This window comes from Cupriavidus sp. D384 (genome assembly GCF_001652915.1).
GTDB lineage: Bacteria > Pseudomonadota > Gammaproteobacteria > Burkholderiales > Burkholderiaceae > Cupriavidus.
In genome coordinates this window covers 1-56229 of record NZ_BBQI01000088.1, presented here as the reverse complement: position 1 = coordinate 56229, position 56229 = coordinate 1, and the positions used below count along the sequence as shown (strand labels likewise).

General features: G+C 65.4%; 54 protein-coding genes (1 of these 54 only partly in view). 25 read left to right on the top strand and 29 right to left on the bottom strand.

Annotation, left to right across the window (positions count from 1 at the left end):
• The 7 genes from aepX to A9J21_RS17530 form a co-directional block, all read right to left on the bottom strand.
• Positions 1–1183: the 5' portion of a phosphoenolpyruvate mutase gene (gene aepX / locus A9J21_RS17560; RefSeq protein ID WP_066737898.1), read on the bottom strand. It extends 530 nt beyond the left edge of the window; only the first 1183 of its 1713 coding nucleotides appear in the window; it begins with the start codon at positions 1181–1183; the stop codon falls past the left edge of the window.
• The gene (locus A9J21_RS17555) at positions 1180–1935 is read right to left on the bottom strand and encodes an NTP transferase domain-containing protein (RefSeq protein WP_066737896.1); all 756 of its coding nucleotides are present in this window, start codon (positions 1933–1935) and stop codon (positions 1180–1182) included. Before A9J21_RS17555 ends, aepX begins: the two co-directional genes overlap by 4 nt.
• 33 nt (positions 1936–1968) lie before the next feature.
• The gene (locus A9J21_RS17550; RefSeq protein WP_066737894.1) at positions 1969–3021 is read right to left on the bottom strand and encodes a lysylphosphatidylglycerol synthase domain-containing protein; all 1053 of its coding nucleotides are present in this window, start codon (positions 3019–3021) and stop codon (positions 1969–1971) included.
• Positions 3022–3038: 17 nt separating this feature from the next.
• Positions 3039–3809: a 2OG-Fe(II) oxygenase gene (locus A9J21_RS17545; RefSeq protein WP_066737969.1), complete on the bottom strand. Its 771-nt coding sequence runs from the start codon at positions 3807–3809 to the stop codon at positions 3039–3041.
• A gap of 50 nt (positions 3810–3859) precedes the next feature.
• Positions 3860–4540: a CDP-alcohol phosphatidyltransferase family protein gene (locus A9J21_RS17540; RefSeq protein ID WP_066737892.1), complete on the bottom strand. Its 681-nt coding sequence runs from the start codon at positions 4538–4540 to the stop codon at positions 3860–3862.
• Between the two features lie 230 nt (positions 4541–4770).
• Positions 4771–6336, bottom strand: coding sequence for a sulfatase-like hydrolase/transferase (locus A9J21_RS17535; RefSeq protein ID WP_066737887.1), 1566 nt, complete (start codon positions 6334–6336; stop codon positions 4771–4773).
• A 10-nt stretch (positions 6337–6346) separates the two neighbouring features.
• Positions 6347–7288 (bottom strand): Bug family tripartite tricarboxylate transporter substrate binding protein, encoded by a 942-nt coding sequence (locus A9J21_RS17530; protein ID WP_066737967.1) that lies wholly within the window; start codon positions 7286–7288, stop codon positions 6347–6349.
• A 178-nt stretch (positions 7289–7466) separates the two neighbouring features.
• Here A9J21_RS17530 and A9J21_RS17525 point away from each other — a divergent pair, with 178 nt between their 5' ends.
• From A9J21_RS17525 to A9J21_RS17510, 4 genes are all read left to right on the top strand, one after another.
• A complete protein-coding gene (locus A9J21_RS17525) occupies positions 7467–8030 on the top strand; it encodes a MarR family winged helix-turn-helix transcriptional regulator (RefSeq protein ID WP_066737885.1) in 564 nt (187 codons plus the stop codon).
• A 128-nt stretch (positions 8031–8158) separates the two neighbouring features.
• Complete coding sequence (locus A9J21_RS17520) at positions 8159–8527, top strand: helix-turn-helix transcriptional regulator (protein WP_066737883.1); 369 nt, start codon at positions 8159–8161, stop codon at positions 8525–8527.
• Entirely contained in the window at positions 8499–9488 is a 990-nt protein-coding gene (locus A9J21_RS17515) for an SRPBCC family protein (protein ID WP_082926485.1), read from the top strand. The genes A9J21_RS17520 and A9J21_RS17515 overlap by 29 nt, the downstream gene beginning before the upstream one ends.
• A 311-nt stretch (positions 9489–9799) precedes the next feature.
• Positions 9800–11815, top strand: coding sequence for an alkaline phosphatase (locus A9J21_RS17510; RefSeq protein WP_066737881.1), 2016 nt, complete (start codon positions 9800–9802; stop codon positions 11813–11815).
• 151 nt (positions 11816–11966) lie between these two features.
• Here the strand turns inward: A9J21_RS17510 and A9J21_RS17505 are convergent, their stop codons facing one another.
• A complete protein-coding gene (locus A9J21_RS17505) occupies positions 11967–12647 on the bottom strand; it encodes a hypothetical protein (RefSeq protein WP_066737880.1) in 681 nt (226 codons plus the stop codon).
• 251 nt (positions 12648–12898) lie between these two features.
• On the opposite strand from A9J21_RS17505, the gene A9J21_RS17500 reads away from it, so the two are divergent.
• On the top strand, positions 12899–13489 hold the full coding sequence (locus tag A9J21_RS17500; RefSeq protein WP_156545984.1) for a hypothetical protein: 591 nt from the start codon (positions 12899–12901) through the stop codon (positions 13487–13489).
• Between the two features lie 109 nt (positions 13490–13598).
• On the opposite strand, the gene gdhA is transcribed toward A9J21_RS17500, so the two are convergent.
• Positions 13599–14942, bottom strand: a complete 1344-nt coding sequence (gene gdhA, locus A9J21_RS17495; RefSeq protein WP_066737878.1) for an NADP-specific glutamate dehydrogenase — start codon at positions 14940–14942, stop codon at positions 13599–13601.
• 395 nt (positions 14943–15337) lie between these two features.
• Between gdhA and A9J21_RS17490 the strand changes: the two genes are divergently transcribed.
• Complete coding sequence (locus A9J21_RS17490; protein WP_066737876.1) at positions 15338–15916, top strand: J domain-containing protein; 579 nt, start codon at positions 15338–15340, stop codon at positions 15914–15916.
• 84 nt (positions 15917–16000) lie between these two features.
• On the opposite strand, the gene A9J21_RS17485 is transcribed toward A9J21_RS17490, so the two are convergent.
• Both A9J21_RS17485 and A9J21_RS17480 read right to left on the bottom strand, forming a co-directional pair.
• Positions 16001–16303, bottom strand: a complete 303-nt coding sequence (locus tag A9J21_RS17485; RefSeq protein WP_066737873.1) for a hypothetical protein — start codon at positions 16301–16303, stop codon at positions 16001–16003.
• A gap of 162 nt (positions 16304–16465) precedes the next feature.
• Complete coding sequence (locus tag A9J21_RS17480; RefSeq protein WP_066737871.1) at positions 16466–18367, bottom strand: FUSC family protein; 1902 nt, start codon at positions 18365–18367, stop codon at positions 16466–16468.
• A 125-nt stretch (positions 18368–18492) separates the two neighbouring features.
• On the opposite strand from A9J21_RS17480, the gene A9J21_RS17475 reads away from it, so the two are divergent.
• Both A9J21_RS17475 and A9J21_RS17470 read left to right on the top strand, forming a co-directional pair.
• Positions 18493–19383, top strand: a complete 891-nt coding sequence (locus tag A9J21_RS17475) for a LysR family transcriptional regulator (protein WP_066737870.1) — start codon at positions 18493–18495, stop codon at positions 19381–19383.
• Between the two features lie 111 nt (positions 19384–19494).
• Positions 19495–20439 (top strand): YihY/virulence factor BrkB family protein, encoded by a 945-nt coding sequence (locus tag A9J21_RS17470; protein WP_404851390.1) that lies wholly within the window; start codon positions 19495–19497, stop codon positions 20437–20439.
• A 33-nt stretch (positions 20440–20472) separates the two neighbouring features.
• On the opposite strand, the gene A9J21_RS17465 is transcribed toward A9J21_RS17470, so the two are convergent.
• The 7 genes from A9J21_RS17465 to A9J21_RS17435 all read right to left on the bottom strand — a co-directional run bounded on the left by A9J21_RS17465 (position 20473) and on the right by A9J21_RS17435 (position 28768).
• On the bottom strand, positions 20473–21639 hold the full coding sequence (locus tag A9J21_RS17465; RefSeq protein ID WP_066737868.1) for an ABC transporter permease: 1167 nt from the start codon (positions 21637–21639) through the stop codon (positions 20473–20475).
• A gap of 15 nt (positions 21640–21654) precedes the next feature.
• The gene (locus A9J21_RS17460; protein WP_066737867.1) at positions 21655–22809 is read right to left on the bottom strand and encodes an ABC transporter permease; all 1155 of its coding nucleotides are present in this window, start codon (positions 22807–22809) and stop codon (positions 21655–21657) included.
• Between the two features lie 3 nt (positions 22810–22812).
• Positions 22813–23559 carry an ABC transporter ATP-binding protein gene (locus A9J21_RS17455; protein ID WP_066737866.1) on the bottom strand — a complete coding sequence of 249 codons (747 nt, stop codon included), beginning with the start codon at positions 23557–23559 and terminating at the stop codon, positions 22813–22815.
• 3 nt (positions 23560–23562) lie between these two features.
• Positions 23563–24771 carry an efflux RND transporter periplasmic adaptor subunit gene (locus tag A9J21_RS17450; protein WP_066737865.1) on the bottom strand — a complete coding sequence of 403 codons (1209 nt, stop codon included), beginning with the start codon at positions 24769–24771 and terminating at the stop codon, positions 23563–23565.
• A 97-nt stretch (positions 24772–24868) separates the two neighbouring features.
• Complete coding sequence (locus A9J21_RS17445; RefSeq protein ID WP_066737863.1) at positions 24869–26281, bottom strand: FAD-binding oxidoreductase; 1413 nt, start codon at positions 26279–26281, stop codon at positions 24869–24871.
• A gap of 42 nt (positions 26282–26323) precedes the next feature.
• Positions 26324–27019 (bottom strand): FadR/GntR family transcriptional regulator, encoded by a 696-nt coding sequence (locus A9J21_RS17440; RefSeq protein WP_066737862.1) that lies wholly within the window; start codon positions 27017–27019, stop codon positions 26324–26326.
• Positions 27020–27085: 66 nt separating this feature from the next.
• The gene (locus A9J21_RS17435; protein WP_066737860.1) at positions 27086–28768 is read right to left on the bottom strand and encodes a sigma-54-dependent Fis family transcriptional regulator; all 1683 of its coding nucleotides are present in this window, start codon (positions 28766–28768) and stop codon (positions 27086–27088) included.
• A gap of 339 nt (positions 28769–29107) precedes the next feature.
• Here A9J21_RS17435 and A9J21_RS31060 point away from each other — a divergent pair, with 339 nt between their 5' ends.
• The 7 genes from A9J21_RS31060 to catA are packed head-to-tail and all read left to right on the top strand — an operon-like array spanning position 29108 to position 34590.
• The gene (locus A9J21_RS31060) at positions 29108–29278 is read left to right on the top strand and encodes a phenol hydroxylase subunit (protein WP_082926484.1); all 171 of its coding nucleotides are present in this window, start codon (positions 29108–29110) and stop codon (positions 29276–29278) included.
• Positions 29279–29305: 27 nt separating this feature from the next.
• Positions 29306–30316 carry an aromatic/alkene monooxygenase hydroxylase subunit beta gene (locus A9J21_RS17430; protein WP_066737858.1) on the top strand — a complete coding sequence of 337 codons (1011 nt, stop codon included), beginning with the start codon at positions 29306–29308 and terminating at the stop codon, positions 30314–30316.
• Positions 30313–30585 carry an MmoB/DmpM family protein gene (locus A9J21_RS17425; RefSeq protein ID WP_066737856.1) on the top strand — a complete coding sequence of 91 codons (273 nt, stop codon included), beginning with the start codon at positions 30313–30315 and terminating at the stop codon, positions 30583–30585. Before A9J21_RS17430 ends, A9J21_RS17425 begins: the two co-directional genes overlap by 4 nt.
• Positions 30586–30622: 37 nt before the next feature.
• Complete coding sequence (locus tag A9J21_RS17420) at positions 30623–32158, top strand: aromatic/alkene/methane monooxygenase hydroxylase/oxygenase subunit alpha (protein ID WP_066737854.1); 1536 nt, start codon at positions 30623–30625, stop codon at positions 32156–32158.
• 38 nt (positions 32159–32196) lie between these two features.
• A complete protein-coding gene (locus A9J21_RS17415; protein WP_066737852.1) occupies positions 32197–32559 on the top strand; it encodes a phenol hydroxylase subunit P4 in 363 nt (120 codons plus the stop codon).
• A 12-nt stretch (positions 32560–32571) separates the two neighbouring features.
• Entirely contained in the window at positions 32572–33633 is a 1062-nt protein-coding gene (locus A9J21_RS17410; protein ID WP_066737850.1) for an NADH:ubiquinone reductase (Na(+)-transporting) subunit F, read from the top strand.
• Between the two features lie 39 nt (positions 33634–33672).
• Positions 33673–34590, top strand: a complete 918-nt coding sequence (catA, locus tag A9J21_RS17405; protein ID WP_066737848.1) for a catechol 1,2-dioxygenase — start codon at positions 33673–33675, stop codon at positions 34588–34590.
• 83 nt (positions 34591–34673) lie between these two features.
• Here the strand turns inward: catA and A9J21_RS17400 are convergent, their stop codons facing one another.
• Together A9J21_RS17400 and A9J21_RS17395 are read right to left on the bottom strand one after the other, a co-directional pair.
• A complete protein-coding gene (locus tag A9J21_RS17400; RefSeq protein ID WP_066737846.1) occupies positions 34674–35132 on the bottom strand; it encodes a carboxymuconolactone decarboxylase family protein in 459 nt (152 codons plus the stop codon).
• 129 nt (positions 35133–35261) lie between these two features.
• Positions 35262–36425, bottom strand: coding sequence for an AAA family ATPase (locus A9J21_RS17395; RefSeq protein ID WP_066737844.1), 1164 nt, complete (start codon positions 36423–36425; stop codon positions 35262–35264).
• A gap of 168 nt (positions 36426–36593) precedes the next feature.
• Here A9J21_RS17395 and A9J21_RS17390 point away from each other — a divergent pair, with 168 nt between their 5' ends.
• Positions 36594–36956, top strand: coding sequence for a glyoxalase superfamily protein (locus tag A9J21_RS17390; RefSeq protein WP_066737842.1), 363 nt, complete (start codon positions 36594–36596; stop codon positions 36954–36956).
• Between the two features lie 6 nt (positions 36957–36962).
• Here A9J21_RS17390 and A9J21_RS17385 read toward each other — a convergent pair whose 3' ends face one another.
• Together A9J21_RS17385 and A9J21_RS17380 are read right to left on the bottom strand one after the other, a co-directional pair.
• On the bottom strand, positions 36963–37385 hold the full coding sequence (locus A9J21_RS17385; RefSeq protein WP_066737840.1) for a VOC family protein: 423 nt from the start codon (positions 37383–37385) through the stop codon (positions 36963–36965).
• Complete coding sequence (locus tag A9J21_RS17380) at positions 37382–39118, bottom strand: Na/Pi cotransporter family protein (protein ID WP_066737838.1); 1737 nt, start codon at positions 39116–39118, stop codon at positions 37382–37384. The genes A9J21_RS17385 and A9J21_RS17380 overlap by 4 nt, the downstream gene beginning before the upstream one ends.
• 151 nt (positions 39119–39269) lie before the next feature.
• Between A9J21_RS17380 and ampC the strand changes: the two genes are divergently transcribed.
• On the top strand, positions 39270–40487 hold the full coding sequence (ampC, locus tag A9J21_RS17375; RefSeq protein WP_066737831.1) for a class C beta-lactamase: 1218 nt from the start codon (positions 39270–39272) through the stop codon (positions 40485–40487).
• A gap of 15 nt (positions 40488–40502) precedes the next feature.
• Here ampC and A9J21_RS17370 read toward each other — a convergent pair whose 3' ends face one another.
• Positions 40503–41048, bottom strand: coding sequence for a cupin domain-containing protein (locus A9J21_RS17370; protein WP_066737830.1), 546 nt, complete (start codon positions 41046–41048; stop codon positions 40503–40505).
• A gap of 417 nt (positions 41049–41465) precedes the next feature.
• On the opposite strand from A9J21_RS17370, the gene A9J21_RS17365 reads away from it, so the two are divergent.
• Positions 41466–41900, top strand: a complete 435-nt coding sequence (locus A9J21_RS17365) for a nuclear transport factor 2 family protein (RefSeq protein ID WP_066737828.1) — start codon at positions 41466–41468, stop codon at positions 41898–41900.
• Positions 41901–42019: 119 nt separating this feature from the next.
• Here A9J21_RS17365 and A9J21_RS17360 read toward each other — a convergent pair whose 3' ends face one another.
• Together A9J21_RS17360 and A9J21_RS17355 are read right to left on the bottom strand one after the other, a co-directional pair.
• Positions 42020–43810 carry an FAD-dependent oxidoreductase gene (locus A9J21_RS17360; RefSeq protein ID WP_066737826.1) on the bottom strand — a complete coding sequence of 597 codons (1791 nt, stop codon included), beginning with the start codon at positions 43808–43810 and terminating at the stop codon, positions 42020–42022.
• A gap of 152 nt (positions 43811–43962) precedes the next feature.
• Entirely contained in the window at positions 43963–44538 is a 576-nt protein-coding gene (locus tag A9J21_RS17355; protein WP_066737822.1) for a GNAT family N-acetyltransferase, read from the bottom strand.
• A gap of 162 nt (positions 44539–44700) precedes the next feature.
• On the opposite strand from A9J21_RS17355, the gene A9J21_RS17350 reads away from it, so the two are divergent.
• Positions 44701–45135 carry a universal stress protein gene (locus A9J21_RS17350; RefSeq protein WP_066737820.1) on the top strand — a complete coding sequence of 145 codons (435 nt, stop codon included), beginning with the start codon at positions 44701–44703 and terminating at the stop codon, positions 45133–45135.
• Between the two features lie 28 nt (positions 45136–45163).
• Here the strand turns inward: A9J21_RS17350 and A9J21_RS17345 are convergent, their stop codons facing one another.
• On the bottom strand, positions 45164–45625 hold the full coding sequence (locus tag A9J21_RS17345) for a DUF2501 domain-containing protein (RefSeq protein WP_066737961.1): 462 nt from the start codon (positions 45623–45625) through the stop codon (positions 45164–45166).
• 300 nt (positions 45626–45925) lie between these two features.
• Between A9J21_RS17345 and A9J21_RS17340 the strand changes: the two genes are divergently transcribed.
• From A9J21_RS17340 to A9J21_RS17325, 4 genes are all read left to right on the top strand, one after another.
• The gene (locus tag A9J21_RS17340; protein ID WP_231906959.1) at positions 45926–47395 is read left to right on the top strand and encodes a carotenoid oxygenase family protein; all 1470 of its coding nucleotides are present in this window, start codon (positions 45926–45928) and stop codon (positions 47393–47395) included.
• Entirely contained in the window at positions 47392–47982 is a 591-nt protein-coding gene (locus A9J21_RS17335) for a septation protein IspZ (RefSeq protein WP_066737818.1), read from the top strand. Before A9J21_RS17340 ends, A9J21_RS17335 begins: the two co-directional genes overlap by 4 nt.
• A gap of 75 nt (positions 47983–48057) precedes the next feature.
• Positions 48058–48750, top strand: coding sequence for a TetR/AcrR family transcriptional regulator (locus A9J21_RS17330; protein WP_066737817.1), 693 nt, complete (start codon positions 48058–48060; stop codon positions 48748–48750).
• Between the two features lie 154 nt (positions 48751–48904).
• On the top strand, positions 48905–49678 hold the full coding sequence (locus A9J21_RS17325) for a hypothetical protein (RefSeq protein WP_156545982.1): 774 nt from the start codon (positions 48905–48907) through the stop codon (positions 49676–49678).
• 122 nt (positions 49679–49800) lie between these two features.
• On the opposite strand, the gene katG is transcribed toward A9J21_RS17325, so the two are convergent.
• Positions 49801–52056: a catalase/peroxidase HPI gene (gene katG, locus A9J21_RS17320; protein ID WP_066737814.1), complete on the bottom strand. Its 2256-nt coding sequence runs from the start codon at positions 52054–52056 to the stop codon at positions 49801–49803.
• Positions 52057–52332: 276 nt separating this feature from the next.
• Here katG and A9J21_RS17315 point away from each other — a divergent pair, with 276 nt between their 5' ends.
• Positions 52333–52815: an aminoacyl-tRNA deacylase gene (locus A9J21_RS17315; protein WP_066737811.1), complete on the top strand. Its 483-nt coding sequence runs from the start codon at positions 52333–52335 to the stop codon at positions 52813–52815.
• Between the two features lie 85 nt (positions 52816–52900).
• Here the strand turns inward: A9J21_RS17315 and A9J21_RS17310 are convergent, their stop codons facing one another.
• Both A9J21_RS17310 and A9J21_RS17305 read right to left on the bottom strand, forming a co-directional pair.
• Positions 52901–53548: a hypothetical protein gene (locus A9J21_RS17310; RefSeq protein WP_066737809.1), complete on the bottom strand. Its 648-nt coding sequence runs from the start codon at positions 53546–53548 to the stop codon at positions 52901–52903.
• Position 53549: 1 nt separating this feature from the next.
• The gene (locus A9J21_RS17305) at positions 53550–54227 is read right to left on the bottom strand and encodes a VIT1/CCC1 transporter family protein (protein WP_066737807.1); all 678 of its coding nucleotides are present in this window, start codon (positions 54225–54227) and stop codon (positions 53550–53552) included.
• Between the two features lie 282 nt (positions 54228–54509).
• On the opposite strand from A9J21_RS17305, the gene A9J21_RS17300 reads away from it, so the two are divergent.
• Positions 54510–56012 carry a DUF1254 domain-containing protein gene (locus A9J21_RS17300; protein ID WP_066737805.1) on the top strand — a complete coding sequence of 501 codons (1503 nt, stop codon included), beginning with the start codon at positions 54510–54512 and terminating at the stop codon, positions 56010–56012.
• Positions 56013–56229: the final 217 nt, after the last annotated feature.

Here is a 56229-nt window from a genome sequence, read left to right as displayed (position 1 = left end):
CCGCCAGCGACGCCAGTTCGCCGGTTTCGGCATAGCGGTCGTTGCGCACCAGGTTGATGCCGGCGGCATCGATGGCCTCGGCCTTGTAGCCGCCAACCACCGTGATGTCGTTGATGCCCTGGTTCTTGAAGCCGTCCACCAGCCAGCGCAGCAGCGGCTTGCCGGCCACCGGCAGCATGACCTTGGGCTTGTCCTCGGTCAGGGCTTCCAGGCCCTTGCCACGGCCCGCGGCCAGCACCACGGCCGAACCCGGGGCCTGGCCGCCGGTCAGGTAGATCTTCTCGGCGGCCGAGTATTCGTCGGCATCCTGCAGGCGGAAGATCTCGTTGACGGTGGCGATGCGGTCTTCCACGTTCACCAGCGTCTGGTTCTCGTAGATGTCCTTTGCCACGGCCTGCATGCCGGAAGCGGCCACGCGGATCAGGTGGTTGGCCCAGATGATCAGGCTGATGCCGGCCTTGCGGAACACGTCGGTCGGCGTGCTGTAGTACTTGGTCGGCACGATCACCAGCGGGGCGCGGTTGCCCCATTCGCGCGCGAACGTCACGATCTCGTCGGCCTTCGACAGCTTGCTGTGGATCAGGATGGCGTCGGCGCCGGCCTGACGGTAGGCTTCGGCGCGGCGCAGCGCCTCTTCCATGCCCCATCCCGCGATCAGGGCTTCCACGCGGGCCACGATCGAGAAGTTGTCATCGGCCTGCGAATCCTTGCCGGCCTTGATCTTGCCGCAGAACTCGTCGATGTCGGCCAGCGGCTGCTGTTCGCCGCCGATGAAGCTGTTGGTCTTCGGGAAGATCTTGTCTTCGATGCACACGCCGGCAATGCCGCGCTGCTCGAGCTTGCGCACCAGACGGCGCACGTTGTTGAAGTTGCCGTAGCCGGTGTCGCCGTCCAGCAGGATCGGCAGGTCACTGGCGTCGGCCATGAACTCCAGGTTGTCCACGACCTGGGTCCAGCTGGCCTCGTTGTTGTCGCGCACGCCGAACTGGGCCGAAATGGCCAGGCCCGACGCCCAGATGCCCTTGAAGCCGGCCTCGCGCACGATGCGCGCGGACAGGCCGTTGTGGGCTTCCATGATGAATTCGAGCTCGTTGGAGAGCAGCATCTGGCGCAGCCGCGCGGCGCGCGACAGGGGCACAGCAGTACCGGAGGTGGCGAGCAGGTTCGGGTCGATGGCGTTCATTGGGCGATTCCTACGGGCAGAAGTTGGGGCAGGACTTCAACGGCTGCGCGCGAGACGTCGCCGGGGAAATCGATTTCGATCCAGGGGGCGCCGGTCACGTCGGCGGTGTCGAATACGTGGGACTGTTCCAGCAGCAGGTCGCGCACGGCTTCTTCGTGCGGCATGTTGGCGCGGCCCGAGTCGACGTATCCCTTGACGATTTCGGCCAGGCGGCGGGCGCAGTCTTCCTTGAAGCGGAAGAAGCCCACCGATTCGCCGATGGTGTCGTACTGCAGGTCGGCCATCAGCTGCTTGCGCAGTTCCACGGGCACGCCGTCCTTCAGGCACAGCTTCACGGGCTCGTCGCCGGCTTCGAAGTCGCGGTCGATCAGCAGGCGGTTGACGGTGTCGCCGGCCACCAGCTTGGTCATGATGCGCTCGTCGTAGAGGACGTCGGCGTCCATCAGCAGCACGTCGCCGCCGCGCGTCATGGCGTCGGCCACCGTATGCACGGTCAGCACGCTGCCCAGGTCGTAGCGCGGGTTGATGACGATTTCCAGGTCGCGGCCGAGGCGGGCCAGTTCTTCCTTGACATGGTCCGGTTCGAAGCCGAGCGCCAGCACCACTTCGGTCACGCCGGCGGCATCGAGCAGGCGCAGGTGACGTTCGAGCAGCGTGAGCCCGTCAAAGCGCAGCAGGCATTTCGGGAACTGCTTTCCCGGCTGTTGCTGAAGTCGCAGGCCAAGGCCCGCGGCAAGAATGATTGCTCGCATCACGTTGTTCTCATGAAAAATGAAAGGGCCGCGCTAGCCCCGGTCGGCCGACAGGGCATGCGCGGCGCGACGGCGCTGGAACTTCCGTTCGCTGAAATGCAGATACACCAGTCCGGGGATGCCAAGCACCAGCTCGCGCACGCGCTTGGCCAGCGACAGCGCCAGCGCGGCATCCGGCGGCAGGCCCACCAGCGGCGCCAGCAGCAGGTAACCGCCTTCCTGCGCACCGAGCGACCCCGGAATGGCAAATGCGGCCCCGCGGATCGCCTGGCCCACGCTTTCGAGCAGCAGTGCCTCGTGCCAGTTCACCGGATGCCCCAGAAAATACAGGATCAGCCAGACCTCGCCAGTGCCGGCGATCCATCCAAGCAGGTTAAGGCAAAAGCTGGCCGCGACCTTTTTGCGGTCGCGATAGAGTTCCCGGATCGCACTGTCCACGGCGTCGGCACGCAGTGCCAGCCCGGCCCATCGGCCCGGCTTTTCGGCTCCGGGTTCGGTGGCATCCGTGTCATCGGTGGCATCGCGCTTGCCGAACAGCTTCTGGCCGATGCGCATCATGCGGCCGAACATGCCGCGCCGCTGCAGCACGCAGAACGCCAGCACGCAGGCACCCAGCACCCCGGTCACGGCGATGATCGGGGTGCGGTACTCGGACATGTCGCCGTTGGCGCCGAACACGGCAATGCCCAGCAATGCGAACAGCATCTGCGACAGCGCCTGGGTGGTGGTGCTGACCGTGATGGCGGCAGCCGCGTCACGCATGCGCGCGCCGCGATGCGACAGGTAGCGCACCATCAGCACCGGGCCGCCGATCTGGCCCGCCGGCAGCAGGCTGTTGACCGATTCGCCGGTCCAGCGTGCCTTGAGCGCGCTGCAGAACGATCCGTGGCGGGTCTTGCGGTCCAGCAACACGGCGATGGCGCCGGCATCGAGCGCCAGCGGTACCAGATGGAACGCGGCCACCACGGCCAGACCCCAGCCGGCCGACATCAGCGTGGTGGTCACCGCGCCAAAGCCCTGCCAGGCCAGCAGCCCGACAAACAGTGCCGCGCCTACCGACAGAAGAATGAAAGCTGCACGATTCACGCCGCTGACTACCCCGGTTATTTCCCGCCCAGCAGGCGCCGGAACACCTGGCGGAACCCGAAGTACGCCACGGCATCCTTCATGTTCGAAATGAAGCGCAGCCACGGGCGCATGCCCGGATCGGTCACATATTCAAAGGTCAGCGACACGCGGATCTCGTTCGGGCCAGCCGGCGTGATGCGGTGGCGCAGCTTGTCGCCGTCGAACAGCACGATGCCGCCCGGCGGAATCTGCACCGAGCCCGGTTCGTCCGCAATGTCGGGGTTGCGCGTATGCAGTTCGTAGTCGAGCCGGCACGTCGATTCGTCCAGCACGCCGATTAGCAGCGTGTAGCGGCGGCCATCGTAATAGGACGTGTCGTAGTGCCAGCCGATATGGTCGCCCTGGCGCGTGTAGTAATAGAGCGCGTAGGCGTGGGGGTCGGTTTCCGGGCAGACCTGGAGCTTGTCGCCCGTCACGTCTTCGAGCCAGCCAATCAGCGCCTTCGAACGGTACAGCTCGGCAATGAACGGCGCCTTTTCGTCGATCGTATGGCGGCTGACGCTGCCGCCCTGCTTGTGGCCGGGCAGGTAGTTGCGGTTCAGGCCGCCTTGCAGCGAGCGCGCCAGCGCCACCAGCTGGGCGGTTTCGTCCGGGCCCAGGAACTTGTCCAGGTACAGGAACGCGCCATCGCGGTCGAAATCCTGGCGCAGGGCGGGGGTGTCCAGCTGCGACACCACGCCGGCCACGGCGGCGTCCGGACGGCGGGCCGCCGGACGCGCGGCCACGGGTTCGGCTTCGCGCGCCATCTGCGGCGTGATGGCGATGTCGCCGGTAACTTGCTCTGGCATGGGCTGCCTCAGTGATCGGTGGAAGTTGCGACTGGCTGGGGGCGCCGCATGACTCGCCAGTAATCGATGATGACCAGCACGGCAAACAGCGGGGCGCCGATCGAGGCCGCGGTCAGGAAGGGACCGATGCCGTCAGTCAGCGTCACCAGCGGCAGCAGGTACAGCACGTCTTCGGTCTCGAATCCGCCAGCCGACGCCTGCTTGGTGCCACTTTTGCCAACCCGCGATTCTATACGCATGCGCAGGAAGAAGATCAGCGCCACGGCAAGTCCGGCAATCGTGCCGCGCAGCACCGGACCGAACGTCTCGGGCACGCCGCCGGGGGCCGCGCTGTTTGCCACGGCCATGCCAAAGCTGACGAACAGCAGCACGGTAATCAGCGCGTCGCTTGCCAGGTCGTAAAAATGGCCGATCTTGCTCGATTTGCCGCTAATTCGCGCCAACTCGCCGTCGGTATGGTCGACAAAATTCGACACCACAACCAGCAGCGCGCCCCAGTTGCTCCACGTGTAGCCGCCTTGCGCAATGCAGGCGACGCCGGCGATGCCAATCAGCAGCCGCAGCGTGGTCAGGTGGTTCGGGGTGACACGGGTGTTCTTGAGGGGCCGCACCAAATGGCGGGCAAGGCGGGCATCCCAGGTGGACGGCAAGGGCGGTTCATCCGGGTATTTAGGGGATTTCTGGTTCATCCGTCAAAACTATCTGGAGGGGCGGCTCCGGCACTTCGGCGCGCCAGGCGATGCGGAACACTACGCCTACGACGCCCGAATGACAAGTTCACCAGAATACGCCCTTTCCCGCACCCGTGCAGCAAAGGCGCGTGGAGGTGTCCTGCGGACGGCCGCGGAGCGCCCGGAAAGCGCGCTGCCGGACCATCCAGTCCGCCGCCAAAGCACCACCGGGCCCGCCTGCAGTCCTGTCACCAGACCCCGAAGAACACCCCGGCCTGCTTGTAGACGTTGGTTTTGGCCGCCACTTCGGCATGGCTGACGGTGACGCGCGGCTTGAGCGTGCAGAACCAGTCCAGCAACTGGCCGCGCATATGGCTGCGCACGGCCTCGTGGCCCGGATCGGCGCCAAGATCGACAAATTCGGACGGATCGTTCGCCAGATCGAACAATTGCGGCCGGAATCCCTGCCAATGCACGTACTTCCAGCGCGCATCGCGCACCATCCAGGCGCGGCATTCGCCCGGCTGCCGGCCCAGGGCCACGCGGGCGCCGCGATAGCCATAGTCGAGTTCCGACACCACGAAGTCCCGCCACGCTGCCGAATCGCCGCCGCGACCCCGGGTCAGGTCCAGCAGCGACCGGCCTTCCACGCGATGGTCGAACGCTGGCAGGCCCAAACCGTCGAGTACGGTCGGCACCACATCGACGGCGGAAACCATGCGGGCGTCGGCCACGCCGCGCGTGGCGTCGGCCTCGGCGGACGGGTCATAGACGATCAGCGGAATGTTCTGCACGGTGTCATAGAACTGCTCCTTCTCGCCCAGCCAGTGGTCGCCCAGGAAGTCGCCATGGTCGGCCGTGAAGACCACCAGGGTGTCGTGCCAGCGCCCGGTGCGCTCCAGCAGTTCCCAGAGCTGGCCGAGCCGGTCGTCGATCTGCTGGATCAGGCCCTGGTAGGCAGGACGCACGGTGTCGGATACCTCCTTGCGCATGAAATTGGCGCATTCCTCCTGCGTACGGTACGCGTCGACCACCGGATGGGGATCGTCGAGTTCGGCGTCGTTGCGCTGCAGCGGCAGACAGTCGTCGAGCGAATAGGCGTTGTGGTACGGCGCCGGCGCCAGATAGGGCCAGTGCGGCTTGACCAGCGACAGATGCAGCACCCACGGATCGTCGCCCCGGGCGGCGATGTAGTCCATCGCGCGGTCCACGGTATAGGCCGTTTCCGAATGCGGCTCGGCCACGCGTGCTGGCAGGCCCGCATTGCGCATCTGCCAGCCCGAGACGATCTCGCCATCGGGCGCCTGGGCGCTGATCACATAGTCGGTCCACGGGTCACGGCTGTCATAGCCCTGGGCGCGCAGCCAGTCGGCATAGGCGCTGTGCGGCTCTGCGTGGTGGCCGTCGTGGCGGTCCACCTCGATAAAGTGGCCGCTGCGCAACAGCGTTTCCAGTTCCGTACCGCCGTCCAGATGCAGCCGCTTCAGGTTGGCGTTGTCGGGCATCACGTGGGTCTTGCCGGCCAGGGCCAGCGCACGGCCGCTGTCCTTCAGGTATTCGCCCAGCGTGATTTCGCCGACGGACAGCGGCACGCGGTTCCAGGTGGCGCCGTGGCTGCTGACGTAGCGGCCCGTGTAGAAGCTCATGCGGCTGGGGCCGCAGACGCCTGACGTCACAAACGCGTTGTCGAAACGCACGCCGCGAGCCGCCAGCGCGTCGATATTGCGCGTGCGCAACGTGGGATGGCCGTAGCAGCCCAGGTGGTCGCGACGCAACTGGTCGCACATGATGAACAGCACATTGCGGATGGACATCGTTGATTCCTTAATCGCCGACAAAGCCGGAGGCCTTGACCACGGGGCTCCAGCGGTTTGCATCGCTGGTCAGCGTCTTGCCAAACGCATCGGCACTGCCACTTTGCGGCTCCAGCCCGAGCTTGAGAAATTTCTCCTGCAGATCCGGCGATGCCAGGGCGCGGGTGATGGCGGCATTCAGGCGGTCGATCGCGGCGCGCGGCGTGCCGGCCGGCGCAACCACGCCGTAGCGGCCCACGCCTTCGATGTCCTTGTAACCAAGCTCGGTGAAGGTGGGCACATCCGGCAGCGCGGCGGATCGGCGGGTGCCGGAGGTTGCCAGCACATGGATCTTGCCGGCGCGATGCATTTCCGTCAGGTCGGCCAGGGTATCGACCGAAGCCGGCACCTGGCCGCCCACCAGTGCGGTCATCAGCGGCGCCGATCCATTGAACGGCACATGCAGCATCGACACGCCGACCTGCTTGCCGATCATCAGCCCGAAGAAATGCGGAATGCTGCCAAGCGCGGGCGATGCATAGGCGGCGTGCGTCGGGTCGGCCTTGAGCCAGGCGATGTAGTCCTTCAGGTTGCGGGCCGGCGTGGCGCCGCCGGTGGCAAGCGCCAGCTGGAAGTTGGCGATCGGCGCCACGGGAACGAAATCGCGCGCGATGTCGTAGTTGAGCTTGCGATAGACCAACGGAGCGATGGTCATCACGGCGGAATTCGCCAGCACGACGGTATTGCCGTCCGCCGGTTGCGCCCGCGCGTAGTCCATCACCAGCCGGCCGCCGGCGCCGGGCTTGTTTTCGACGATCACCGTCTGCTTGAGGTCTTCCCGGATCTTGTCGCCCACCAGCCGGGCTGCCAGGTCGGCGGTACCGCCCGCCGGATAGCCCACCAGAATGCGCAGCGGCTTGTCGCTCTGGGCCAGGGCGGGCCCGCAGACGATGGCGGCGGCCAGCCAGGCCAGGGTGCCGAGCGTCGCGCGGCGCGTAAAACGGCTGGGGCGGGCCGGGCCGATGGGGTGGACAGGACGGGTGGAGCGGATGGGGCGGATCACGCGATGTCTCCTCGAACCAGGTTTCGATTGTTATCAGTGTGTCCGGCACGCTAGCATCCGACCCATTAGTTAACAAAATCAACTATTCATGCCGCAAGCCAATCCGGAGCATGGTTCGGGGACACTGCAGGCGCCCGCGCGCCTGGTCGATTTCATCAACTACCGGCTCTATCACCTGAGCCGCGTGGCGATGTCTGCCAGCGGGCTCCACCTGCGCGCGGCGGCCGGGGTCAGCCGGCGCGAATGGCGCATGCTGGCGTTCCTGGGCGAGCAGCCCGGCACCCGGCTGACCGAACTGGCCGCCAGCGCCGGGCTGGACAAGGTGCTGGCAAGCCGCGCCGTCCATGCGTTGATGGAAAAGGGCCTGGTGTGCAAGACCGCGCAGGCGGCAGACCGGCGCGCCGCGGCCTTCACGCTGACGCAGGCGGGCGAGGGCGTCTATGCCGCCGCGTTTGCCCGGGCACGCGATTTCAACCGCGAATTGGCCGCTTGCCTGGACCCGGCCGAGGCCGAGGTGTTTTCGCGCTGCCTCGACAAGCTCCATACCCAGGCCGTGGCGATGCGGATGGCGGCAGAGCCACTATCCGGCCAGGGCGATGATGCCGAACCGCCAGCGTTCGACGACCCGTTGAGCGTCTGGCATCGCCGGTGATTTTTGAGATCGATCGCCAAGAAGATTGAATATCCGGCCCGGCGAGGGGCGGGCGGGCATAGGGCTTTCCATCCCGGAAAATCACTAAAGTCCTTGCTTAACTTTCGTGCGTCCCTATACTAAAGGACATGCTTAACTATTCCGATCCTCTCGACGCCACGTTCCAGGCGCTGGCCGACACCACCCGGCGCACGATGCTTGTGCAACTGGCCCGTGGACCGCTGTCGGTCTCTGATCTGGCGAGGCCGCTGGCGATGTCGTTGCCGGCGGTCATGCAGCACCTGTCGGTACTGGAACAGGCGGGGCTGGTCAGCACCGCAAAGGTCGGACGGGTACGCACCTGCCGCATGGCGCCCAATGCGCTGGGCGAGGCGGAGCAGTGGATCAGCGCCCGCCGGGCCGAATGGGAAGGCCATTTCGACCGCCTGGGCGAATACCTGGAAACCATGAAAAAGGAGGCAGCATCCGATGGCACCCGCGACCGCAACGAAGACTGAGACGTCGTCGTCCACCCAGTCGTCAGCCCAGCAGCACGCCCAGCACCGCCTGACCACATCGCGTGCATTCAATGCCCCGCGCGATCTGGTTTTCAAGGCATGGAGCACGGCCGATCACCTGAAACACTGGTTCTGCCCGCAGGGCTTTACCGTGCCGGCGTGCGAGGTGGAATTCCGTCCGGGCGGCAAGTTCGACCTGTGCATGCGCTCGCAGGACGGCACGTTCGAGCACTGGATCCGTGGTCACTTTGTGGAGGTCATGCCGCACTCGCGGCTGGTGATCGACATGACGGTGGTCACCGTCGACGGCAAACCGCTGTTCAACGCGCTGACAACGGTCGGTTTCGAAACCGTCTGCGGCGGCACCGAGATGCGTGTGACCCAGGCATACACCATGCTCGATCCGTCGGCTGGCGACTTCATCCGGGGCGCCGAGGAGGGCTGGAAGCAGACGCTGGACCGGCTGGAACGGGAAGTGGCCCGTATCGTCGCCGCAACGCCGCCGCGCTCGGTGGCGCATGGCACGTTCTCGATTTCGCGGACTTACGATGCCCCGCCGGCCCTCGTGTTCCGTGCGCTGAGCGACCCTGCGGCCAAGGCCGAATGGTTCCACGGCGGCCAGGGCTACCAGACCGTGTCGCGCGCCATGGACGTGCGCCCAGGCGGCCGCGAGCATCTGCAGGGCAAATGGGATAACGGCCTGGTGTCGACGTTCGACGCTGTGTATTTCGACGTGATTCCGAACGAGCGCCTGGTCTACAGCTACGAGATGCATATGGGCGAACGCAAGATTTCGGTGTCGCTGGCCGTCTTCGAGCTGAAGGCCGTGGGGCAGGGCACGCAACTGACGCTGACCGAGCATGGCGCCTTCCTGGATGGCTATGACGATGCGGGGTCGCGCGAGCATGGCTCGGGGCTGCTGCTCGACGCCATTGGGGAGTGGGTGCGGCGGGCACGCTGAAGCGCTTGACGTTCTCGAAGTGGCGCCGGCGCCCGCCGGACTTGCCGGCGCGGCGGGCAGGGCGCGCGAGAGTAATCGCGTGTCATTCAGCATTCAAGAATCGGCAACATGAAGGCATCCACCTGGTTGAGATGGTTTGCCCGACCCGACGTCATCCTTTTACCGATACCGTTGTCCGCGATTTGCCGACGGCGCGTCCCACGCGCCGACACTAGTATCCAGATGCGACCTGCCACGCAAGACAGCCTGATGCGACTTGCGTGGCATCCCGTCCCTGGCTGTCCATGTCCCCACATACAGGAAAAACAGCCATGGACCGTCGTCACTTTCTCAAGCTGGGAGGTTTTCTTACCGTTTCCGTTGCCGCTGGCGGGCTTGCCGCCTGCGGGGGCGGCGGAGGCGGGGACGATCAGCCGCCCGATACCGGTAATCCCGAAAATTTCAATTTCGTCCATGGCGTAGCCTCGGGCGATCCTCGCCCCGACAGCGTGATCGTGTGGACACGCGTCGAGGGCAACAATGGCAAGCGGCCCGTCGTGGTGCGCCTGCAGGTGTCCACGCAGGCGGATTTCCCACCGCAAAGCCTGCTCGTCAACCAGCCCCTGATGGCGCGCCCGGAATGGGACTATACGATCCGCAACAAGGTGACGGGCCTGACGGCCGGCGCGCGGTATTACTACCGCTTCCTGCTCGGCAACCGGGCCAGCACCGTTGGCCGCACCCGCACGACGGTGCCGGCCGGCACTGCGCTGGCGCAGTTGCGCTTCGCCTTCGTAAGCTGCCAGGACTGGAACGCCAACCATTGGGCCGGCATGGAGGAGCTGGCCCAGCAGGATCTGGACTTTATCGTCCACGTGGGCGACTACATCTACGAAGCGGTGCCGGGCGGCTCGCGCACCGGCAATGTCGAGGATCGGCATACCGTACTGACCTTGCCCAACGGCACGGTATTGCCCGATGGCAGTGTCTACGCCACCACGCTCGACGATTATCGCTACCTGTACCGCAGCTATCGCAACGATTCGCGGCTGCAGGCCCTGCACGCGGCGGCACCGATGATCGCGATCTGGGATGACCACGAATTTTCCGACAACTGCTGGCAGGACCGGCAGACCTACGACGCCGATGACGACCTCACGCCACGTACCGCGCGCCGGCGTGCCGCCAACCAGGCCTGGTTCGAGTACATGCCGGCCGATGTCAGCTTCGATGCGGACAATCCGTCGTTCCAGAACATCCAGATCTACCGCTCGTTCACCTTTGGCAATCTGGCCACGCTCATGATGACGGACGAACGGCTGTACCGCGCCGATCATGTCATTACCGAGGAATCCGTGGGCGGCTCGGTCGGAAGCCTTTACCTGGTGGCGGCCGACAAGCTGGCCTCGGCCGAAGCGGCCAGGATATCGGCTGCCGGCGGGGCCCTGACGCCGGTGTCGATGCTGGGCGACACGCAGCGAGGGTGGTGGCAAGACCGCGTCGGTGGCGCCAATACCACGTGGAAGCTCTGGGGCAACCAGCTCGCGATGCTGCGGATGCAAGTGGATATCACGCAAGCGGTGTCGACCCTGATCGCACACGCGCTGGTACTGTCCAACGGCGCGCTGGCGTCGGTCGAAAGCGCGATAGCCACGGCGCTGGCCAGCGATCTCGCGGCGGCGCGGACGGCTGGCACCTATGCCGGGCTGGCCTATACGGCTTTGCGCAACGTGCTGTCGCAGGCCGGCATTGACGGGCCGGCCTTCGATGCCAACGTCAAGCCATTCATCGCGTCGCGTCTGCCGCCCGTTTCGTTGCTGGGCAAGTTCATTCTCAATGCCGACCAGTGGGATGGCTTCAATGCCGAGCGCAAGAACCTGATGGCGTTCCTGAAGACCCATGACGTGCGCAATGTCGTGGCGCTGAGCGGCGACATCCACGCGTTCTTTGGCGGCCAGGTGATGGACGACTACGATGCCGCCAGCCCCGCGCCGGTGATGGTGGATCTGGTCACTGCGGGCTTGTCGAGCAACACGCTGCTCAGCTCGTTCCGCGCGGTCGTGGATAACGACCAGACGTTCGCCGCCCTGCGAGACCTGATCTACAGCAACGTCGGCGGCACGCTGACCAACACCTTCGACAGCACGCTGCGCACGTTCAATCCGTGGCTGCGGCACGTGAATACCAACGCCGAAGGCTACGCGGTGGTGACTCTGACGCCCGACAAGCTCAGTTGCGCATTCCACGTGATGCAGCGGCTTTCGGGAGGCACGGCACCGGCGCCAGCGACGGCGAGCACGAAGGTGCTGGAAGTGGCGGCGAATACGGCCGACGTGAACGTGGTCTAGCGTGTCGCCTGGCGCGCGGTCCAGGCAAGCGCCAGGACTCGCACAGATCGGCGGTTGGCCAAAAAAATGCGACGAGGGTGGCCTCGTCGCATTTTCTTCAATTCTTGCGCCAGGACTCGGGATACCCCGATACCGTGGCGCGGCGCGCCAATCAGAACAGTGCTTCGGTGATATCGACGCTCTCGTTCGGGAAGATGTTCTGCCACACGACTGGCTTCTTGTCAGAAATCAGCGGCAGGGCACCGCGCCAGTCCTGGGTCAGCGGGGCGGTTTCATAGCCCACGCGAAGCTTGTCGATCGCTTCGCGATACTGCGCCACGGTCTTCCAGTTGCTACCCGCTGCGCGCTGCAGGAAGGCCTTCAGCTTCTCGGGGGGATTCACCACCTTGCACTCGAACGGCACGTTGACCGCCACCGACTTCTTCGGCACGCCTTCGGTGACTGTCTCGGCCTTGCCCGTCGTGCAGACCGTGCGTTTCTGGGCATCGTGCAGGCTCTGCATGAACATGACGACGGTAGGCTCCAGCGCGGCCTTGTCCGCGTCGGACATCTTCAGTTGCTGCAGGAAGACAGGCGCCAGATCCTTGGCGTAATCCTTGTCTGCCTCGAGCTTCTCCGGAATGTTGATGAAGTCGCCTGGGGCCTTGTTGGCGACGCGCACCGGGCGCGTGTAGTCGTTGAGCGACTTCATGGCTGCCGGATCGGCCTGAATCAGCGTACGCAGGAACAGGTCCGTGACGGCTTCCGGCGATTGCGCCGGGGCTGCCGCGTGGGCGGTACCTGCTGCGGCCAATGCGGCAGCCGTCAGGACGCGGAGGGTAATCGCTTTCATTTGCTGCTTTCCTTCGGTGTTTTGTCACCCCATGGGGGGTGTAGCTACGGATTCGGCCACCGGTACGACCTGGCTCCCGGGCACGCCCGGATCGGGTTTGCCAACGGCCGAATATGTATTTTAAGGCGCTTTATATGTGATGTATATGCCTTAAAATGCCTAATATGCTACATTTATCGCGCCTATTCCGGCCTTCGATCGATGCCATGGCTGCTAGGCTGTTCCCGCTTTCACTCAGGATGTTTTTGCCGATGTTCCGTTTCAAGGCGATCCACTTCGCCAAATCCGCCACGACCCTCCCGACTTTCACTGCCTTCAGGACCGTTACCACGGTCGCCACGGTTGCCGCGCTGCTGGCGCTTGCCGCCACGGCCGCTGCCCACGCAGCCGGCCCGGCTGCTTCCGTAAAGCAGTCCGCGCCGGCCGCAAGCACCGCTGCCGAGTATTTGCCCGCTGCCGCGGACTTCGTCGGCAAGTGGACGCTCTATGGCGCAGCCGTTCGCGCGCCGTCAGACCTGCCGGCGCCGGCCACCCCCGCCCAGACCGCCGAGGCAACCGCCAGGCAGCGGACCCTGCTGACCTTCTACCGCGCGTTCGACTACCTGGAAATCAGCGCCGATGGCCGCTTCAACTTCCATCAGCCAGGCGAGAAGCCGGGCGATGCCTGCGCCTGGTGTGGCAACTGGTCATTCCACGACGATTCGTTGTGGCTCGACCTGCCAACCATGCCCCGGCTCGATATCTACGCGCCGGGCGGCAAGATGCAGATGACGTATGGCGCAGAAGTTGGCGAATCGGCGATGTTCCGTTGGCAGGTGGTCGGCTGGGCCAAGGTTCAGTAGGGAAATCGGCAGAACCGGGCGCCAAAACCAGGCGCCAAGAAAAAAGCGACGGGGTTTCCCTCGTCGCTTTTTCTTTGGAACCGGCTCCGGCGCTTATCGCCAGCGCCGGTCAGATCACGCCTTGCGCCAGCATGGCGTCGGCCACCTTGACGAAGCCCGCGATATTGGCGCCTTCCACATAGTTGATATAGCCGTCATCCTTCTGGCCGTAGTGGATGCAGTTGCCATGGATGTCTTTCATGATGGCGTGCAGCTTCTCGTCGATCTCGGCGTGGTGCCAGGCCAGGCGCATCGCGTTCTGCGACATCTCCAGGCCCGAAGTGGCCACGCCGCCGGCATTGCTGGCCTTGCCGGGCGCGTACAGGATGCGCGCGGCCACGAAGCGATCCACGGCATCGAGCGTCGACGGCATGTTGGCACCCTCGGCCACGCAGAACACACCATTCGACAGCAGGCGCTCGGCGTCGTGGCCGTCCAGTTCGTTCTGGGTGGCGCACGGCAGCGCCACGTCGGCAGGTACGTGCCAGGGGGTCTTGCCGGCCTCGAAACGCAGGTCGTGCTGCGCGGCAAAGTCGGCCAGGCGGCCGCGGGTCTCGTTCTTGAACGTCATCAGCGCGGCCAGCTGCTCGCTGTCCATGCCCTGCGGGAAGTGCAGCACGCCGCCGGAGTCCGACACGGTCAGCACCTTGGCGCCCAGTTCGATGGCCTTTTCGGCCGCGTACTGCGCCACATTGCCCGAGCCCGACAGCAGCACGCGCAGGCCATTGAATTCGCGGCCGCGTCGGTGCAGCATTTCCTGCGCGAAGTACACCGTGCCGTAGCCGGTGGCCTCGGGGCGCATCAGGCTGCCGCCAAACGCCAGCCCCTTGCCCGTAAACACGCAGGCCGACTGGTTCGTCAGCTTCTTCATCATGCCGGCCATGAAGCCCACCTCGCGTGCGCCCACGCCGATGTCACCGGCCGGCACGTCGGTATCGGGCCCCAGGTGACGATGCAGTTCGGCGATCAGCGCCTGGCAGAAGCGCATCACCTCGGCGTCCGACTTGCCCTTGGGATCGAAGTCCGATCCGCCCTTGCCGCCGCCCATCGGCAGCGTGGTCAGCGCGTTCTTGAAGGTCTGCTCGAAGCCCAGGAATTTCAGCACCGACAGGTTCACGGTCGGGTGAAAGCGCATGCCGCCCTTGTACGGGCCGATGGCCGAGCTGTGCTGCACGCGAAAGGCGCGATTGACCTGCACCTGGCCACGGTCGTCGGTCCAGGCCACACGGAACTGGATCACGCGCTCGGGTTCCACCAGCCGTTCCAGCAGCGCCTGTTCGCGGTAGCGCGTGTTGCGCTCGACGAACGGCCACAAGGTCATCATGACCTCCTTCACGGCCTGGAAGAATTCGGGCTGGTCGGGGTCACGCCGGGCAACGCCGGCCAGGAAGGAATCGAGGGAGTGGAAAGTCACGATGTCTCGGTATTGTCTTGGGTACTGTATGTGGCGCCTGCGCCTGCCGCAGAGGCTGGCGGCCGGGCCGTCCTGGATTGGCGCGTCGGATGCGCGCCGTGGCATGCAATGCGGGTAGGCAACCCGGGCGGAAGGGCACGGGCGCAATAAGATGCCGTCAATGTCCGGACATTGATGCTTGTGGCTGGATGTCCAAACAGGCACGAAGCTTAGCACCAGAATGGGGCAATCCCTATCGAAAACATGATGCTGCCGCCATGCGGATGGGCGTCCACGGGCTTCGGGGCGGGGCCGAAAGTGGACGAGCCGTGGCAACGGAAATCGGGCCGGAAATCGCGCCGGGACGCCGTGCTAGCATGAGCGCGTTCTCCGCCGCACCCTTACGCAACCATCCCATGACTACGCTCTACGCGACGCTTGGCGTCCAGTCCGATGCCACCCTGGACGAGATCAAGCTCGCCTACCGCCGCGCCGCCATGAAGTGGCATCCGGATCGCAATCCGGGGCGTGAAGCCGACGCCCACGCGGCTTTCCAGCAGATTCGGGACGCTTATTCGATCCTGTCCGACGCCGAGCAGCGTCAGGTGTACGACGACGTTTTCGAGCGGGAAATGCGCCGCTGGGAATCCGAGCATGCCGCCGAGATGGAGGCCGAAGAAGCGCAGGAGCGCGAGGCCCAGGAAGCGGCCCGGCGAGCCGCGCAGGAGCACTACGAGAAGATGGTTGCCATCGCCATGCGCTTTGCCGACGACGGGCACGGCCGCGACGTGCTGTTTGGCGTGCTGATGGGCCGGGACTGCGAGCCGGAGCTTGCCGGCCGCATCGCCAACAGCGTCTGGGCCCTGCATGAGTCGCGCAAGATGGCCGACATACCCAAGACCCCGGAGAACGCCGCCCAGTCGGATGCCGGCACCGCCCGCGCGGAAAAACCGGCCTTCGAATCGTTCTGGGAAGGCCTGTTCAGGTTCCGCTGAGCATAAAAAAACCGCGTCCCGAGGGACGCGGTACAAGTCTCATCTCACTGAGAACAAAGCAGAAAAGAAGCAGGAGCAGGCAGATCAGGCGCTGTGGGCCGGCGGTGCCGAGACACCGGTGCGGTCAAGGCCGGCGATGGTACGGGCCCCGTCGGTGTATGGATCGGGCTTGCGCGTGCCATAGGCACCCTGGCTGTAGACATCGCGCTTTTCCAGCACGTTGGCGCCTTCGGTAAAGACGTCGCGGGGGCCGTTGTGCATGGCGTAGCCGTAGCGGTCGGCATCGACGCCGCGGTCTTGCATGCCGTGGCCGGATTGCGCGGCGGCCAGCGTGCAGGCGCAGAGCATCGTGGTGGCAAGCAGGGACTTGATCGTGTAGTTGTGCATTTCTGGTCTTCAACAGATTGGGTGGACGGCGCGTCTGGCGGGGGTGGGGGGAGGACGCGCCGTCCGGGACGCCTTGTGGGCGATGTCGCATCGGAGTGGTGCGGCACGAGACAAAGTGTAGGCCGCCCCATGCATTCCTGTGATGATTTAAAAAATCATTTGTCAGTCGGTTTTTTCATGTGTCTGCAACGTGACGCCAAGCACCACGAGCGCGCATTGAACGTCGGCCGCCAGGGCCCGATCCTGCAGTGCGGAAAGTTGCACGAGCGATGTCTCGATCCACGCATGCAAGGCATCCGGCGCCTCGACGGTGTGTCCCGCCTTGATGCGCGCACGGAAATGGCGGGCCACGATACCCAGCACCCGGCGCACTGGCTTGCGGGCCGACACGGGCAGCGATGGCAGCGCGCGTTGCAGGGTCAGCGTGCAATACCCAATCTGCAGCTCGGTGAATCCGTCCGACGCCAGGCGGCCACCGCCGGCACCCAGCCGCGGCATCAGTTGCCCCAGCCGGTCCAGCATGCCAGCGCCGACACGGGTATGGGCATCGGCGGCACGCCAGGTGGCGGCCCGCGCCAGATCCTGCCAGCTGGCGCGGATCAGCCGCTGCGCGGCCACGTGTGCGCCAAAGGGTCGCGCGAGCATGGCCCAGAGCGGCGCGAACAACATCGCGGCGGCATTTGCCAGGTTCGTGTTGAACAGGCCGACGAAATTGGCGTCGTAGACCGTCTGCACATTGGCAAATGACGCGGTATTCACTGACAGCAACATGGCGATCAGGTTGAAGCCGGGCCGCTGGATCAGCAGCCCGATGCCCAGATAGGGCACCGACAACATCCCGGCCAGTGTTTCGAACGTCTGCGCGTGCGGCACCACCATGAACAGGTAGAACGACGAGATCAGCAGGCAGATCGCGGCCCAGCGGACGAATGATCGCGCCACGGGGCGCGGCTCGTCGATGGTGGCGAAGAAGCAGCAGGCGATGGCCGACACGGCCACCGGGCCGCCACCGTCCTCCCAGCCCGAGAAGATCCACAACAGGCCTGCGCAGAACACGGCCAGGCCAGCCGATACCGCGCCAAACACCAGCATGGCGTGGTCGTGATGCAGGGTGTCTCCTTCGGGTTCGGGCTCGTGCCCGGTTGCGCTGCCGGGGGGCTCGCTCATCGACGGCTTGCCCTGTGGCGCGTCCGGGCGGTCGACAATGCGCTGCCGCAAATCGGCGCAGGCGCGCATCAGGATGGCGTGCCGGGTGGTCAGCAAGGCGGCCGCCTGCTCCAGCGCCAGACGCGGCAGTCGGGGCGCCCGGGTGTCACGCAGCGCCTGCAGCACGCTTTCCAGGCCGGACAGTACCGGCATCAGCCGCGACATGCGGCCACGCAGAGCGCGTGCGTGGTCCACGGCCTGCTGGCTCTCGATATCGAAGGACAGGTGCACGATCAGCTGGTCCAGGGCCAGCATGTCGGCCGCCAGGCGATGCCGGCTGACGGCCGCGCGGGGGTTGGCGGCGACGATATCGCTGGCCCAGGCTGCCGCATCGTCCAGCCAGATGCGCGCCCGTTCGCGCAGCGCTGGCGCCACCTTGGCCGGAAACACGATGGCACCGACCAGGCTCGCGCAGACAATGCCGATCACGATTTCCTCGATGCGGGCCACGGCGATATCGAAGATGTCGGCCGGCTGCATGACGGCCGGCAGCGCGACGATCGGCAAGGTATAGGCCGCCAGCAGGAACACATAGCTGCGCGGCGTACGCTGCAGCAGGGACAGGTAGACCAGCGCCATGATCCACAGCGCGATGGCGCCCATCAGCACGATCGGCATGTTCACCAGTTGCGGCACGGTAATCACGGCGGCCATCGCGCCAAGCATGGTGCCGGCCACGCGATAGGCGGCCTTCGAGCGCGTGGCGCCCGTGAGCGGGTTCGAGACGAAATAGACCGTGGCCATGGCCCAGTACGGGCGCGGCAGGCCGAACGACAGGGCGATATAGAGCGCCAGCATCGCGGCAGCGAATGCCTTCAGCGAAAACAGCCACTGTCGGGCATGCGGCCAGCTAGCCATGATTGTGATGCGCCGGGGGGGCCGGCAATTGGGGGCGTAGGACGGGCAGTGTAGTCGCCCGGCAAAGATTCCATACATGATTTAAAATTCGCGTCTTCAGTCGGAATATTCATGAAAGGCCAGTCATGCCGATCGACATCCGGGCGTTGCGCTACTTCGTCGAGACCGCGCGCCTGAAAAGCTTTACGCAGGCGGCATCGTCGCTCTACGTCACGCAATCGACCATCAGCAAGATGGTCAGGCAGCTGGAAGACGAGATCGGCCAGCCGCTGCTGATCCGCGAAGGCAAGTCGGTGCGGCTGACCGACGTGGGCCGGGTGGTGTACGACCGGGGCCAGGAGGCGCTGGGCGTGGTACACCGGCTGACACTGGAAGTGGCGGATCTGTCATCGCTGGGGCGCGGCCAGCTGACGGTGGGCATCCCGCCCATGGTCAACCTGTTCTTCTCGCCTGCCGTCAGCGCCTTTCGCAAGCGATATCCCAACCTGCAGCTGACGCTGTCCGAGCACGGCGGGCAGGTGGTGGAGCAACAAGTGGCGAATGGCGAACTTGAAGTGGGCGCCACGGTGCTGCCCGGCGATACGGGCCTGGCGCTGGAAACGCGGCAGTTCGCAAAATATCCAATCTGGGCGGTCGGGCCGCATCGTGCCGCGTGGGCCAGCGGCCGCACGGTGACGCTGGAGGCGCTGCGCGAAGAACCGCTGGTCATGCTGACCGACGAATTCTCGCTGACGCGCAAGCTGCGGCAGGCCTTTCTGGAAGCGCGCATCGAACCGCATGTCGTGGCGCAAAGCGGCCACTGGGATTTTTTGGCGTCGATGGCCGCCGCAGGACTGGGCACCACCTTCCTGCCCGAACCGCTGCTCAAGCGCCTGGAAACGCGCGACAAGCTCGCCGTGGCCCGTCTGACCGAACCGACCATGGACTGGGCCCTGGCCCACATCTGGTCGCCGGGACGCTACCTGTCACACGCGGCCCGGGCGTGGCTGGAGGTTTGCGAGGAGGTAATGGGGTAGGGGCGGAGGGTAGGCGTGGGGGTAGGCGTGGGAGTAAGGGCGGGCCGGCCTGTCAGACCCCGACCGATAGCTGCCGAGGCTACCAGCCACTAGGCTTCAGTCAGATGCCGCATGGGAGTCCTGACGATGCAGCCAGTGGTGGCGGAAAAACGATCGGTTCGGAGTTTTGCGCGATTGCTGCGCGATACGGTGTCAGCCTGGCTGGACGACTATGCGCCCAGCATGGGCGCCGCGCTCGCGTACTACACGGTGTTTTCTGTGGCGCCGCTGCTGCTGATCGTGATCGCCATTGCAGGGCTGGTGTATGGCGACGAAGCAGCGCGCGGCGCGGTGGTCGAGCAGATCGGCGGCCTGGTGGGCGTGGAGGGCGCCAAGGCCATCGAAAGCATGCTGATCTCGCTCAGTTCGCCTGCCAAGGGGTCGCTCACGGCGGTGCTCAGTACCGTCACCCTGTTCGTGGGCGCCACCACGGTCTTTGCCGAGTTGCAGGACGCGCTGGACCGCATCTGGCGCGTGCCTGAGCGCAAGAAGCCGTCGGGCGTCTGGGAACTGCTGCGCGCGCGCGTGCTGTCGTTCGGCATGATCCTGGGCATCGGCTTTCTGCTGATCGTCTCGCTTGTCGCCAGCGCCGCGCTGGCCGCCATTGGGCGGTACTGGTCGCCCATGCTGGGCGAGGGCGAGGTGCTGGGCCACCTGCTCGACATGGGCCTGAGCTTTGTGCTGGTCACGGTGGTCTTCGCGATGATCTACAAGATCATGCCGCACGCCGCTGTACGGTGGCCGGACGTATGGCTGGGCGCCGTGGTCACGTCGGTGCTGTTCACGGTGGGCAAGCTGCTGATCGGGCTGTATATCGGGAAGACGGGCATCGCCACCGGCTACGGTGCGGCCGGATCGCTGGTGGTGGTGCTGGTCTGGGTGTACTACTCGGCGCAGATCTTTCTGCTGGGGGCGGAATTCACGTGGCTCTATGCCAACCGCTTCGGGTCGCTGCGCAGGCAGCCGGCCGTGCACGAAGGGCAGGCGCCCACGCGGCGGGACCAGGCACCGCCCTGATGGTCATCGGCTCCGATGCCGTTTCCCGCGTCTTTACCGTGCCCGCAGCGCATCCACGATATTGAGCCGTGACGCGCGCAGCGCCGGCAGGAACCCGCCGATCAGGCCCATCGCCATCGAGAACAGCAGCGTCTTGACGATGATGGCCGGTGTCAGCAAAAAGCGGAACGACAGGTCGGCAAAGGTCTGGAAGTTCGTGGTGGAGAACGATGCGAACTGCATCAGCGACGCGCAGAGCAGGCCGGCAATGCCGCCCACCAGCCCCAGCAGCACGGCTTCGATCAGAAACGCCATCAGCACGTTGGTGCGCTGGAAGCCCAGCGCGCGCAGCGTGCCGATCTCGCCCACGCGGTTGGCCACCGACGCGTACATCGTGATCATGGCGCCAATCATGGCCGCCACCGAGAAGATGGTCGTCAGCGTCAGGCCCAGGATATTGATAAAGGCCGACAGCGCCTTGGACTGGTCGCTGTAGAACTGCTGTTCGCGCTTGGCTTCGTTCGCCAGGCGCGGGTCGACGTCGATATCGGTGCGGAATTTGTCGAAGGCGTCGGTATTCGCCAGCCGCAGCACCATCGACGAATAGCTGGTGCGCCGGAACGACTGCATGAGCTGGTCCACGTCGCCCCAGATCTCGGAATCGAAACCGCTGCCGCCGGCATCGAAATGACCCACCACGGTCCAGTCGCGCTGCGCAAAGCGCAGGTGATCGCCAATGCGCACGTTGCCGTACCCCTTGGCAAGGCTGCTGCCGACGATGATTTCCGATGATCCCGGCTTGAACACGCGCCCCTCGGTCAGCCGCACCTGCGGCCGCAGCGACACGCCCAGCGGCGATACGCCCCGGATCACCACGTTCGACGGCGTGGTGTAGCCGGTCTTGGTCAGCGAGATCAGCACCACCGCTTCGCGCGAGGCCATCGGGCGGCCCTCTGGCGTCATGGCGATGGACGGATACATCTCCAGCGCGGCCGCCTGGTCGCGCGAGATGGCGCTCTGGATCTCGGTCTCGGCACCTTTGCGGATCACCACCACGTTGTCGCGCTCGCCCGTGGTCACCAGCGTCTGCTTCAGGCCCGCATCGAGCATCAGCATCGTCGCGAACACGAAGACCACCAGCGCCAGGCCGCCGGCCGTCAGCGCCGTGGTCAGGCGCCGGGCCCAGACGTTGCGGGCGATGTAGTGGAGCGGAATGACCATCTGCGCGCGTTCCCGTCAGCCAATGGCCCGCAGGCCTTCGACGATCCGCACCCGGGCGGCCTGCACCGCCGGCACGATGGCGGCGGCCACGCCAACCACCAGCGCACAGCCAGCCTGCATCGCCATGGTCTCGTGCGACACGGTGAATACCGGAAACACCCCGCCCACGGCCTGCTTGAAGAAGCGGGCCGCCGGTGGTGTCAGTAACATGCCCAGCGCGCCGCCAAACGCGCTGATGATCATCGATTCGCCAAAAACGAGCAATGACAGGAAGCCAGGGCCGAAGCCCAGCGCCTTCAGCGTGGCGTATTCGGTGATGCGCTCGCGCGCGCTCATCGCCATGGCGTTGGCCATCACGGCCATCACGATGACGATCACCACATACGACACCACGCGAATGGCCGCGATGATCTGGTTGGACATCGCCACAAAGCCAAGCTGGAAAGCCTGTTCGGTCTCGGTCAGGGTCTCGGCCAGGGAATTCTTGAACACGTTGTCCACCGCGCGCGAGATCGCGGCGGCATTGTCCGGGTTATCGACGCCCAGAATAAACACGCCCACCTGGTCGGCCTGCCTGGGATTCTTCTTGCGCACCGTTTCGTTCAGGTAATCCCAGTGGAACACCATCTGGCGCGTGATCGTGCTTTCGTCGCGGCCGTCCATGATGCCGCGTACCACGAAATCCCAGGTGCCGGCGTAGATCGTGCCCTTGATCGGGATGACGTCGCCAATCTTGAATCCGTACAGGTCGGCCAGTTGCCGGCCCACCAGCGCACCGCGGCGGTCGCGCTGGTAGTCGGCCCGCTGCTCGGGCGGGACGATGAACTCGGGATACAGGTCGAGGTAATTGTCCGAGACGGCAAACTGGGCGAAGAAGTTCTTGGGGTCGCGGTAGACGCCGCCGAACCAGTTCGAGCGTGCCACCTGCGTCACCCCATCGACGCCCTTGATCCGGTATTCGTAGTTCAGCGGCAGCGCAAAGGTCAGCGAGATGGCGTTGCGGGTGACCAGCCGCGCGTTGGACGCCGCCGACGCGCCCGCGTACCAGGCATCGACCACGGTCTGCAGCAGCCCGTAGGCCAGCACCGCGATCACCAGGCCGAGCACCGTCAGCGCGGTGCGCAGCTTGTGGCGCATGGCGTTGCGGGCGATCAGCTTGGGCAGGAACATGGGCTACGCTTCCCGGCCGCGCTGCTCGCCCTGGAGCAGTTCGCCTTTTTCCAGATGAACCAGAGACTTGGCGGCTTCGGCGGCATGGGCGTCGTGCGTGACCATGATGATGGTCTTGCCCAGGTCGGTATTGAGCCGTTGCAGCATCGCCAGGATGTCTGTGGCCGAATTACGATCCAGGTCGCCAGTCGGTTCGTCGGCCACGATCAGCGTCGGATCGGTAATCAGCGCGCGGGCAATCGCCACGCGCTGCTGCTGGCCGCCGGACAGCTCGGTGGGATAGTGGTCCATGCGATCGGACAGGCCCACCATGCCCAGCACCATCTCCACGCGCTCGCGCCGCTCGGCGCGGCTCAGCCGCGTCAGCATCAATGGCAGTTCCACGTTCTCGTAGGCGGTCAGCACCGGCATGAGGTTGTAGAACTGGAAGATAAAGCCAACGTGCGCGGCGCGCCAGTCAGCCAGCGAGGCCTCGGGCAGTTCCGAGATATCGACGCCGCCCACCAGCAGTTCGCCGCTATCGGGGCGGTCGATACCGGCAATCAGGTTCAGCAGCGTGCTCTTGCCGGAGCCGGACGGCCCCATCAGCGCGATAAAGTCGCCCGCCGCGATGTCGAGCGAGATATCGGACAGCACCGGCACGATCTGCGCGCCGCGCTGGTACGACTTGGCCAGGTGGCGGATCGAGACCAGCGGGGCCGGCGGCGTGACCGGGGCGGAGGGCGTGGAAGGGTCGAGCGGGGCGGACATGTCTTACTTCTTGGTGACCGTGACGCGAGCGCCGTCCGACAGCTTGTCGGCCGGGGCCAGCACCACGGTCTCGCCCGGCTTTACGCCCTGCACGGCCAGCAGTTCGCCAACTTTCGCGCCCCGGGTGACAGGTATCTGCCTGACCTTGCCATCGGCCACCACGAACACCACGGGCTTGCCGTCGCGGTCCACCACCGCCGACGGCTGCACGGCCGTCAGCGGCTTGTTGTCTTCGGGCGGCACCGGCTTGGACAGGAAGGCGATCTTGGCGCTCATGTCGGGCAGCACGCGCTGGTCGCGGTCGACAAAGCGGATCTTGACCAGCACCGTGGCCTTGGACCGGTCCACGGTCGGCACGATGCGCGACACGCGCCCGGCCATGCGCAGGTTGGGCAGCGCATCGAGCAGGATCTCGCACGGTTGTTCCACCGTGATCCTGGCGATATTCGATTCGGCGACGTCCGCTTCCACTTCGAGCGTATCCATGTCGGCAATCGTCACGATGGCGCCCTTGGTGTCGGCGGCGGCCGAAAACGGCGTGATGTTGTCACCAACGTTGGCGTGCTTGATCAGCACCACGCCGTCGAACGGAGCGCGGATCACGGTCTGCTCGACCGCCACCTCGGCTGCCCGGGCGTTGGCCTTGGCCGACGTGATCGACGCCTGCGAATTGTTGATGGAGGCACGCGCCTTGTTGTAGCGCGCCAGGTCGGCGTCGTACTGCTGCCTGGAGATGGCCTTCGGTTCCAGCAGCATCTCAGATCGCTTCAGGTTGACCTCGGCATCGCGCAGTTCGGCCTGCTGCAACTGCAGGTTGGCCTCTGCCACCTGCACCTGCGCGCGGGCCTGGGCGGCCGAAGCTTCCACGTCGCGGCTTTCCACGCGGGCGATGATCTCGTCTTTCTTCACGCGCGAGCCTTCCAGCACGCCCAGCCATTCCAGCCGGCCCTGGGCCTTCGAGGCCACGGCGGCCTTGCGCTGCGGCACCACGTAGCCGGTGGCGTTCAGCAGCGTGTAGTTCTGGGACGGGTAGGCCGCCGTGATCGTGGTGGTTTCCACGGGCTGCGGGCCTGCCAGCCGCGCCCCAACGCCGATAACCACCAGCAGGATCGCCGCGATGATCGCGTAACGCACCCAGCGGCGGCGCCGGCGCGGCGCGGGTGCCATGGCACTGCGGTCGATTTTCAGCTTGCTCAGGTCTTGATCAGCCAATTTGGGAACCGTTTCGTTGCGGTATGCAGAAAAAGGCTCCCAGTATAGCGACTGTGCAAGGCCGGAAAGCGCCTGAAAGCACGTCCACCGGAAGCCGTTACAGCAGCTTGCCCGGGTTCATGATGCCGCTGGGGTCGAACACCTGCTTGATGGCGCGCATCAGCCGCAGTTCCAGCGGATCTTTCAGGGCCAGGAACGCGTCGCGCTTGAGCTGGCCGATACCGTGTTCGGCGCTGATGCTGCCGTTGTAGCGCGCGACTTCCTCCATCACCTCGTCGCTGACGGCCTTGCCGTCGCCGAGCGCCCATTTCGGGTCGGCGCCCAGCGGGCGCGACAGGTTGTAATGCAGGTTGCCGTCACCGAAATGGCCGAAGATGAACGGCCGGATGCCCGGGTGGCGGGCGACCAGGCGGGCCTCCATCGACGCCATGAACGCCGGGATGCTCTCGATCGGCAGCGACACGTCGTGCTTCAGGTGCAGGCCGTCGGCGCGCTGCGCCTCGGAGATTTCTTCGCGCAGGCGCCACAGGCCCTGCAGTTGCGCCAGCGATGCCGATACGGCGGCGTCAAGACACAGGCCCCGTTCCAGCGCTTCGCCGATGACCGATTCCAGCAATGCGTTCAGCACATCCTCGGACGCCGTATCGGCAATTTCCAGCAGGACATAGGCTGGATGGCGCTCGGCAAACGGTGCCTGCACGTTTTCGGCATGGGTCAGCACCAGGTCCAGGCAGGCACCGGTAAAGAACTCGTAGGCCTGCAGCCGGGCGCCGCAACGGGCGAACAGCAGCGAATACAGCTCCAGCGCCTGCGCGGACGATTCCACGGCGGCCAGCACCACCGCGCGCGAGTCGGCGCGCGGCGACAGGCGCAGCGCGGCGGCCGTGATGATGCCAAGCGTGCCTTCCGATCCGATCAGCAGTTGCTTGAGGTCGTAGCCGGTGTTGTCCTTGCGCAGCGTGCGCAGGCCATGAAAGATCTCGCCGTTGGGCAGCACCGCTTCCACGCCCAGCACCAGTTCGCGCGTCATGCCGTAGCGCACCACGTTCACGCCGCCGGCGTTGGTGGCCAGGTTGCCGCCAATCTGGCACGAATCCTCGGCCGCCAGCGATAGCGGGAACAGGCGGTCGTTTTCCTCGGCGGCGCGGCGCAGGTTGCCCAGGATGCAGCCCGCCTCGGCCACCATCGTGTTGGCGATGGTGTCGATCGAGCGGATCTTGTCCATGCGGTCGAGGCTGATCACCACGTTGGCCGGACTGTTGCCTGGCGCAGCGCCGCCGCACAGCCCGGTATTGCCGCCGCGCGGCACCACGGGCACGCCTGACTGCTGGCACAGCGCCAGCGCCTGCGCCACCTGGGCGGTGGTACGCGGCCGCACTACGGCCTGCGCGTGGCCCTTGTAGAGCCCGCGCCAGTCGGACAGCCAGGGCGCCACGTCATCGGGCGCGGTGGCAACCACCTCTGGGCCAAGGGCTTCGGTCAGGCGTTGGGCGAATGCAATATCGGACATGATCGGCTTCGGAAATCGAGGAATTCAGTGGATTTGGCGGATTTACGACTGGCGCAGCGGCAGGCCCAGGCGGCCAGCGGCGTTGCGCAGGTGTTCGGTGGCACGCAGGCGGGCCAGTTCGGCGTCGCGCGCACGGATGGCATCGAAGATCGCCACGTGTTCGGCATGCACACGCGCGGGCAGCCCAGGCTGGCGGCTGGAATTGACGCGTGCAGTGCGCACGGCCTGGTGCAATTGCAGGTTCATGTACTGCAGCAACTGCAGGTAATACGGGTTGTGCGTGGCCGTGGCAATGGCGATGTGGAACTGGATGTCGGGCTCCACGCCGTGGTCGGGATCGTCGATCCGGGCGGCTATGGCATCGAGCAGGGCGGACATGCGTGTCACGTCGGCTTCGGTGCGATGCCGGGCCGCCATGGCGGCCGCCGCGCTTTCCAGGTCGATCCGCAGTTCGAAAATCGCGGCCAGGTCGGTGGCATCGGCACTGCCGGCCAGCCGGAATCCACTGTCGCTGACACGGGACCGCACGGTGCTGCCCAGGCCCTGGCGGCTTTCGATCATTCCTTGCGACCGCAGGTGCTCGGTCACCTCGCGGATCACGGCCGCGCTGACGCCGTAGCGTTCGGCCAGCTGCTTGCCGGTAGGCAGCCGCGCACCGACGGGAAACGTCCCGTCGGCAATTTCGCCGCGCAGTTGCTGGATAACGCGCTCGGTCAGGGTGATGGGCCTTGTCTGCATAGGCCAGCACCTTACGCTTTTCTGGTTATATGAAAACTAGGTGATAACCCTTAATAAGCCCAGCACCTATCCGTCCTTCTTGAGCCGGTACGCCAGTTGCGGCCGCGTAATACCGAGCATCCGCGCCGCCGACGACAGGTTGCCGCGCGTGGTGGTGATCGCCAGCTGCATCAGCCGGGCCTCGATCTGGGGCAGCGACACCTGCTGGTTCAGCAGCTTTTCGATCAGCGCATCGGCGTCCTCGCTGGTTTCCGGGCATCCGGCGCCCATCTGCTGGCTGGCGAACAGGTGGGGCACGTCGATCATGCCGGTGGCCGGCGCCAGCAGCACGCCGCGTTCGATCATGTTTTCCAGCTCACGGATATTACCGGGCCACGGGTATTGCACCAGCGCGTCGCGCGCCCGGCCGGTCAGGCCGCGCACCTGCTTTTGGTAGCGTGCGTTGCAGCGGGTGATGAAAGCCTGGGCCAGCTCGGGAATGTCTTCCTTGCGTTCGCGCAGCGCCGGGATGGCAACCGGGTAGGTGCTGATCCGGTAGAACAGGTCGGCGCGGAACTGGCCCAGCTTGATGGCCTGCGCCAGGTTCACGTTGGTGGCGGCAATCAGCCGCACGTTGACCTTGCGCGCTTCCACGCTGCCCAGCCGTTCCACCTCGTTGTTCTGCAGCACCCGCAGCAGCTTGACCTGGGCTGCCGGGGGCAGGTCCCCGATCTCGTCCAGGAACAGCGTGCCGCCGTGAGCCCGTTCGAAGCGGCCCGGCCGCGATTGCTGGGCGCCGGTATAGGCGCCTTTCTCGACGCCAAACAGCTCGGATTCCACCAGTTCATGCGGAATCGCCGCGCAATTGACGGCTACGAACGGCTGCTCGGCGCGCGGCCCATTGTCATGCAGCCAGCGCGCGAACATCTCCTTGCCGGCGCCGGTTTCGCCGGTCAGCAGCACCGTGATATGGCTGTCCGCGGCGGCCGAAAGCAGGGTGAAGGCTTCACGGAACGCCGGCGACTGCCCGATCAGGTTGCCCTGGTTGGCGCCGCACAGCGTTTCGCGCAGCGTGCTGACTTCCTGCTGCAGCGAGAGCAGGTCGCTGATCACCGAGTCTGGCTCGAAGTACTTCAGGTATTCGGCGTCGTCCCATTCCTCGGCAGGCTTGCCGACGATGCGGCACTGGTCGTCGCCGCGCCGCGCGCATTCGGTCTCCTTGTAGATGACCAGGCGGTCCATGAAGGTGCTGGAATAGCCCGACGCATAGCCCAGCTGCACCCAGCAGCCGGCTTCCTCGCGGCTTAGCGCCTCGTTGAACGGCGCCTCGCCTTCCCACGAATCCTTCCAGAGAAATTCGCCGTAGAAGTGGCCGGTGTCGCGGTCTACCTCCAGCCGCACCGGCTCGACGCGCGTCACGCCTTCGAGCATATGCAGTTGCGGGCCCCACAGGAACGCCTCGTGCGGCGAACTGGCCAGTTCTTCCTTGCGCTCGCGCTTGACCATCTCGGCATCGCGCATGCCTTGCGCGTAGCCCATGCGGATCAGCAGGCCCTTGCCGCGCTCGATGCCCAGCGTGTCGAGAATCTCCCGGCGCAGGTAGCTCAACGCTTCGGTATGCATCAGCACCATGCGCGATTCGCCAAGGCGGATCTGCGCCGCACGGGCGTCGATGGTCAGCAGCGATGCCAGGTCGAAGGGCGGGGCGCCAGGCGGTGGGTCTTGCGATTGCGGGGGCAGCTTGGGCGGTGTTTTGGGGGGCGTTGTCATCCTCGTCACTCCAGATTCCTGCGGGCGCTTTCTGGCGAAGCGCCTCGTCTTTCCGCGAAGCCTAGCACGGCCTCTGGCGATCCCCGATAGGGGCTGACGCGCCCCTTTGCGCCGATGCTGCGGCGCAGCGCCCGGCGATTTGATCATTTGATGAAAACGGCCTTGATCCCCTCATCAAATGATCAAGCAGCCTGACGCATGGCAGAACCGCCAATTTCCCGCAATCGCTTGTGCCACAACGATTTTCGCGGCCTGGCACGCGGCTCGCTATATGCCTTGCACCCGATTCCACAAAAACGCGCGCACCGCCCGGTGTGTGCAAGGCAACAGGAGCGAGACATGCCACTTCCCACCCCGGACCAGCGCTACGTGCGCGTGGTGGAGCGCGACGAGCGCTGGGTCGAATTCGAGTTCTCGATTGGCGATCCGGCGATCTTCGTGGAACTGGTGATGCCGCCGGAGCAGTTCCAGTCGTTCTGCCGCGACCAGCACGCCCAGTTGCTGAACTGAACAGATAACACCCATAAGGAGACAGCCATGCAAATCGATATCCGGACCGACGCCAGCGTCAGTCCGATCCGGCAGACCTTTGCCAATATCGCCCGGCGGCTGGGCGCGGACAAGCCCGCCACGCGCTACCAGGAGGCCATGTACGACCTGCAGCCGGTGACCAGCTTCCACTATCGCCCGCTGTGGCAGCCGCAGTACGAGCTTTACGACGCGCGCCGCACCCGCGTGGTGATGCAGGACTGGTACGCGCTCAAGGACCCGCGCCAATATTTCTACGGCGCCTACGTCAACGCCCGCGCCCGCCAGCAGGACGCGATGGAGAAGAACCTGGAGTTCGTTGACAAGCGCGGCCTGCTGTCCACGCTGCCGGCCGACCTGCGCGAACTGCTGATCGCAGGCGTGGTGCCGCTGCGCCATCTGGAGTGGGCCGCCAACATGAACAACGCGGCCATCACCGCCTACGGATTTGGCTCCGCGATCACCCAGGCGGCCATGTTCCACACGATGGACCGCCTGGGCATCGCCCAGTACCTGACGCGCATCGGGCTGCTGATCGGCGACAAGGACGCCGTGGACCAGGCCAAGACGGCCTGGATGGAAGACATGGCCTGGCAGCCGCTGCGCCATGCGACCGAAGACCTGCTGGTGCGCGACGACTGGTTCGAACTGCATGTGGCGCAGAACCTGGTGCTGGACGGACTGGTGTATCCGCTGGTCTACCAGCAGTTCGAGCGACATCGTCTTTCGTCCAATCCGGCGTTCTCGCTGGTGACCGATTTCATGACCGCCTGGTATGGCGAATCGGCGCGCTGGGTCGATGCCACGGTCAGGACGGCCGTGCAGGAAAGCCCCGACAACGCCGCCGTCATCGGCGAATTCGCCAGCGGCTGGCTGGAGCGCTTCACGCATGCGCTGCGCCCGCTGGCTATGCGGCTGTTCGGCGCCGATGCCGATGCCGAACTGACCCAGGCCGTGGATGGGCTGCGCAAGCGCCTGGCCGGGCTGGGTTTGACTCAACCCCAGGGAGATCAGCCATGAGCGACGCACCGGTATTCATCGCGCTGCAGGCCACCGACGACATGCGCCCGGTGATCGAAGCCATCGAGGCCGACAACCCGCACGCCACCGTCAACCACTACCCGGCGATGGTCAAGATCGACGCGCCGGGGCGGCTGTCGATCCTGCGTGCCAGCGTGGAAGAACGCATCGGCCGCACCTGGGACGTGCAGGAACTGCAGCTCGGCCTGATCTCGCTGGCCGGCCATATCGACGAGACCGAAGACGCATTCGTGCTGGCGTGGCAGTAAAGCCCGCGCCGGCCCCACAGAACACAGGAGACAGGCAATGACCACCGCAACCGCCACCGCCATGGCCGCCCGGGAAGCCGCCCGGCCCAAGCTGTCGCTCAAGGACAAGTACGCCGTGCTGACCCGCGACCTGGGCTGGGACACCACCTACCAGCCCATGGACAAGGTCTTTCCGCACGACAAGTTCGAGGGCATCGTGATCCACGACTGGAACGGCTGGGAAGACCCGTTCCGCCTGACGATGGACGCCTACTGGAAGTTCCAGTCGGAAAAGGAGCGCAAGCTCTACGCGATCATCGACGCCTTTCAGCAGAACAACGGCCAGCTCAACGTCAGCGACGCCCGCTACGTCAACGCGCTGAAGCTGTTCCTGACCGGCGTGTCGCCGTTGGAATATGCGGCGCATCGCGGTTTCGCCATGGCCGGGCGCAGCCTGCGCGGCGTGGGCGCCCGCGTGGCCTGCCAGATGCAGTCGATCGACGAACTGCGCCATTGCCAGACGCAGATCCACACGATCAGCCACTACAACAAGTTCTTCAACGGCTTTTCCGACTGGCGCCACCTGCATGACCGGCTCTGGTATCTGTCGGTGCCCAAGTCGTATTTCGAAGACGCGATGACGGCGGGGCCGTTCGAGTTCATCACCGCCATTTCGTTCTCGTTCGAATACGTGCTGACCAACCTGCTGTTCATGCCGTTCATGTCGGGCGCGGCGTACAACGGCGACATGGCGACGGTGACGTTCGGGTTCTCGGCCCAGTCCGACGAGTCGCGCCATATGACGCTGGGTCTGGAAGTGGTCAAGTTCATGCTCGAACAGGACCCGGCCAACCTGCCCATCATCCAGAAGTGGATCGACAAGTGGTTCTGGCGCGGCTACCGGCTGCTGACGCTGGTGGCGATGATGATGGACTACATGTGTCCCAAGCGCGTGATGAGCTGGAAGGAGGCCTGGGAGATCTACTTCGAGCAAAACGGCGGCGCGCTGTTCAAGGACCTGGCGCGCTACGGCATCCGCATGCCCAAGTACCACGAGCAGGCCGCGAAGGAGAAAGACCACCTGTCGCATATCGCGTGGGGCATCTTCTACAACTTCAACCACGCGGCGGCCATCCACACCTGGGTGCCCGAGCCCAACGAACTGGACTGGCTGGCGCAGAAGTACCCCGACAGCTTCGACCAGCACTACCGGCCGCGCTTCGACTACTGGAAGCAGCAGCACGACGCCGGCCAGCGCTGGACCAACCCCGGCCTGCCGATGCTGTGCCAGATCTGCCAGATTCCGATGGCGTTCACCGAGCCCGACGACCCCACCCAGGTCTGCTATCGCCACGCCGAACACGACGGCGAGCACTACCACTTCTGCTCGGACGGCTGCCGCGACGTGTTCCTGGGCGAGCCCGAGAAATACGTGCAGTCATGGCTGCCGGTGCACCAGATCTTCCAGGGCAACTGCGGCGGCCCCACGCTGCCCGAGGTGCTGGACTGGTACCACCTGAAGCCCGAAGACCGTGGCGACTATGCCGATTCGCAGGACCGGGCGAACTGGCAGCGCTGGACCGGCCACGAGTAAGCAACGTCAGCACTGACAGAAGCAGAAGGAGACAGATCATGCCAGTCATCGCCTTGGCGCCCGGCTATACGGGCGAGGTTCGCGACCGCGTGGAGAACTTTCACGGCAACCAGCTGGTGTATTTCGGGTGGGACCAGCACCGGCTGTTCTGCAGCCCGTTCACGCTGCCGCTGCCACCCGACATGCCATTCGGCGCGCTGGTCGACAACGTGCTGGTGCCGTTGCTGGGGGCCCACCCCGAAGGCGCGGCCATCGACTGGGCGCGCGTGGAATGGCTGCGCGGCGACGCGCCGTTCACGCCGGACGCGCAGGCCAGCCTGACCGACAACGGCCTGGGCCACAAGTCGCTGCTGCGGCTGCGCACGCCGGGGCTTGCCGGTATCGGCGGGTCATTCAACTAAGCGGAGGTTGCCATGCGCTACCAACTGACCATCGAGCCGCTGGGCCAGACCATCGACGTAGATGAAGGCCAGACCCTGCTGGACGCCTGCCTGCGCGCCGGCGTATGGCTGCCGCACGCGTGCGGGCACGGCCTGTGCGGTACCTGCAAGGTGCAGACCCTGGACGGCGAGATCGACCACGGCGAGGCGTCGCCCTTCGCGCTGATGGATTTCGAGCGCGAGGAAGCCAAATGCCTGGCCTGCTGCGCCACGCCGCTGTCCGACATGACCATCGAGGCCGATATCGAGCCCGATCCCGACCATCAGTGCCTGCCGCTGATGGACTTTACGGCCGAAGTCACGCGCATCGAGGCGCTGACGCCGACCATCAAGGGGGTGTTCCTGCGGGTGGAGGGCGCCGAGGCGCTGCGCTTCCAGCCGGGCCAGTACGTGAACCTGTGGGTCGGCAACGAGGCCGCGCCACGCGCCTTTTCGATTGCGTCGGCGCCGTCGTCGGACGAGATCGAACTGAATGTCAGGCTGGTGCCGGGCGGTAGCGCGACATCGTATATCCACGAAAAACTGGCGGTAGGCGAGCGATTGCAGCTGTCGGGGCCGCTGGGGCGCTTCTTCGTGCGCAAGAGCGATCCGCGACCGCTGGTGTTCATGGCCGGTGGCTCGGGCTTGTCGAGCCCGCGCTCGATGGTGCTGGACCTGCTGGCGTCGGGCGATACCCGCCAGATCGTGCTGGTACACGGCGCCCGTACCGCCGACGAACTGTATTACCGCGAGGCCTTCGAGGCGCTGGCGGCGCAGTACGAACACTTCACCTATGTGCCGGTGCTGTCGGCCGAACCGCAGGGCAGCGCATGGGATGGCGAGCGCGGCTATGTGCATGACGTGGCGTCAAGCCACTTCGGGCACGACTTCCGAGGCTGGCGCGCCTACCTGTGCGGGCCGCCGCCGATGATCGAATCCTGCATCGCCACGCTGATGCAGGGCCGGCTGTTCGAGAAGGACATCTTTACCGAGAAGTTCCTGTCGGCGGCCGATGCCAGCCAGGCCACCCGCAGTCCGCTGTTCCGTTCGCTGTAACGAGCAAACCCCGAGAAAAGACCCACCAAGGAGACCACCATGGACAAGATCCAGATCGACGCCGTGCTCAACCGTATCGAGGAAACCACGGGCCAGCACGCCAACCCGCGCATCGCCGCCATCGTTCACCGCATGGTGCGCGACCTGTTCTACATGATCGAAGACCTGGACGTGCAGCCCGAGGAATTCTGGTCCGGGCTGAACTTCCTGGCCGAAGCCGGCCGCGCCGGCGAGCTTGGACTGATCGCGCCGGGGCTGGGCTTCGACCACTTCCTGGACCTGCGCATGGACGAGGCAGAGGCGCGCGCCGGCATCAACGGCGGCACGCCGCGGACCATCGAGGGGCCGCTCTACGTGGCCGGCGCACCGGTGGCGCGGGGCGAGGCGCGCCTGGACGACGGCACCGACGAAGGCGAGGTGCTGGTGATGGCAGGACAGGTCCGGGACGCGGGCGGCCAGCCGCTGCCGAATGCCGTGGTGGAGGTCTGGCATGCCAATTCGCTGGGCAACTATTCGTACTTCGACCCGACGCAGAGTGCGTTCAACCTGCGCCGCAGCATCGTGACCGACGCGGACGGCCGCTATCGCTTCCGCAGCATCATGCCGGTGGGCTACAGCGTGCCGCCGGGCGGCAGCACCGACCGCCTGCTGAAGCAACTGGATCGCCATGGCACCCGCCCGGCACACATCCATTTCTTCGTGTCGGCCCCGGGACATCGTAAATTGACCACGCAGATCAATATCGACGGCGACCCGTTCCTGTGGGAAGACTTCGCGTTTGCCACGCGCGATGGCCTGGTGCCGCCGGTGACGCGCGTCGACGACCCGACCGCCATGCAGGCGGCGGGCGTGGACAGGCCGTTTGCGATGATCCGCTTCGACTTCACGCTGCACACGGACAACGCCAGCGCGCCGCAGGCCGAGGTGGCGCGGCAGCGGGCGGCGATGGCGGCTTGAGGACTGTTTTCTCCCCGCTCGCGCATCTCGCGAGCGGGCGGGAGAGGGCGGGAGAGGGGGGAGAAAACTCGGGAAAGTGCGATTCACATCCCCGGCGGCGGGTTCAGCGGGATCTGGTTGTGCAGGCTCAGGTTCATCACGTTCCAGGCGCGGATGGCGGCCACGGTGTAGCAGAGCTGCGCAATCTCTTCCTCGTTGAAGTGCTCGCGCAGCGCCGGGTAGGCGCGGTCGGTGTCGTCACGGTGCGGCAGGGCGTTCATCGCTTCGGCCCAGCCCAGCGCGGCACGTTCGCGGGCGTCGAAGAACGGCGCCTCGCGCCAGCCGGCGATGGCGTTCAGATGGCGCGGGTCCACCCCCTGCCTGATCAGGTCGCGCCAGTGCATGTCGATGCACAGGCCGCAGCCGTTGAGCTGCGACACGCGCAACTGGACCAGTTCGACCAGGCGTTCGCCGAGCGAACTCTTCTTGCACGATTGCGACAGCGCAATCAGGGCCTTCTGGCTGGTCTGGGCAAGGGGGAAGAAGTTGAGGCGTGCGGACATGCGGTTCTCCAATGGGTCGTTTTCAGGAAGACGGACGCGCCATTCGCATCCGTTTGCCTATAAGACGCGTGGCGAAACGCGGTTGTGACAGGTTTGGCAAAATTTCTTGCGAAATACCTTTCGGCGCCGTCAGAGCTTGCCTTCGATGGCCTTGCGTTCGCGCCACATTTCCTGCACGAACGGGTCGGTAATGCCGTAGAGACCGTGGCCCTTGCGCATGATCAGGTTCGTGGCCATCAGTTCGTTGACCACCGGTTGCGCCTCTTCGACCTTGACCTCGCGGCCGATGGCCTTCGAGTAGGCTGCCGCCGCATCGGCCGAGAACAGGCCGCGCGCGTCGCCTTCGGCCGAGGCAATCCGGTCAAAGATGGCCGTAGCCAGCCCACCGAGCTGTTCCAGCTTCATCAGTTCGATATCGGCTGCCGTGGAGCGCAGCGTATTGGCAATCACGGGCAGGTGCTCGTCGGGGTTGCTGCCGGGCGGCAGGTGGAAATGCAGCTGGCGCAGCGCCTTGATCATCTCCTCCGGCCGGTGGCCCAGCGTCTGGAACGCCTTGACGGCCACGTCCAGCGAAGGCTGGGCGGTAAAGCCTTCGGCGGACAGGCGCTGCAGCAGGTAGGCCACGTATTCCTTGTCCAGCACCGGATAGGCGACCGATGTGGCACCCGTGAATGCCTGGTTGCGGCGCGCCGTCAGTTCGCCAACCAGGGCGCGGTGCGAGCCCGTGCCAACAAACAGGAAGTGTCCCAGCGTGTTGGGCCGGGGGTTGATGGCGTCACGGGCGGCCTTCAGCGCCAGCAGCATCTGGTTGCCTTCCTCCGACGTGATCGCGTGCTGCACCTCGTCGACGATCAGCACGACATCGGTGCGGCCCTGGTCCACCACCTCGCCCAGCGCCTGCGCCAGCGTGGCGCCGCCGGGTTCGCCCAGCGTGTCCAGCTTGAACCCGAACTTGAAGCCGAGCGCGCCGATGTCGGCACCGGCCAGCCGGCGGAGCTTGCGCACGGCGGTGGCCGGCAGCGATTCCAGTTCTGACAGCTTTTCGCGGATCGCATCGCGGATCAGCGAGGCAGGGCTGCGCTGGGGATCGCTCCACAGGTCCACATAGATCACGATCGCGCCAAGGTCTTCGAGCGCGGGGATCAGGTCATTGAGCAGGAACGTGGTCTTGCCGATGCGCCGCAGACCGGACAGGAACAAGCCGGAACGTAGCCCTTCGTCCAGAACGCTGGGATGCAGCAACTGGCGCGCCATCTGGCGGGCAAGCTCCGGGCGCTTGTAGACGTAGCTCATGGCAGGTTTAGACTGAATTATGAAATCCCAATAATTATAGGATTTCTATAAATCAAAGTAAAAGTCTTCGCTGGATCGTGGCGGCCGGTGTAAAAGTGGCACAAAAGGCATATTCATGGTGCCGTCCGATGGCAAAATGGCCATTTGCCGACAAACCAGGAGTCCCTCATGCAGCTGTCGCCAGCCATCCCGATCCTGCGCATCTTCTGCGTCGACAAGGCGAAAGAGTTCTATCTCGACTTCCTTGGTTTCACGCTGGACTGGGAACACCGGTTTGGCGACGACTTCCCGCTCTACGCCCAGGTCTCGCGATCCGGGCTGACGCTGCATCTGAGCGAGCACTATGGCGACGCCACCCCGGGGTCAGCCGTCTTCGTACCGGTCGATGACGTGGACGCCCTTCACCGCGAACTGACCGGGCGCCAGTACCGATACGCGAAGCCTGGCGTGGAAGACGCGGGTTGGGGCCGCCAGCTACAGGTCAAGGACCCTTTCGGCAACCGGCTGTGTTTCTGCCAGCAGGCGGCGTAGCCTGGATCAGTCGGCAGGCAGGATGGACGGATTCCACACCGCTTCCCAGAGGTTGCCATCGGGATCCTGGAAGTAACCGGCGTAGCCGCCATAGAACGTGTCCTGGGCCGGCTTGACGATGGTGCCGCCCGCGCGGGCAACCTGCGCCATCACCTGGTCCACCTCGTCCTTGCTCGTCACGTTGTGACCCACCGAAAAACCCGTGGGGCAGGGCGCGCTGGCGGGCAGGCCGGTGTCCCAGGCCAGGTTGTCGCGCGCCCAGAGCGCCAGTTTCAGGCCAGCCTGCAGGTCGAAGAACGCCACGGCGCCGTGTTCGAATTCCTTGCCGATGATGCCCGGCGTCGCCAGGCCTAGCCCGTCGCGATAAAAGCGCACCGCGCGTTCGAGGTCGGTAACACCCAGCGTCAGCACCGAGATACGGGGTTTCATGGGATCTCCCTGGAGGTGGACGGCACGGCGCCGGCATCGTCCAGGCGCACATCGCGCAGCGACGCGGTTGCCTTGGCGATGGCGCGCGACAGCCGCGCGATCTCGTTCAGATGTTCGATCATGTCGTTGGCGAGCCGGAAGTTCGCCACGTCATCGGGGCTGCGCAGATGCAGTTCCGCCATGATGCCCTGCCGCGCGGCGCCGGCCATGGCTTCCAGCGCGGGCTTGGCCGCCACGATGCGGGCCACGGCGTCGATATCGGGGTGGGCCACCGTATTCACCGCGCTTTCCAGTTGCGCGATGACGGCCTTGGCGAAGGCCATGGTGGTGGGGCTGCGCAGGCGGTCCAGGCGGTCGGCATCGGCGCCTTGCGACAGGCGGCGCTGGCTCAGCGCCAGCATGCTCGTGGTCGCCACTTCGCGAATGGCATCGAGCGTGGCCGCGATGCGGGTCAGATCCACCATCTGGTGGCTTTCGTCCTCGCTGTCGTTGCCGTCTGACAGCTGGCCGATATAGCCAAGAACCGCCGTACTCAGCGACTCGGCGGCCTGGTCCTGCCCGGCGATTGCCACCACGTCCTGCGCCGTGCCGCGTACGGCGATATCGGCGCCGCGTTCCACCAGCGCCTGCACCTGCCGGCCCAGGCTGGTCAGTTCCAGCTGCACACGGGCAATGCCCAGCGCGGGCATGTCGAGCAGCGTGTCGTCGAGGTAGCGCGGCGCGCCCGGGTCGTGCAGCGTCTTGCGGGTGGCCGGCGCGATCCGCCGCGCCAGCCGGCCGATGGGCCCCGTGAACCAGATCAGGATGACCGTACTGACCACGCTGAAGATGGTATGGGCGTTGGCGGCCTGGCGCGGCGTTTCGGCGGCCAGCCGCGCGGCGCCGGCCAGCTCCGGCGCGCTGGGCGACACCAGCCGCACGAAGTCCGCGAACTGCGGAATGATGAACGCAAAGAACAGCACGCCCAGCACGTTGAACAACAGGTGGACGATGCCCACCTGCGTGGCTTCGGCATTCTTGCCGATGGCCGCCAGCAGCGCCGTGCCGCAGGTGCCGACATTGGCGCCCAGGATCAGCGCGATGCCCGACTCCAGCGGAATCAGCCCCTGGCTGCCCAGCGCGATCACGATGGCCAGCGTGGCGGCCGAACTCTGCACGATGGCCGTGAACATGGCGCCGATCACGATGCCCAGCAGCGGATTGCGCATGTCCTGCATGGCCGCGATAAACGGCTCGAAGTTGCGCAGCGGCCGGGTGGCATTGCCCATGAACTCGATGCCCAGGAACAGCAGCCCCAGGCCCAGCACCACGCCGCCCAGCTGGCGCAGCAGTTCCCGCTTTGCAAAGCCATGCAGCAGGAAGCCCAGCGCCAGCAGGAACGGCGTGATCGCGGAAATATTGAAGGCGATGATCTGGGCCGTCAGCGTGGAGCCGATATTGGCGCCCATGATGACCGGAATGGACTGGGCCAGCGTCATCAGCCCGGCCGAGACAAAGCCCACCAGCAGGACCGTGGTGATGGTGGACGAATTGAGCAGCGCGGTGATGCCCGCCCCGGCCAGCACGCCGCGCCAGCGGCTGGCCGTCAGCGTGCCCAGCAGCGACTGCAGCCGCGCCCCGGCAATCGCCTTGAGGCCGCCGGTCATGCAGTCCAGGCCATACAGGAACAGGGCCAGCCCACCTACCAGCAGGCCGACGATTTCAAGCAGGTTCAGCGACGCACCGGGCTGCATGGCAATAGACCTATCAGGACGGCGAAGCCGCCATTGTAGGCCGCCACGCACCAAAAAAGGCCGAAACGGGCAGGCCTGTCACCCCGCTGCGGCGGCTGTCGGCGCAGCTACAATGCGATCCTTGCCTTGGCACCAGCCCTCCGGTTTACCGATGAATCCCACCGTCGCCCCCACGCTCCGCCGCCTTGCCACCCGCCGTCCGGTACGTACCGGGCTGTTCGCGTTGACGCTTGCCGTGTTTGCCCCGGCCACACTGGCCGCACCCGCAGTTGGCACCGACGCGATTCGCCAGGCCGTCGACGCCGCAGTGCAGCCCGTGATGGCCCAGTACAAGGTGCCGGGCATGGCGGTGGCAGTCACCGCCGGCGGGCGGCACCAGGTGTTCAACTACGGCGTGGCATCGCGGCAGGGCAGCCAGCCCGTGACCGACGACACGCTGTTCGAGATCGGATCGGTCAGCAAGACATTGACAGCCACGCTGGCCGCCTGGGCCCAGGCGCGCGGCGCGCTCTCGCTTGATGACAAGGCCACCCGCCACCTGCCAACGCTTGCCGGCAGCGCGTTCGACCGGATCAGCCTGCTGGAACTGGGCACCTACACGGCCGGGGGCTTGCCGCTGCAGGTGCCGGACGCCATCAATTCCATGCCGCAGATGATCGACTGGCTGCGCAACTGGCAGCCCGAAGCTGCGCCGGGCACGCAGCGGCGCTATTCGAACGTCAGCATCGGACTGTTCGGCCTGGCGGCCGCCCAGGCGCTGGACACCTCGTTTGAAAGCGCGATGACGCGGCAACTGATCCCGAAACTCGGCCTGAGCCATTCCTGGATCGACGTGCCACGTGCCCGGATGGCCCACTACGCGTGGGGCTACAAGGACGACAAGCCCGTGCGTGCGTCGGCTGGCGTGTTCGACGGCCAGGCCTACGGTATCAAGACCACCGCCGCCGACATGATCCGCTATGTCGAACTGAATATCGACGGGCAGGCCGTCTCCGACCCCGCGCTGCGCCAGGCGCTGGCCGCCACGCATACGGGGTATTTCCGGGTGGGCGGCATGACGCAGGGGCTCGGGTGGGAACGCTACGGCTGGCCGGTGGCGCTGGACGTGCTGCAGGCCGGCAACGACGCCCGCATGGTTCGCGACGCCCAGGCCGTGCAGCGCATCGAGCCACCGCAACCGGCGCCCGCCGATGTGCTGATCAACAAGACCGGTTCGACCAATGGCTTTGGCGCCTATGTGGCATTCGTGCCCGGACGGCGGATCGGTGTGGTGATGCTGGCAAATCGCAACCTGCCGATCCCGGCGCGCGTGCAGGCTGCGTATGCGATCCTGCAGGCGCTGGACGCGGCGGGACAGCCGCGCCGGTAACACCCGGACCAGCGGCTAGAGCGGCATCCCGAACAGCATCACGCTGGCCGTTGTGCGGCCAATCCTTGCCACGCGCTGCAGCCAGCTTGCCAGTTGGCGCCCCAGTGGCGGCAGCTTCCGGGCGCGAACCTGAACTTCGCGCGCCAGCCGGCGCGTGATCCGCACGGGCAGGCGCAGACCCCGCGGAATCGTGTTGTGGCAGAAGGCCACCTTGCGCACGTAGTTGTCCACCTCCCAGAGCCAGGTCGTCCCACACGGGAAGTAGCCCGCATCGCCCACATTGAGCGTATGCGTGTTGCCATGGCAGTCGGTCACCCGCACGCTGCCTTCCAGAATGATCACCACCTCGTCGAATTCGTAATACCAGTCGAACGTGCTCCGCGTGCAATCCCAGACCATCGTCCAGGCCGCGCCGTCCACCGTGCAGGAGTGTTCCTGGTAGCGCATCATCGGCGTGCCGCTATGCACCGAACTGGGCGAGATGGGGCACTGCTGGCCCGGCGGGGTGCGGATGCTGCCGAACCGGCTTGCCTGGTCAAGGACTTGCGGTGAATCTGGCATGACGGTCGCCTCCTCGATTTTTTGGCTATTTGCCGATGCTTGCCGAATGCGGGATTCCGCAATATGCGAAATCGCACATTTGAAACATTTGCATGAGGCCAAAAAAAGAACCCGCCTGACGCAAATCAGGCGGGTTTGCAGGGGGAGGTTAAACAGGACGGGTCAGGTCCTGCGATGAAGCTTAGAGTGAGGCACACGCAGACGCTGTAGGCGTTTGTCTGATTTTGTATTTCTAGCATTTTGAGGGCAACTTCAGGCGCGGAATGCAGTGTGTGCATGGCCCAAGGTCAGAGCGGTTTTGCGCTGGCATTTTGCCCGGGCACGCGTTAGCATGCGTCTCTATGCAACCAGTTGCATAAATCAAGCTCAGGAAGCACCGGCACAGGTTGCACCAACCCCAATCCCCAGGAGACCCGCATGGACGTTCAAGGCCTGACCCCCGCCGCGCAGCAGACGCTGGCAGCCTGGCACACGCTGCTGGCACGCAATGCCATGGAAGAGCTGGACCCGCTGCTGTCAGACCGGATCGTGTTTCGCTCGCCTGTGGCGCATACGCCATATCCGGGCCGTGCCGCCATCAAGCTGGTACTGAAGACGGTGAACACGGTGTTCCGCAATTTCACCTATCACCGCATGTTCGCCACGGATGACGGCAAGAGCGCGGTGCTGGAATTCAGTGCCGAGGTGGATGGCAAGGCGCTGAAAGGCATCGACATGCTTCGTTTTGACGATGCCGGCAAGATTGAGGAGTTCGAAGTGATGGTGCGGCCGATGTCGGGCCTGCACGCGCTGGCCGAAGCCATGGGCGCGAAGCTTGCCACGCAGAAGGCCGTGCTGTCGGGCGCGCAATAAAGGCAAGGCGCGCCATGACCGCGCATTGACAGCGAACCGGGGCGCGCAAGGACGGCCGCGCAGTGGGGCGACAAGCGGGGCGACAAGCGGCGCGACTATCGGGCCGGAGCCCGGCCGTCTTACGGCATCGCCCCGCCGGCCGTGCGCGCGGCCATCGGCATGTTGCCGTTGCCGGCGGTGGCATCAGCCAGGCGCCCATCGTCGCCAGCCAGGCCGCGCCCCGGCTGGTTGTTTTCGAGCTGCATCGCGAGATGATGGGCAAGCCGTGCGGCCAGCGCCAGGATGGTCAGCGTTGGATTGGCCTGGCTCGACGTCGGAAACACCGCGCTGCTGGCGACATACAGGTTGCGGGTGCCAAACACGCGGCAATCCCGGTTCACCACGCCCCGGCGCCAGTCGGCGGCCATGCGGGCGGTGCCGATCTGGTGAAAGCCGTCGGCCGCAATCGCCAGTACGGCGTCCACCCGCTCGGACGCCGGCGTCCAGTAGTCAAGCTGGCCCGCGCCCGTATCGCGCAGGTGCCGGTCCAGCAAGGCGTGGCCGCGCACCACCGATTCGGCATCGGCACGCTGAAACCGCAAATCCACCTTGAGCCGCCGCATGCCGTGGCGATCCGCGCTGTCGGCCAGCGTGACGCGGCTGGCCCGGTGCGGCAGCTGTTCGGCGTGATAGTGCAGCGCGTACAGGTTGGTGGGACTCTGCAGCATGAAGCCGGGCAGCCGCGGGCGTGCCAGATAGTGGCGGTAGGCAAACGGCGGTACGAAGGCCGCGATCTTCGGCAAGGCGCGGGCAACGTTGCGCAGATGGGCGGTCAGCGCGTCGGGGGGGCCGCCCGCCGTGGTGAGCCTGGCAATGGCCGGCGCAGCCAGCAGGCGGCTCAGGCCGGGTGTGCGCAGCGCCAGGTAGGCCATCGACAGCAAGCCGTTGCCGTGCCGGGGATCGGCCAGGGGCGGATTGTCCAGCCACATCGCGGTATTGAGCAGGCCATGGCGGTGCTGCATCTCGGCCGGCACGGTCAGGCGGCGCCGGGCATAGAAGCCCTGGGCATCGCGCTCGAAATGCCAGACGGTACGGGCCGGGTCGGCGTGCAGGCGCACGCTGGCGATCTTGCCGGACACGTGGCCCATGTAGTGGCACCCCAGCATCCCGCCACGGTTGCCTAGCTGGTCGTTGTGCTGCAGGTTGGCATTGAGCAGCAGTCGCGTGGATTCCAGCCCGCCGCAGGCCAGCACATAACGATCGGCACGAATGCGCAGGCGGGTGTCGCCGCACAGACCCGTGACCACGCCCACACTGCGGATCTGCTCGCTGCCGGGCATCAGGTCGATGGCGACGCATGTGGCATCGAGCAGCAGCCGCACATGCGGGCTGGTGCGCAGCGCCTCGGCATAGCGGCGCGCGAAATTGGGTTCGCCGCTCCAGCGCTCCAGGTCGCTGGCGATGACGGCGCCGGGCTGGAACGTGTTGGTTAAAGGCTGGCGGGCCGACGGGGCCTCAAGTTCGGCCAGCGTGAATGTCGGGCGGCCACAGTTGGCGTATTCGCACGCGATGCGGTACCACGGCGCGATCTCCGCGTAGGAAACCGGCCAGCCGACGTCCGGCACGTGGTCGCGCGGCTCGAAATCGATCGGATCGAACGGCAGGCAGCGCCCGCCCCAGAGCCACGACGTCCCGCCCAGTGCGCGCCGTACGGCGTCGTGCATCGGCGCGTGGCGTCGGGGATCGACGATCTCGGCATCGCACATCGCTTGCGCCTCTGGCAGGTGGTCGGTGCCGCCTGCCTCCACCAGGATCACGTCGATCCGGCGCCGCGCCAATTCCAGCGCGCAGGCAATACCGGCCGGGCCGGAACCGATCACGCAGACTTGTGTCTGCAGCGTCGTTTCCGGCGATGGATCGCTCAATGCCATGAATGCCTCTCCGGTGTCACACGCCGCCCTGGGCGACATGCGGGCAGCTGGCGATGTTGCCGCTGCGGCTCTTTGAGGCCGAAGTTACGGGGGGGCCAACCCCGCATCCGTGCGTTTGCGCACGCGGAGGTGACCGATAAAGATTTGACTTGTCAGGCGGATCGCGTATGGCGAAGGTCAAGCGTGACCACGCGCAGCGTGGCGTCGTCGGGGCATACCGTATCGGCAAAGCCAAGACGGTGCGCCAGCCCACGCATGCCGCGATTGGCCGACAGCACGTAGCCTTCCATCGTGCCGAACCCGGCGGCCCGCGCAACCTCTATCAGTGTCTGCATCAGCAGGCTGCCCAGGCCGGTGGACTGCCAGCCGTCGAGCACGGTCACGGCAAACTCGCAGGCATCGCGCCCCGGCAGCGCCACGAACCGCGCGCCGCCAACCAGATGCCCGCTTTCGGCGTTGCCCGCCACGGCGGCCAGCGTGCAGTCCTGCCCGGGCACCGGGTGAACCACGTCGTCCAGCAGCGCCTCGGGCAAATCGCGCATGGCCGCCATGAAGCGCGTGTAGCGCGAGTCGTCGGACAGCTGCGAGAACGCTTCGAGAATGCCCGCCTTGTCGTCTTCCCGGATCTTGCGCAGCACCACCGGCTGTCCATTGCGCAACGTGGTGTGCAGGGGCAGCTGGAGCAGGCGGGGTGGGGGAGCGGTGATGGGGTTGGCGTCGGTCGGCATGGGATGGCCCGGAGGTTTGCAGGGATGGCAAGGCGGTGATGACATGGTAGGCAACTGCGCGGCAGGCTGCCAGGACGCGCCAGGCGCGCCCGTGTGCCGCATGGCCGACGGTTCTTGCAGTATGCTCGCGACAGTTCGATCCATTCTGGAAAGGAGCGTCCGATGACCGTAGTTGTGCTGGCAATCGATGGGTCCGCCCATAGCCACACTGCCACCTCCTGGGTGGCCGCCACCGGCGCGCTGGCCGCGCCGCGCATCGTCCATCTGATACACGTATCGCCGGTGCTGGGGCGCACCGGGTTTGGCACGGTCGATTTCGAGCAGGAAAACCGCGAGCAGGCGCGCCTGGCGTTCGAAGCCGCGCACCGCATCCTGGATAGCCATACCGATGCCATTCACGAGCACTGGCTGCGCGGCGATGCCGTGGCATCCATCGTGGGCTTTGCCGCGGAACAGAACGCCGACCTGCTGGTAGTGGGCGCCAAGGGCGTGGGCCCGCTCAAGGCGGCGCTGACCGGTTCCGTGGTATCGAAGGTGGTGGCGCAGTCGGTGGTGCCGACGGTCGTCATCAACTCGCCGGACCCTGACGCGGCATAGGCCGCAACCCACGCACGCGCGCCGGCGCTCAGAGCATCGACTTGCCCTGCGCCAGGATCTTGTCGCAGACCTGCTTGGTGACTTCGGCTTTCAGGCCGCTGGCGCTCAGGTCCATAGGCTTGCCGCCGCCGGTCGACAGGATGCCGCGCGAGCCGTCGCTGTAGCCCGTGTCCGAGGTGCCACCCGACACCGAGCCCAGCAGCTTGTCCTTGACGGCCGATGTGGCCGCGTCGGCGTTCAGGTAGTTGTTCTTCATGCAGAACTCGATCACGCCGGCCGCATTGCCGGCCGAACTGGACGTCAGTGACGAGATGCTGCCCAGGCCGCCAAGGTTGCCCAGCGCGCCAGCTGCGCCCTGGCTGGACCCGGAACTGCCGCCCAGCGGCGACGACTTCAGCATGTCGCCCAGCTGGGCGCTGGCAATGCCGGACACCGCCAGCAGCGCGGCCGGCACGGCCAGCCAGGCCGCGCGGCGCAGGGTGGCGACGATGGAAGAATGTTCGAAAGGACGGGCGATGGCCATGGGGTGGACTCCTTTTACGGTCGGGCCGGAAATGGCGTTTTCCACTATACGCGGCGGCCCCGGCCAGCCGTGTGTCCATCGCCATGAACGTTTTCTGGGCGTTGATGAAAACTTCCGGCAGCCCGTCTTCGTGCATGGGCACGCGGGCGCATAGGCGAAATCCCCAAGCCAGATTTCCTTGACTTCCCCTGCAGCGGCGCCTTGAATACGCAAACTGAACAGTGATTAGTTTGGATGGGAGGCAGCGTGGAGACGGCACAGCAAAGAGTGCATGAAGATGCGCATGAGCAGGCGCATGAGCAGGCGCACGACAAGCAGGCCCAGCGGGCGCCGGACAGCATCTGGACAAACGGCAACTACGCGCCGGTGTCACAGGAAATCGAGGCCGCCGGCCTGAAGGTGCATGGTGCGCTGCCCCGGGAACTGACCGGCACCCTGTATCGGAATGGTCCGAATCCCCGTTTCCCGAGTGCCGCGACCCACTGGTTCGGCGGCGACGGCATGATCCACGCCATCGCACTGGCGGACGGTGCCGCCAGCTATCGCAACCGCTGGGTCCGCACCCCGAAATGGCGCGACGAGGATCGGGCGGGCCGGGCACTGTTCCGCGCCTTCGCGGGCAAGCTGCCCGATGCGCCCGAGTGGGCAGGCGACGACCGGGGCGTGGCAAACACCAATATCGTGTGGCACGGCCAGCGGCTGCTGGCGCTGGAAGAAGCGCACCGGCCCACGCGCATGACCCCGGACACGCTGGAAACGCTGGGCTATGCCGACTATGGCCCGCTGCAGGGCCCGTTCACGGCCCATCCCAAGATCGATCCGCTGACCGGGGAAATGTTCTTCTTCGGCTACAACGCCGATGGCCCGCTGACCGCCGCCATGACGACCGGCACCATCGGTCCCGATGCCCGGCTCACCCGCCATCTGAAGTTCGAAACGCCGTACTGCAGCATGGTTCACGACTTCATGATGACCACGCGGCACCTGCTGTTTCCTGTGCTGCCGCTGACCGGCAGCCGCGAGCGCCTGGAGAAGGGGCTGCCGCCGTATGCCTTCGAGGCAGACCGGCCGTCGATGATCGGCATCATGCGGCGTGACTCGCCTTCGGCGGCGGTGCGCTGGTTCCAGGGGCCGCCGTGCTACGTGTTCCACGCGCTGAACGCATGGGAGGAGGGCGAGACGATCCATGCCGATGTCATGGTCTACGACGAGGCACCGCTGTTTCCGCGCCCGGACGGCTCGCCGGGCGACCGGTCGCGCCAGCTGGCGTATCTGACCCGCTGGACCTTTGACCTGGCCGGTGGCCGCGACAGTTTCACCAGCCAGCGCCTGTGCGACATTCCGGGCGAGTTTCCGCGCATCGACGACCGTCTGGCCGGCCGCCCGCATCGGCATGGGTGGTTTGCGGCCTCGGTGCCGGGGGAAGACGCCGGACAGGGACAGTCGGACCACAGCGAGCGCAACGGCATCGTGCATGTCGATGCCCAGTCCGGCGCGCAGGCCACGCTGTGGCTGCCCCCGGGCGACGCCACCTCCGAGCCGGTATTCGCCGCGCGGGGCCGTGCGGAAGGCGACGGCTGGCTGCTGGCAGTGGTGTGGCGCGCGGCATCGAACACCAGTGAACTATTGGTGCTCGATGCCCTGAACGTCGAGGCAGGCCCGATCGCCACGGTGGAATTGCCGCAGCGCGTGCCATTTGGCTTCCACGGGAACTGGGTGGAAGGAGCGAGCACATGAGCCGGATCCTGCGGGTGGCGTGGCCCGTTATTCTCGATACGCTGGGCGTGCTGGTCTTTGCCGTGCTTATGGCGCTGAGCGTGGATGTCCGCATCGCCACGCTGGCGGGGCTGGTCGTGGCACTGGCCGTGGTTGGCCGGGAAATCGTCCATCGCCGCCGTGTGGCGGTGCTGCAGTGGATCAGCCTGGCGTCGGTCGTGGTGTCGTCGGTTGCCACATGGGTCACGTCCGATCCGCGCTTCGTGATGGCAAAGCCGAGCATCCTGTTTCTGGTGATCGGCGTGGTGATGCTGCGCGGCGGCTGGATGAACCGCTATGTGCCACCGGCCGTCGCGCCGCGAGTACAGCCCGAGATGACATTTTTCGGCTACGCCTGGGCGGTGCTGATGCTGGTGTCTGCCGTGCTGAACGCGTTCGTGGCGATCTGGCATCCGGCGTCGTGGCCAGCCTTTATCGCGATCTATCCGGCCGCGTCCAAGGGGGTGCTGTTCTGCGTGCAGTACGCCGTGGTGAAGGCCGCGTTGCGTCGGCGCCCGGCCACCGCACCGGAGGCCGACGGCGCGCTGGACAGCCCCGTAGCCACGTAGCCACGTAGCCCCGTAGCCCCGTAGCCACGTAGCCACGGTAGCATGGAGGCCCTTGAATCACGGCAGCAGCCCGGCATGACACAGGATTCCACGGCGGCCCGCCCGTCCCGGCCCCCCAAGGCGCCCAGCGGCGCAGCCACCAAGCCCGAAGGGCAGTGGCACCATGGCGATCTGCGCGCGGCGCTGATCGCCTGGGGTCTGCATCTGATCGATACCGAAGGCGTTGCCGCGATGAGCATGCGCACGGCAGCCAGGCTGGCGGGGGTGTCGCCCGGCGCGCCATCGCACCATTTTCAGGACCGCAACGGGCTGCTGGCGGCAATCGCCGCGCAGGCGTTCCGCGAACTCAAGCACTTCAAGAGCGAACGCGCCGCCCGGCTGCCGAACACCACGCCGGCCGACCGCCTGCGCGGGCTGCTGGTGGGCTATGCCGAATTTGCACACACGTATCCGGCTCGCTTTCACCTGATGTTCGGCCCCGGCGTCGAACGCCGCACCGATTATCCCGAACTGACGCAGGCCGCGGGCGATTCGTTCTCGCGCGTGCGCGAGGCCGTGACCGCGTGCCTGGACGGCAGGGCGCCGATGCAACTGACCGAGGAGCAACTGGCCTTCGCGGTCTGGATCGCCGCGCATGGCCTGGCTACGGTGACGGCCAGCCATACCCGCATTTCCGCAGTATCGGCGGAGCCGCTCGATATCGACCAGATGGCCGGCGTGGTGGCGGAATTCTGCCTGCGGGCATTAAGCGCGTGCTGCAAACCATAATCCTCCGGACATTCAGGCTGGATATGCATGTATCTGGCCGGAGGCATTACGAAGTTCGGGGGGTATTCAGCGCAGGGGATTAATGCCGTAATGCATGCCGGGTCTGTTGCGATGCCATCGCAATAAAAAACTAAAACGATATGTCAGGGAAAGCATGCGAGTCATCGCCATCGCGCTTGTTTGTGCGAGTAGTCTTTTTGGGGGTTGTGCATCCATCGTCAGCGGCACCAACCAGGTGGTTTCGGTGGAAACCCGCGACCATGATCAGCCGCATGCCGGCGCCAAATGCAAGCTGACCAATAGCAAGGGCACGTATTACGTCACCACGCCGGGCACCATCACCATCAACCGGGCCTATGGCGACATGTCGGTCAGGTGCGACAAGGACGGACAGGAGCCAGGCCTGGCTACCGTGAAGTCGACAACCAAGGCTGCGGCCTTCGGCAACATACTGATCGGCGGGGCAATTGGCGTCGCAGTGGACACGGCATCGGGCGCAGCCTACGACTACCCGGACCTGATCATGGTCCGCATGGGCATGAACTCGATCGTCAGCATTCCTGCCACCGCAAACGGGCTTGGACATGTCGAAACATCGCTGCCCGCCGCCACCGGTTACGCCGATGCGGCAAACATCGATGCCGTTCCCTATTTACGCGCCCGCAAGGGTTACGCCACCTATCGCGATCGCAAGGCGCCCAAGGCTTTCGTGCTGGCCGATGGCGGACATTATGCGTTCTGGGGCAATAGCCCGAATGCCATTGAAAAGGCGATGGCACGCTGCCGCGAAATGCGATTCACCAATTGCCGGCTCTATGCTTATGACGATGTCGTTGTCTGGGAGCGCAGTTTCGCGCTGACGCCGGAAGATCCACCCGAAGGAGAAAGCAGAAGCAGGGTGCTGAGCCGTTCGGATACCCAGCAATAACCGAATAACGTCGACCGGTTTGCGCACCGGCTGGCATTCCGGTTTTCCGGCAGATCACCAGGATCAGAAACAGAGAAGGGCGCCGATTCCCACATCGGCGCCCTTTTTGTTACAGCGCTACCTTACTTGCGCAGGTCGAAGCGGTCCAGGTCCATCACCTTGGCCCAGGCGGCGACAAAGTCCGTGTAGAACCGGTCGGCGCCATCGGCGCTGGCGTACACCTCGGACAGCGCACGCAGCTGCGCGTGCGAGCCGAACACCAGGTCGACCCGCGAGCCCGTCCACTTGACCGCGCCGGTCTTGCGATCGGCGCCTTCGAACACGTCGCGCGACAGCGGCGTCCACTCCAGGCTCATATCGAGCAGGTTGCGGAAGAAGTCGTTCGTCAGCGTCTCGGGCCGGTCGGTCAGCACGCCGTGGGCATCCTTGCCAGCATGGACGTTCAACACGCGCATGCCGCCGATCAGCACCGTCATCTCGGGCGCGGTCAGTGTCAGCAGTTGCGCCTTGTCGATCATCATGTGCTCGGCGGGCACGCGCACGCGCGGATTGACGTAGTTGCGGAACGCATCGGCGGTCTGCTCCATGGCGTCCATCGACTTCACGTCGGTCTGGTCTTGCGACGCATCCATGCGGCCAGGCGAGAATGGCACGGTCAGCTTCTTGCCAGCTTTCTCGGCCGCCTTCTCGATGGCGGCGCCACCCGCCAGCACGATCAGGTCGGCCAGCGAGACCTTCTTGCCGCCCGATGCCGCACCGTTGAACTCCTTCTGGATGCCTTCCAGCTTCGACAGCACCTTGCCCAGCTGATCGGGCTCGTTGATCGCCCAGTCCTTCTGCGGGGTCAGGCGGATACGGGCACCATTGGCGCCGCCGCGCTTGTCCGAGCCGCGGAACGTCGACGCCGAGGCCCACGCCGTCTTCACCAGTTCGGCGATCGACAGCCCCGATGCCAGCACCTTCTGCTTGAGCGCCGCGATGTCCTTGTCGTCCACCAGCGGGTGGTCCACCTTCGGGATCGGGTCCTGCCACAGCAGTTCCTCGGACGGCACTTCCGGGCCCAGGTAGCGCGCCACCGGCCCCATGTCGCGGTGGGTCAGCTTGAACCACGCGCGGGCGAAGGCATCGGCAAACGCCTTCGGATCGTCCTTGAAGCGGCGCGAGATCTTCTCGTAGATCGGATCGAAGCGCAGCGACAAGTCGGTGGTCAGCATGGTCGGCTTGAGCTTCTTCGACGCATCGTGCGCGTGCGGCACCGTTTCAGGTGCATCCTTCGCCACCCACTGGTTGGCGCCGGCCGGGCTCTTGGTCAACTCGTATTCGAAGTTGAACAGGTTTTCCCAGAAGCCCTGGCCCCATTGGGTCGGGGTGCTGCTCCACGTCACTTCCAGACCGCTGGTAATGGTGTCGGCGCCCTTGCCAGTCCCGTACTTGTTCTGCCAGCCCAAGCCCTGCAGTTCCAGCGCGGCCGCTTCGGGTTCCGGCCCCACGTTGCTGGCAGGGCCCGCGCCGTGCGTCTTGCCAAAGGTGTGGCCTCCGGCGATCAGCGCCACGGTTTCCTCGTCGTCCATGGCCATTCGGCCAAACGTATCGCGGATGTCATACGCGGCGGCCAGCGGATCGGGGTTACCGTCCGGGCCTTCCGGATTCACATAGATCAGGCCCATCTGCACCGCGCCCAGCGGATTTTCCAGATTGCGGCCCGGGTCGGTGCGGCTGACTTCCTCGCCATGTTTTTCCACATCGGCCACCAGCACGCCGCCGTCGTCCTGCCTGCCCGCGGCACCCTTGCCGTAACGCACATCACCGCCCAGCCACGTCTTTTCATTGCCCCAGTAGACGTCCTGGTCCGGTTCCCAGGTGTCTTCGCGGCCGGCGCCAAAGCCGAACGTCTTGAAGCCCATGGTTTCCAGGGCGACGTTGCCGGCCAGGATCATCAGGTCGGCCCAGGAAATCTTCTGCCCGTACTTCTGCTTGACGGGCCATAGCAGCCGGCGGGCCTTGTCCAGGCTGACGTTGTCGGGCCAGCTGTTGAGCGGCGCAAAACGCTGCTGGCCGCGGCCGCCACCCCCACGGCCATCGCCGATGCGATACGTGCCGGCGCTGTGCCAGGCCATGCGGATGAACAGTGGGCCATAGTGGCCGAAGTCGGCCGGCCACCAGTCCTGCGAATCGGTCATCACCTTGGCCAGGTCCTGCTTCAGCGCAGCGTAGTCGAGGCTCTTGAAGGCCGCGGCGTAGTCGAATCCCTCGCCCAGCGGATTGGATTTGTCCGAATGCTGGGCCAGCAAGTCAAGCCGCAGCTGTTTCGGCCACCAGTCCGCATTGGTGGTGCCGCCGCCGGCGGCATGGTTGAAGGGACACTTTTCGTTAGACATGCTCTCTCCTTTGGGGGATCCAAACGGTAGTTCTAGTCTGTCTTCACGCGTCAACACTTCCACGAGGCTCTGCCTCGGCAGATCCTGTCGCACGAGAAATATAGGCGAGAGCGCATGTCAACAACATGAGAGCTTTGCAATCGGCGCGATAGGGCATCGCTATGACGTGTGCGCCATCACGATTCGGGTTAGCACCGACCATTTGCCGCGCGGTGCGTGACCTATAGTTCCGGTACTTCAGACCACTGCGGCGGCTGACGCCGGGAGGCTGCGATCATGACCATGTCTACGAAGCTGGCACGATGCCTGAGCAGGACGGAGAGCCGGTTCGAGACCGTGCGACGCCCCGGGCGGCCCGGGACGCCCGCTGACGCGACGGCAATGCCGGCGCCCAGCATCCCCGCCGACCGGCTGGCGCGTACCGTGCTGCTGGAAGACGACAAGGGCTATCTGGCCGCCGTGATTCCCGCCAGCCATCGCCTGAAACTGGCTGAACTACGAGAGCAGACCGGCCGCAAGCTGGCCTACGCGCATGCCGACGGCGTGCGCGAGGTGTTCCGCGACTGCGACCAGCACGCGCTGCCACCGGTTGGGATGGCTTACGGCACGCTGACCTGGATCGACGATAGCTTGCTGGCCCACGACGACGTCTACTTCGAGGCCGGCGACCGCGAAGCGCTGGTCCATATGAACGTCGACGATTTCTCGCAGCTGATGACCGACGCGCGGCGCGGCCATTTCGCACATCGCGTGATGTAGGCAAGGGGCAGGGCGCAGGCGGCCCGTTCCTGCCGGGAACGTGACGTAGCCTGCGCTCGCCGGGCCGCAGCCGGTGCGGGCCGCGCTAGAACGCGAGGGACATGGCGGCAATCACCACCTGATCGTGGGAAGCCGGATTGAACCAGTAGACGCTGCCGGTGACCTTGCCAAACGTGAGTTGCACCAGCCCGCCGCGCTGGAATTCGCGGTCGCCGCCGTAGATCCGCGTACGCTGTGCGACAAGGCCGACCCGCAGCCACTGGACGGGGCGAAATCCGAGTTCGCTCCATGCGTAGGTGTAGGGCGTTGTGGACCCCGTTCCGGGCAGGTATTCGGCCTCGATGTAATAGTCGAACTTGCTTACCGCGAGGCTGGCCTCCACGCCGGCGATGGGGCCGTGCGCGCTGCCAACCACGACGCCGACAATGGGCGTGACCTTGTACTGGAGGGTCTCTCCACCCGAGAACGACCAGCCGACAAAGCCCGACTGGGCATGCATGGCCTCGTAGTTGACGCGCGCCTCGAGATGCAACTGACCGTGATCGGCCGAGAATATGCCCGAGCCGTAGCTGTCTTCGTGACGCGGCATGTTCCAGAAGCCCGTTGCCAGGAAACTCCAGGCGGGCGGCGGCGCAGCCTCGGCGGGGGCAGGCGGGGTGACGGCTATTTCCTGCGCATGGGCGCCATTCGACGCCAGCCAGATCACAGCTGCTGCCAGGGCGGTGGCACGCATCTCAGCCTCCCAGCGCAATGACCGCCATGGTGACGGCCACCCCTAGCGCCATCATCCAGAATCCGGCGCGCCACGGGTTGATCCCGCCGTAGTGCCCCAGCGCCGCGCCGCCCACGAACAGCATGATCAGCGTCAGCACCCTGGACACCACCAAAGCCGTGGCGACGTCGTGCAGCAGCACGAATGGCAGCGCCACGGGGAATGTCGTCAGCACCACGATGAAGAAGATACGGATTGCAGCAAGGAAGTCGCCACCATTCAGCGTGGGGCGGTCTGGCACCGTGGCGCCGGAGACCAGGCGCAGCCGCACCGGTTCGAGGTCGTCGTTGGCGATGTGCGGGTTCATGGCTGGCGGCAGCGCATCGCGTATGGCGGCAATGCCCGCAGGCGCATCGCCATGCTTGGCCGTCAAGGCAAGCTTCTGCAGCATGCCGCGCCCGGCCAGCGTCCGCACCAGATACATGATGGCGTCGACCAGCCCCCAGGCGAGATTGCAGCCCAGCGCGGCACGCAGCATGGTCTGGGCGGCATCGGGCCCGGCCGTGGCGGATGACACCGCGCCAACGAACGTCAACGCCATGTAGAGCCCAAAGCACATCTCGGACACGCGATCGACCACGTCGAGGGTGGGTGCGCGATCCTGCACGCTGTCGCTGTGCGACGGATTGATTGCCGACATGGAGGTTCCTCCCCGTGCACCAGCAGTAGGTTCGGACACGGTAGACCGGACAACGCCTGTCTGCCATTGGACCAATGACCTATCGCACGACCGGGAATGGGGAAACAACGCAGGCCGCCGACCGCATTTGCCGTAGCGCAGATGACCACCGACCCATCGACAATTTTTAACAAGGAGAGATAAAACTTTCAGCAGTGATGTATGGGTCGCCCCGGGTGGTCTACCGATATATTCCCCGTTGACGTTAAAAACTGTCACGTAGTTTGATACGTGGGGAAATCCATGAAAGCAGCAATACTTGTCTCCGTATTTTCAATGGTGGCCGTGGCTTCGGCACAGGCTCAAACCACCCCGAAATATTCTGCAGTGGTGCCGCCCTCCATTACGACGCCGGATACGGTGGAGACGCGCATCGGCGCACTGAAGTTTGTCGACGGCCTGCCTGACGCGGATACGGTCAGGAAGGCCTACGATCAAGTCGACTTCTCGCGCGGCATCGAGGCGTTCCTCTCAGGGATTCCCGCTGCATCCGTACACGCCATCTGCACCGGCCTGGAACAAGCAGGCGTCAGGAAAAACCAGGGCCTCAGCATCAGCGAAGATCTGCTGGACGCGCGTTCGCTCTTCCTTACCGCAAACTCCACCACGGTTTATGGCGCCACATGCATTGACGTCAAGGACGGCCCAGTCGTGGTCGAGATTCCGCCCGGCGTGCTGGGGCCGGTCGATGACGCCTATTTCCGTTTTGTCACGGATGTCGGCATGACGGGACCGGACAAGGGCAAAGGTGGGAAATATCTGTTCGTGCCCCCTGGCTATAAAGGGGCGGTGCCTGACAAAGGCTACTTCGTAATACCAACACCTACCTTTACCAACCTGATGTTTTTCCGCGCCTTTGTACAGAACAACGACACGCCGGCAACCGTCAGGCACGTGAAGCAGAGCACGCACATTTATCCGCTGGCGCTCGCCGAGAATCCGCCAGTGACGACGTTCGTCAACACCTCTGGCAGGCAGTTCAATACTATCCATTCGAACAATTTCAAGTTCTACCAGGAGATGAACGAAGTCATTCAGTACGAACCGGGAGATGCGTTTGATCCGGAGATCGTCGGCCTGTTCAGTGCCATCGGCATCAAGAAGGGAAAGCCTTTCGAGCCCGATGCACGGATGAAATCAATCTTGACCGACGCCGTCGCGGTAGGGAATGCCGCTGCACGCGCGATTCAGTTCGCCCCGCGCGACGCGCGCTTTAAGTTCTTTCCTGACCGGCAGTGGGGTAATGGCTTCATCGGCAACAGCTACCAGTTCATGGACAACGGCGAACGCATGCTGGATGCGCGCACGCTGTTCCACTATGCCGCGACCGGAATCACGCCTGCCATGTCTGCGGCCAAGCCAGGATCGGGTTCGGCATACGCGATAACGACCCGGGACGGAAAAGGCGAATATCTGGATGGCTCCAGGACCTACAAGGTAACCCTGCCAGGGCCGGTGCCGGCCGGCCAGTTCTGGTCGTTCACGGCATACGACACACAAACACGCTCGATGCTGGAAACCAACCAGAAGCTTGCCGGCATCGACAGCAACCAGAAGAGCATGAAACCAAATGCCGATGGCTCGTACACTGTCTGGTTCGGTCCGAAGGCGCCAGCAGGCCAGGAGAGCAACTGGGTGGAGACCATGCCAAAGAAGAAGTGGATGGTCATTCTCCGACTATATGCGCCGTTGCAGGCGTGGTTTGACCGGAGTTGGAAGCCGGGAGATTTGGAAGAGGTGAGGTGACGACTGAAATCAAATCCACTTCTGTCGACGCGCCTTTCGGCAATTGCAGCACGCCGAGAGGCGAGCGAGTGCGAGTCGGTCAACACGCAATCATCGGCTTTTTGAGATCACGTCAGTCATCGACTCGGCTAGCTGTGAAGCTTCAATACGTTGTATCCGTGGTTCATCCGATCTGAGTCTGGAAAACTGGAAGTCGCCAAACACCCAGACTTCCAGG

Bases quoted from the DNA above. Each gene is read 5' to 3' on its own strand.
- A9J21_RS17470 (WP_404851390.1), top strand. From the start codon at position 19,495: ATGGGAGTCCTGACGATGCAGCCAGTGGTGGCGGAAAAACGATCGGTT.
- A9J21_RS17385 (WP_066737840.1), bottom strand. From the start codon at position 37,385: ATGAAACCCCGTATCTCGGTGCTGACGCTGGGTGTTACCGACCTCGAA.
- A9J21_RS17430 (WP_066737858.1), top strand. From the start codon at position 29,306: ATGCAAATCGATATCCGGACCGACGCCAGCGTCAGTCCGATCCGGCAG.
- A9J21_RS17380 (WP_066737838.1), bottom strand. From the start codon at position 39,118: ATGCAGCCCGGTGCGTCGCTGAACCTGCTTGAAATCGTCGGCCTGCTG.
- A9J21_RS17505 (WP_066737880.1), bottom strand. From the start codon at position 12,647: ATGAAAGCGATTACCCTCCGCGTCCTGACGGCTGCCGCATTGGCCGCA.
- A9J21_RS17390 (WP_066737842.1), top strand. From the start codon at position 36,594: ATGCAGCTGTCGCCAGCCATCCCGATCCTGCGCATCTTCTGCGTCGAC.
- A9J21_RS17440 (WP_066737862.1), bottom strand. From the start codon at position 27,019: ATGCAGACAAGGCCCATCACCCTGACCGAGCGCGTTATCCAGCAACTG.
- A9J21_RS17460 (WP_066737867.1), bottom strand. From the start codon at position 22,809: ATGTTCCTGCCCAAGCTGATCGCCCGCAACGCCATGCGCCACAAGCTG.
- A9J21_RS17310 (WP_066737809.1), bottom strand. From the start codon at position 53,548: ATGCGTGCCACCGCCCTGGCAGCAGCTGTGATCTGGCTGGCGTCGAAT.
- A9J21_RS17515 (WP_082926485.1), top strand. From the start codon at position 8,499: ATGGCACCCGCGACCGCAACGAAGACTGAGACGTCGTCGTCCACCCAG.
- A9J21_RS17415 (WP_066737852.1), top strand. From the start codon at position 32,197: ATGCCAGTCATCGCCTTGGCGCCCGGCTATACGGGCGAGGTTCGCGAC.
- A9J21_RS17535 (WP_066737887.1), bottom strand. From the start codon at position 6,336: ATGTCCATCCGCAATGTGCTGTTCATCATGTGCGACCAGTTGCGTCGC.
- A9J21_RS17555 (WP_066737896.1), bottom strand. From the start codon at position 1,935: ATGCGAGCAATCATTCTTGCCGCGGGCCTTGGCCTGCGACTTCAGCAA.
- A9J21_RS17525 (WP_066737885.1), top strand. From the start codon at position 7,467: ATGCCGCAAGCCAATCCGGAGCATGGTTCGGGGACACTGCAGGCGCCC.
- A9J21_RS17305 (WP_066737807.1), bottom strand. From the start codon at position 54,227: ATGTCGGCAATCAATCCGTCGCACAGCGACAGCGTGCAGGATCGCGCA.
- A9J21_RS17475 (WP_066737870.1), top strand. From the start codon at position 18,493: ATGCCGATCGACATCCGGGCGTTGCGCTACTTCGTCGAGACCGCGCGC.
- A9J21_RS17330 (WP_066737817.1), top strand. From the start codon at position 48,058: ATGACACAGGATTCCACGGCGGCCCGCCCGTCCCGGCCCCCCAAGGCG.
- A9J21_RS17455 (WP_066737866.1), bottom strand. From the start codon at position 23,559: ATGTCCGCCCCGCTCGACCCTTCCACGCCCTCCGCCCCGGTCACGCCG.
- A9J21_RS17520 (WP_066737883.1), top strand. From the start codon at position 8,159: ATGCTTAACTATTCCGATCCTCTCGACGCCACGTTCCAGGCGCTGGCC.
- A9J21_RS17400 (WP_066737846.1), bottom strand. From the start codon at position 35,132: ATGTCCGCACGCCTCAACTTCTTCCCCCTTGCCCAGACCAGCCAGAAG.
- A9J21_RS17435 (WP_066737860.1), bottom strand. From the start codon at position 28,768: ATGACAACGCCCCCCAAAACACCGCCCAAGCTGCCCCCGCAATCGCAA.
- A9J21_RS17465 (WP_066737868.1), bottom strand. From the start codon at position 21,639: ATGGTCATTCCGCTCCACTACATCGCCCGCAACGTCTGGGCCCGGCGC.
- A9J21_RS17300 (WP_066737805.1), top strand. From the start codon at position 54,510: ATGAAAGCAGCAATACTTGTCTCCGTATTTTCAATGGTGGCCGTGGCT.
- A9J21_RS17355 (WP_066737822.1), bottom strand. From the start codon at position 44,538: ATGCCGACCGACGCCAACCCCATCACCGCTCCCCCACCCCGCCTGCTC.
- A9J21_RS17325 (WP_156545982.1), top strand. From the start codon at position 48,905: ATGCGAGTCATCGCCATCGCGCTTGTTTGTGCGAGTAGTCTTTTTGGG.
- A9J21_RS17500 (WP_156545984.1), top strand. From the start codon at position 12,899: ATGTTCCGTTTCAAGGCGATCCACTTCGCCAAATCCGCCACGACCCTC.
- A9J21_RS17510 (WP_066737881.1), top strand. From the start codon at position 9,800: ATGGACCGTCGTCACTTTCTCAAGCTGGGAGGTTTTCTTACCGTTTCC.
- A9J21_RS17425 (WP_066737856.1), top strand. From the start codon at position 30,313: ATGAGCGACGCACCGGTATTCATCGCGCTGCAGGCCACCGACGACATG.
- A9J21_RS17490 (WP_066737876.1), top strand. From the start codon at position 15,338: ATGACTACGCTCTACGCGACGCTTGGCGTCCAGTCCGATGCCACCCTG.
- A9J21_RS17540 (WP_066737892.1), bottom strand. From the start codon at position 4,540: ATGAACCAGAAATCCCCTAAATACCCGGATGAACCGCCCTTGCCGTCC.
- A9J21_RS17370 (WP_066737830.1), bottom strand. From the start codon at position 41,048: ATGCCAGATTCACCGCAAGTCCTTGACCAGGCAAGCCGGTTCGGCAGC.
- katG (WP_066737814.1), bottom strand. From the start codon at position 52,056: ATGTCTAACGAAAAGTGTCCCTTCAACCATGCCGCCGGCGGCGGCACC.
- A9J21_RS31060 (WP_082926484.1), top strand. From the start codon at position 29,108: ATGCCACTTCCCACCCCGGACCAGCGCTACGTGCGCGTGGTGGAGCGC.
- A9J21_RS17420 (WP_066737854.1), top strand. From the start codon at position 30,623: ATGACCACCGCAACCGCCACCGCCATGGCCGCCCGGGAAGCCGCCCGG.
- A9J21_RS17480 (WP_066737871.1), bottom strand. From the start codon at position 18,367: ATGGCTAGCTGGCCGCATGCCCGACAGTGGCTGTTTTCGCTGAAGGCA.
- A9J21_RS17335 (WP_066737818.1), top strand. From the start codon at position 47,392: ATGAGCCGGATCCTGCGGGTGGCGTGGCCCGTTATTCTCGATACGCTG.
- A9J21_RS17395 (WP_066737844.1), bottom strand. From the start codon at position 36,425: ATGAGCTACGTCTACAAGCGCCCGGAGCTTGCCCGCCAGATGGCGCGC.
- A9J21_RS17485 (WP_066737873.1), bottom strand. From the start codon at position 16,303: ATGCACAACTACACGATCAAGTCCCTGCTTGCCACCACGATGCTCTGC.
- ampC (WP_066737831.1), top strand. From the start codon at position 39,270: ATGAATCCCACCGTCGCCCCCACGCTCCGCCGCCTTGCCACCCGCCGT.
- A9J21_RS17445 (WP_066737863.1), bottom strand. From the start codon at position 26,281: ATGTCCGATATTGCATTCGCCCAACGCCTGACCGAAGCCCTTGGCCCA.
- A9J21_RS17350 (WP_066737820.1), top strand. From the start codon at position 44,701: ATGACCGTAGTTGTGCTGGCAATCGATGGGTCCGCCCATAGCCACACT.
- A9J21_RS17545 (WP_066737969.1), bottom strand. From the start codon at position 3,809: ATGGCGCGCGAAGCCGAACCCGTGGCCGCGCGTCCGGCGGCCCGCCGT.
- A9J21_RS17410 (WP_066737850.1), top strand. From the start codon at position 32,572: ATGCGCTACCAACTGACCATCGAGCCGCTGGGCCAGACCATCGACGTA.
- catA (WP_066737848.1), top strand. From the start codon at position 33,673: ATGGACAAGATCCAGATCGACGCCGTGCTCAACCGTATCGAGGAAACC.
- A9J21_RS17360 (WP_066737826.1), bottom strand. From the start codon at position 43,810: ATGGCATTGAGCGATCCATCGCCGGAAACGACGCTGCAGACACAAGTC.
- A9J21_RS17315 (WP_066737811.1), top strand. From the start codon at position 52,333: ATGACCATGTCTACGAAGCTGGCACGATGCCTGAGCAGGACGGAGAGC.
- A9J21_RS17365 (WP_066737828.1), top strand. From the start codon at position 41,466: ATGGACGTTCAAGGCCTGACCCCCGCCGCGCAGCAGACGCTGGCAGCC.